Source organism: Halobacillus aidingensis (assembly GCF_900104185.1).
GTDB lineage: Bacteria > Bacillota > Bacilli > Bacillales > Halobacillaceae > Halobacillus > Halobacillus aidingensis.
In genome coordinates this window covers 57,672-115,342 of the sequence record NZ_FNIZ01000001.1, presented here as the reverse complement: position 1 = coordinate 115,342, position 57,671 = coordinate 57,672, and the positions used below count along the sequence as shown (strand labels likewise).

Below are 57,671 nucleotides of genomic sequence, written 5' to 3'. Positions count from 1 at the left end.
AGCCTTCATTATTTATACCGCCTATAAATTCATCGTCAATCCAAGGAGAAAATTAGAGCTTGCCAGAGACAAGAAACAATTTTACTTTCATGATAACAAGGAGAATACGAAAGAAAACTTTTTAATGACTCTAAAAGGACATGTTTTTGAAGGAGAGAAGTACTTAGGGACCACTGAGGATTCGTTTGAGGTGATCAACATCAGTGTGAGTGTACACAACCCTGAAAGGTTACAAGGTCTAGACAGGGAGGATCTTTACTTTATGGAAAAAGAAATCTTGATTCGCTACCCTTATGCTTCCATCGAGTGGAAATACCCGATGAACCGTTTGATCATTCAGCCATTAAAAAATCACGATGAAAAAAAGCCCCACTCCTTTGAGTGAGGCTTTCGTTTATGGACTCGTCTGGAAGAAATCTCTCCAGAGAAACACTTCGTATTTTTTTCGTATCAAAAAGCACACGCCAATTAAAGCTCCCGAAAAAAGGAACATCATCGGGATGGAAAATAAGGAAATCCATTGTCCGACAGATGTATAAACGACGGCTAAGGGTAAGTTTGCAAATAATGATGACTTCGCATATTCTTTAAAGTCTGCGCTAATTTCCAATAAACAATAGGAAAGTAAATGAAAATGAATAAAAGGTACAAGTCTTAGTATTGCGACTTGTTTTACCGTCAAATTAGAGTTTTTCTTCAACCATTTTCCTTTTAACGACCTCAATTTCTTTAAGCCAGAAGGAACGAGCCTGATGGTGCGATAAAACAATAAACTCGAGAGCATTGTACCCACCACCGAATACGCACTTCCAGCAATAGGCCCAAATAAAACGCCACCCGTAATACAAACGAGCATAACAGGTAAAAACAAAAATGGTCGTAATAAATGAATAGCAATGAATAAGAGCGGTGCCCAGGCTTCTTGATGTTCTAACCATGCAAAAATGGTACTTGTTGTTTCGCCCATCTCATCCCCCTCCCTGTCTACATAATATGACAGAGCGGTTAGAGATAGAACCGATTCAACAGGTAGGCCATTCCTGCGATATATAAAAGGGTAATGAGAGAAAAACCAAGTTTGAACGAAGTATGTTTCGTTTTATGCCTAAATACACTCATGCCAATCCACCCTCCAAGAGCCCCCCCGGCTAAAGCTATTCCCCAGAGTTTCTTTTCTTCAATCCGCCAAGATCCTCTTTTAGACCAACGTTTATCTATCCCCATCATAATGAAAAGGATTAGGTTAATGACGATTCCATACATTCCAATAAAAATAACAACATCCATAATAATACTCCTTCCTCCTAAATACCATTTGCTCCACAAACGTCCCGAAACTGAGTCTTCCAAAATGCTGGGTCACTTATTATGTAAATCCATAGGTTTCTGACTATAAAAAAGAACCATTTCCTACCGATCGGAAATGGTTCTTTATCATTGTCATTTTATTACTTAAGAGCAGATTTAGCTTGCTCTGCTAGGCTTGCGAAACCTTGCTCATCGTTTACAGCAAGATCAGCTAGCATCTTACGGTTAACTTCAACACCTGCAAGCTTCAAACCGTGCATTAGACGGCTGTAAGAAATGTCGTTCAAACGCGCTGCAGCGTTGATACGAGCGATCCATAGCTTACGGAAGTCGCGCTTTTTCTGACGACGGTCACGGTAAGCATACTGACCTGATTTCATTACTTGTTGTTTTGCAGTTTTGAATAGTGCATGTTTTGAACCATAATAACCTTTTGCTAGTTTAAGGACACGGTTACGACGTTGGCGTGTCACTGTTCCACCTTTTACTCGTGGCATGGTAATCCCTCCTATTTAAATCAATGTATATTAGTCGTTTGGAAGCATGTGCTTGATGCGGCGGTAGTCTCCAGCAGAAACTAGTGCATCTTTACGCAACTTACGCTTTTGTTTTGTAGATTTGTTCGCGAACAAGTGGCTAGTGTAAGCGTGAGAACGTTTCACCTTACCTGTTCCAGTCTTTTTGAAGCGTTTTTGAGAACCTTTATGGGTTTTCATTTTTGGCATGTGAATTTCCTCCTTTAACTTGATACAATTCCTTACTTCTCGTTAAGAGGAGCAAGCATTAAGAACATACTACGACCTTCCATTTTAGGCTTGGTCTCAACTTGGGCAATGTCTTTGCACTCATCCGCCATGCGTTCAAGTACTTTTTGTCCAAGTTCTTTGTGAGTGATTGCACGACCGCGGAAACGGACAGATGCCTTCACTTTGTCACCTTTCTCCAAGAACTTACGCGCGTTACGCAGTTTCGTGTTGAAGTCATGGTCTTCAATCCCAGGGCTGAGACGAACTTCCTTGACTTTGATGACGGTTTGTTTCTTACGAGCTTCTTTTTCTTTCTTCTGCTGCTCGAAACGATACTTTCCGTAGTCCATCACTCGGCAAACCGGAGGCTTCGCATTTGGCGCTACCATAACAAGATCAAGATTCGCATTCGCTGCGATATCTAAAGCTTCATTACGTGGTTTAACTCCAAGTTGCTCACCATTTACGTCGATCAGACGAACTTCACGGGCACGGATTTTCTCATTAACGTTCATGTTATCCTTGCTAATATCGAGCCACCTCCAACAAATTTTAGAAAACTTATATGAGATCTGTCATCGACAAGATTTCCTGATGCAAATAAAAAAAGTGTCGGTACACATACTGCACCCACACGACTCCTAATAATCAAAGGAATAAGTGACCTGCCAACTGCGCTGTGCGTCGATCAGGTGAGAAGCGGGTGCTCCTACTTGTCTCTAGATCCGTTCATTCAGTTACCTAAATTATAATAGCATGCCTTATGATGCATGTCAACAACTAAACTCCGCCGACATGACTACTTAAACTAGGATAAGGCATGCACCCGCAAAAATCAAGGCTTTTTTAGCCAGGACTCACCATCCACCTTCTTCCACTATAGCTCTTGTTTGTGAAAGACTCAGTTTCGAGACTTTTGGTGAGCGCATGGGGGCTTATAACACCAGGATAGTGGACGGCACCTTCCCATAATAGCGAAATAAATATGGAAAAAGCAAAACCCGAAAGCCTTTTAGGAGGCTTTCGGGTTTTGTTCTTTTACTTACGTAGTAGTTTTTGGTCGATTTCGTTGCGGATTTCCTGTTTGAATGTATCCAGTGGTTTTGTTGCGGAATCTTGTTCTCCGTAACGACGGACGTTGACAGCATTGTCTTGAATTTCTTTGTCACCAACCACAAGCTGGAACGGAATTTTTTGCATTTGAGCTTCACGGATCTTGTAACCGATCTTTTCATTACGCTCATCGACTTCAACACGCACGCCTGCTTCACGCAACTCATCTTCAAGTTTCTTCGCATAATCAAGGTGCACATCTGCGGATACAGGGATGATTTTCGCCTGGACAGGAGCCAGCCAAGTTGGGAATACGCCTTTATACTCTTCAATAAGAAAAGCAACAAAGCGTTCCATTGTTGATACCACTCCACGGTGAATAACAACCGGACGGTGATCTTCTCCATCTTCTCCAACGTATGTCAGATCGAAACGCTCCGGCAGGTGGAAGTCGAGCTGAACAGTAGATAATGTTTCATCTTTTCCAAGAGCTGTCTTCACTTGAACATCGAGTTTTGGACCGTAGAAGGCCGCTTCCCCTTCTGCTTCTACATACTCAAGCTCCATATCTTCCATTGTTTCTTTCAACATCGCCTGAGCTTTATCCCACATCGCATCATTGTCGACATACTTCTCTTTGTCCTCAGGATCTCTATAAGAAAGGCGGAAGTAGTAATCATTGATCCCAAAGTCACGATACACTTCCTGCACAAGACGAACCACACGTTTGAATTCATCCTTCAATTGATCTGGACGAGCGAAGATATGGGCGTCATTCAATGTCATCGCACGTACACGCTGCAATCCTGCAAGTGCGCCGGACATTTCGTAGCGGTGCATCATGCCGAGCTCGGCAATACGTACGGGAAGATTACGGTAGCTGTGCAATTGATTTTTGTAAATCATCATATGGTGTGGACAGTTCATTGGACGAAGGACGAGATCTTCATTATCCATTTCCATTGTTGGGAACATGTCATCCTGATAATGATCCCAGTGTCCACTTGTTTTATACAAATCTACACTTCCAAGAACAGGTGTGTAAACGTGATCATACCCAAGACGTTCCTCTGTATCTACAATGTATCGTTCAATTGTACGACGAATTGTAGCTCCTTTCGGAAGCCACATCGGCAGCCCTTGACCAACCTTTTGATTGACTGTAAAAATATCGAGTTCTTTTCCTAACTTACGATGATCTCTTTCTTTTGCTTCTTCAAGCATTTTCAGGTACTCATCAAGATGGGCTTTCTTTTCAAAAGCTGTACCATAAATACGCTGCAGCATTTGATTATCGCTGTCTCCACGCCAGTATGCACCAGAAATGCTTAACAGCTTGAAGACTTTGATTTTACTTGTTTGCGGAACATGAACCCCGCGGCAAAGATCGAAAAATTCTCCCTGCTGATAAATTGTCACTTGTTCCCCTGCAGGGATTGCTTCGATCAGCTCAAGTTTCAAATCGTCACCGATCTCTTTATACTTTTCAATCGCTTCTTCACGTGAAAGTTCGATGCGTTCGATTTCTAAATTCTCATCGACGATGCGCTGCATTTCTTTTTCGATCTTCGGAAGGTCCTCTGGTGTAAGGGACTCTTCCATGTCGATATCATAATAAAATCCGTTTTCGATCACTGGACCAACACCAAGCTTCACATTGCCATATAGACGTTTAATCGCCTGCGCCATCAAGTGAGCGGAAGAGTGGCGGACCACTTCCAGACCTTCTGGGTTTTTATATGTCAAGATTTCAATCGCACCATCTTGTTCAATCGGTCTTCTTAAATCATAAGGTTCGCCGTCTAATTTGATCGCCAGGGCTTGTTTTTTCAAGCCAGGGGAGATCGATTGTGCGATTTCTTCACCTGTCGTACCTCTCTCAAACTCCTTAATGTTACCGTCTGGAAATTTGATTTGAATCGCATTCGACATGTTTAACACTCCTTTATCTAAAATAAATATAAAAAACGCCCGTCCCTCAGCATATAAGCTAAGGGACGAGCGTTATCACTCGTGGTTCCACCCAAATTCCCGCAAAGTAAGACGATGCGGCTTCATTCTCCTTAACGCGGATCAGACGCTGTCTATTACTAATCACATGTTCACAGACAGAGCTCCAAGGTGGTAAACATTAAAGCCGTCAACAAGGAGCTTCCAGCCGATGGCTCCTCTCTCTGGTCTTGCGTCACTTTATGTTCGTGTCCTTTTCCAAGCCGTTGTTTAGATATGTACGTTATTATATCCATTTAGGAAAAGGAAATCAACCCATTTTAAAAGGAAATTGTGATTTAGGCCTCCATGAAGCTTTTTCTTCAAATATATTCATCAATAACTCTAAGTTTGAATGGTCCGTTTCATCCGAATAGATGATCAACTCATCAGGTGCATGAGCAAGAGCTGGTGTAACCGGCCATTCAATCGGCAGATGAGCAATACAATCATCCGGATATTGCTTCATGTACAACCTTGTTTCCGATTCACTAATCGGGTTTCCTTCATCATGGTAGTAGGTTAAACGACCATCATCAAGCAGATGAAGCAACTGAACGCCTGTGTCTTTATGATGGACACGGTGACGCCATGAATCCACCAACAGTTGATAGGACTCTTCTTGTTTATATTCATCAATGATTTTCCCTGTATATTCAATAAGCGATTCATGGACGGATTGCAAACAAGCAGCACTGAGTTCATCAAATTCCACATAACTTCTAGCGATCAAATAATCCTGAATAAAAGCGCGTAAATAGTGGTAAATCGGTGGAAGTTGGAGTCCCGCGGGTGGTTTATCTTCGAAGTCTTGTCCAATTTCAAGCATTCGTTGAACTTCTTGTGCGTCCTCATAATAGTACCGATGTTTCAAAACGCCTTCCATCCATCCGAGCATTTTCCTTTTCCGGATTACTTGTAAAAAGGCCCGAATCGCCTCAACATAAGCCGCTCCACTCAATGAAGCATTCATCAACTTCACATCAAACCCGTCTTTGTGTTCCTTGAAAATCCAAAGTTTTTGTTCCGAGACAATCGCATTATAGAATAGGATCGCTTCCGTACGATTAGAAAAATGAATGCAAAACACCAAAATTCCCCCTCGTCCCGACTTCACTCAACTTCTATGTTCAATGGAAGACCTCAGGGGCCAGCCCTGAAAATCAGCCATTAAAAGATGACGCACCTATGACATAAAGTTGGCTGTTCCCTGTTATATTTATGTGACAAGAGAGGGAATCATGCTATTGTCTTACGTTTTGTAATCGTTATCCTCGTCTATTCCGCCCATTCACGTGGACCCCTTCACTCAGTTGGCGGATCCGCTCTGTAATTCTTTTTGCTTTTACTTGTTCTACATCTCCGCGATTACTCGTCATCAACACTTTCTCCAACTCGTTCAAATTGTAGTTAGAAGTGAAGAAAACCGGAAGTCTTTCCATCATTCGGTAGTGGAGAATACTTCCAAGTACCTCATCTCTAAACCACGCAGATTGAGATTCTGCACCTATATCATCAAGCATGAGTACAGGAATTTCTTTGAATGCTTCAATCTTTTCATTCATGGAATCGTCTTTGATTGATGCTTTAATTTCTCTTACAAATTCCGGCATATAGATGACCATAGAAGGGATATTTTTTGAGCTTAGTTCATTTGCGATAGCTCCAAGGAAATAAGTTTTCCCCACACCAAACGGGCCATGAAAGTACAATCCCTTACTTGGCAGTTCATCATTAAGACCTTCAATATATTGGACAGTTCGTTCCACCGCAGCTCCTCGATCCGGGTCTTGAAGATCCATTCGTTCTAATGAAGCCTCAAGGATTTCACGTGGCATATGGAGACTTCTCACTAAAGATTTTTGCTCTTCCTGCTGTTCATGTTTCCGTTGACGGCGACATTTATCATAAATCAACTTCACATCAGAACCTTCCACTTCTACTCTTGGAACGTAACCGGGAAGGATATTGATACACTCTTCACGTGTTGGGCATTTCTCACAGTTTTTTGACTGAGTACGGTATTCATAGAGTTTAATCAACTGTTTCTCTATCGCTTCTTCCGTTAACTCTTCATGCTCCTGCATCAACTTTTTAACTTCCGAGGATTCCATAACTTCTGCTTTCATATGGTTCATTCGTTTTTGAAACTGCTTGTTGTTACGCATCCATTTTTTTAATGATTGTTGAATAGGTTCCATTGTTATCCCCCCTTTTAATTACCTTTGTTCGTCAATCTTTTTATCCTTGCCGCTATATCATCAGTGTTGACTTGTGCTGCTTCTTGCTTTTCATGTTTCTCATGCTGAGGAGCCTCTTGTTGTGTGAACCAGGCTGGGATGACTTCTTCTTTTTGGTTTTTACGCTTTTGAGACTTCTGTTTTCCCCATTGCTGGTATTTCTGATGCTCGGCCTTGGCTAGGTTCATCGCTTGTCTCACGGTCGTTACATTTTTTCTTGCCCAGTGACTTGCGATTTTCTCAAGGTAAGGCTTCGACAATTTCATATCGGTTTTTAATAGGACGTAATGGACGAGTACATTCATGACTCCTGGTTCAATTCCTTGTTCTGTCATCACGTCACGAATCATTTTCAAATCTTGTTCAGACGCACGGTTACCATTGGATACATCTTCAAGCAATTCCCTAGGAGAGATTTCCTCAAGCATTTGAATGAACTGATCCTCTTTTGTCCCATTTGTTGACGTGTTTTCCACTTTCATTTTCTCTCTGCGATCTAGAGCTGATTCTCTCTGTCTGTCATTCTTTTGTTCCTTCATAAAATCATGACAAGCTGCCTTCAACTCTTCTTCCACTAAGTAATGATTTTCGTCAATGGCCCAGGTGACCGCTTTTTCCAGCTCAGTGTTTGAAAGATCATACAACGTCGCCAATTGAACAATCAACTTCTTGTTGCGCCCATTTAATATTTGTTCTGATGGATACATTCGCTTTTTTAATGCATGGTTCAGCCAGTGAAAGTCCACTCGATCCATGGATGCTACCGGCCCTCTGGATTCTGGTTGATGATTCTGCTGCTTGGCAATGGTTTCAGTTTCTCTTTGGACAGTTTCAATCATTTTGTTATGGAAGACTTCATCAAAAGTCGCGGTAACTTCAGTAAAACCATCAAGCGTTTGTCTGGCGTTCAACAAACGGCTTTGTAAGCGCTCATACTTTTCCTTACCCAACTCATAATGCAGCAGCAAAGAGAGCATATCATCAAGAAAGAACTCTTCAGGAGAAAAAGGAGGGCGCACAGAGTAAAGATATACCGCCTGTTGATCTTCATCAATTGAGCGGAACGTCCGTAATAGTCCGATAGCCTCCAGTTTCCCCCTCGCCTCATAAATTTTGTCCAAAGGGGCAGAAAGGTAAGACATCAATGTATGGTGAGACTGCACCTGATCCCCTTCAACCATATCCGATTCCGATATAAGGACATGATAAAGCGAGACCGCCAACCTCCCTACAATCGGCTGGTATAAATGTGACAAGGAACGATGAAAACTTCGAGGCAACTCTCCATTACGAATAATTTTAAAACCGTCTACAGGGAGAAGTTTGCCAATAGAGTAACTCACCGCCTCCACCTCCTTCAATCGTTAAAGCTTATTCATTCTATTTCAAACAGGAAACCAAGATTCTTTTCATATCTCAAACAAAAATGGCCCCTAAAACTGTAATCCTAGAAAAAGAAAATGAGCCGGAACAGGCTCATTCATTGTCTTCATGTTTAATTAATTCCTTTAATTCGTCGATGAAAACATTGATGTCCTTGAACTGTCGATATACAGAAGCAAAACGAACATAAGCAACTTCATCAATGTCAGACAGACGCTCCATCACCATTTCACCGATATCTTCACTCATGACTTCAGAAACGCCACGATTTCTTAATTCCTTTTCGATATCCATGGTCACTCGTTCCAGTTCCTCCACGGCCACCGGTCTCTTTTCACAAGCACGAATCAGTCCACGCATCAATTTTTCACGACTGAACTCTTCTCTTGTGCCTTCTTTTTTCACAACGATCAGCGGAACTTCTTCTATCCGTTCAAAAGTTGTGAACCTGAATTGGCATTGTTCGCACTCTCTGCGTCGTCTGATCGCCTGTCCTTCTTCGATTGGCCTGGAATCAAGGACTTTTGTACTTTTATAGTGGCAATTTGGGCACTTCACGTATGATCAACTCCACATCATCTTCTTTTCGGCAGTACTCAGGAAGGATCCACCGTTGTGAACTGACTGTCCAATTTTTGATAAAGCTGAACGATTAGATTCCGGCTGTACCCAAAATCAACAGGACCTCCTGAGTCCGTTGTGACAGAAAAGTCAACGGCTGTTCGAAAAGGACGGACCATGATGATCGTCGCCACTATAAACGCGCGTCTATTGCCTTTATATTTGACGGTCAGTTCTCCACGTTCCTTAGAACTTGCTACAATTTCTGAAGGTGACGAAAAAAGTCCTTCCACAGCACGGAAGAGATCATCATGTTTTGCTTTATAATAGTGTGTGACAAGCGCAGAATCCTTATGCTCTTCACTCGTTTCTGAATGTTTGCTGAAATACCTGGAAATAAATGCTTTCACTTACCTAACCCCTTCAATTTCATTCGACATTATCTCCCTTTATTTTAACATGACTTAGGAAAATAAGAAATGATTATTGAAACCAATGGGTCCCTAATAACCCCCCAGTCCCATATTCCGCATAAGCTCCCTATTGTGGAAGACTCAGTTTCGAGACTTTTGTTGAGTGGATGGGGACTGCGGGGAATGGCTCGCTTTCCGCGGGAGCGCGGTGAGCCTCCTCGGACGGCGTCCTGTGGGGTCTCACCATGCACTTTTTTCCCGCAGGAGTCTCCCCATTTCCCTCCGCCCCTTTGCCATATAAGTATCTCGAAACCACTTCCGGAATAAGCTGCTTTTATGCCCATGGTAATTGAAGGGGAAAGAACTCCTAAGGACGCTATTCTGCATACGAAAAGCTTGTTATAGAGCGCTTTATGTTTATAACACCAGGATAGTGGAAGGCACCCTCTCACAGGAAAGGGGTTCGTTTCTCACCTTCATGGAATGGGGTGGTTGGGAAGCTGCGAGACTCCCGGGGGAGAAGGAGATAGACGAGATCCCGCAGGACGAAGTCCGAGGAAGCTCGGCGCTCCCCCACAGGAAAGTGTTCAAATGCGGAATCGACCTGGGAGACACGACTGTCATAAGCAGAACAGCAACGGAATGTGCTTTTCACTCCTTTGCTCTTCTGCTTATGACGCGAGTGTCTGGGCGATGGAGCTAGATGAGTTGCTTCCCAGCCACCCCTAACGCTCAACACGGCAAACGAACCCCGAAAAGTCTCGAAATCGAGTCTTCCACAATCCTGTCATTTACTTTAATAACTGAGTAATTAATAAAAAAAATGGGCTTTGAAGCTTATAATGAAAAAGAAGCCACGCGTTTGGAGCTGCGTGGCTTCTTCCTATTATAGAGCGCGAGACTGCTGTACTTCTACAGGTCCCATTCCTCTTGGTACTTCTACCGTTTCATTTTTCCCCGCTTCTAGTGCATCAACGATGTACTGAGCGGCGACATTAGGATCAATGCGATCTCCGCATGTATAAACATCAATACTTGCATAGCCATGTTCTGGAAAACTATGAATCGTCAAGTGCGATTCAGAAATGATGACCACTCCACTAACTCCGTGGGGGGCGAATTTATGAAAAGCGACTTCTCGTACTTCCGCACCAGCTTTAAGAGCAGCATCTACAAAGACTTGTTCTATATACGACATATCGTTCAATTTTTCTTCATTACAATTCCATAATTCAGCAATTACGTGTCTTCCCATTGTATCCATATTAAGGATCCCCCTTTGTACATTCACTCTTCAATACCTCTGAAATAACAGCCATGAACTACCACGGGGGAAAGTTAGTCCTGAGAGGTCCTAACCCTTTGAGTAGACATGAATTTATATGAAATTCAGAAGTTCAAGAGAAAGTATATATGGTTTACCCCTAATTTGCAAGAAATATTTTACTGGCTTTTGCACAACACTTCTTGCCGCCCCCTGGGGACTCAGATACAACAGGATTCGGGTTGTTTATGACACTCGGGCCTCTTTTTCTTGTTTCATCATGTTACCGACATACTTAGCAAGGTCTACCACACGGCAGGAATATCCCCACTCATTATCATACCATGCCAGTACTTTTACTTTACGGTCATCAATGACTTGTGTAGACAACCCATCTATGATCGCTGATGATGAGGAAGTCGTGTAATCGATGGAAACGAGGGGCTCTTCACTGTATTCCAATATTCCTTTCATTCCACCCTCAGCCATTTTCGCAAAGGTCTCATTCACTTCATCTGCCGTCACTTCCCTTTTTAAATCGACGACAAGATCAACAAGAGATACATTCGGAGTCGGTACGCGCAAAGCCATACCATTCAATTTCCCTTGAAGAGTCGGAATCACTTCCCCTAAGGCTTTAGCTGCTCCTGTAGATGTAGGGATGATGGATTGAGTACACCCGCGTGCCCTACGTAAGTCTTTATGTGGGTTATCTAAATTCTTCTGATCATTGGTAAAGGCATGGACGGTTGTCATCAATCCATTTTCAATGCCAAATTCATCCTCCAACACTTTTACTACAGGGGCAAGACAGTTAGTTGTGCAGGAAGCATTTGAGATGACATCGTGACTGGCCGGCAAATATGTTTCTTCATTAACACCCATCACAATCGTCGCATCCACTTGTTTTCCAGGAGCTGTAATGATGACTTTTTTAGCTCCAGATTCTAAATGAAGACCTGCTTCTTCTTTCGTTTTAAACTTGCCTGTTGCTTCAATTACAATATCGATATCCAGTTCGTCCCATGGCAGCTCCAATGGGTTCCTAGTTGAACATAGCTTCACTTTTTTCCGATTGACGACTAAGTCTCCATCAACGACATTGACCTCACCTTGAAAACGCCCGTGGACACTGTCGTATTTAATCATGTGAGCAATTGTTTCAGCTGGATAACTTGCATTAACGGCTACCAAATCCATAGATTCATCCGCCACAGCCTTTCTAAATACCATGCGACCAATTCTTCCCAAACCATTAATTGCAACCTTTGTTTTCCCCATGCTGTTCCAGCCCCCTATATATGATATACTTTTACTCTGCAATTCCTAGATTAGTATAACATATTGTAAGCGGTTTTACATACAGAACAAAAACTTTCCACAAAAAATAACACGTCTACCCAGACGTGTTATTATACGATCTCCCAACCGTGAAGTATGTCATTTAATTGCTGTAAACTTCCCTCAACCGTTCCGGTATTATCAATGACCGCATCCGCCATTTCTGCTTTCTTTTTCACAGGGATCTGCGCACGGATCCGCTCTTCAGCATCCTCTCGTCCCGACTGATCTCTTTCCATCAAGCGTTCCAATTGTGTTTTTTCATCCACATACACAACAAGGATCTTTTCAACGTAATCTGTTAAGTTGCTTTCGAACAGCAATGGAATATCCAGGACGACCGCTTGATATTGTTGCTGCTTATACTGCTCGCGCCGCCTGATCATCTCTTCCCTTACTTTAGGGTGGACAATGCCATTCAATTGTTTTCGCTTTGTCTCGTCAGCAAAGACGACCTTGCCGAGCTTTTTACGATCCAGATCCCCGCCTTCTTCAAGCACCTGTTCTCCAAAGGTTTCTACAATTTCTTGATACGCAGGTTCTCCAGGTTGCACGACATCCCTTGATATTTGATCAGCATCAATGACAGGTATATCCATATCCTTGAACATCTTAGCTACAGTACTTTTTCCACTTGCAATACTTCCTGTTAATCCAATGACTAAAGTCATCCTGACACCTCCTTAAGACAACTTGATCAAGCCGATAATGATGAGTAACACTCCAGGTAAAATGGACAAACTTTCCGCTTTATCACTAAGCTTGGAGCCGCTCAAAATCCCACACCCAAGCATGCAGAAAGTCGCTACGGTAATCATAACCGCTGTAAATAAAATAGGAATTCCGATGAGAGCTCCACTGATTCCAGCTCCAATGGTATCGAGGGATAGTGCAGCTCCAAGCAGCCATACTTCTTTTCCGCGGATGCCACCGGAGTGGTCCACATCCGCCGCTAAGGGGTCGTTCAATACTTTTGCCGGGTTAAGCCACGGCTCCTTCTTTTCTTCACTATCCTTCTCTTTCTTAAAAAACTGCCATAAGAAATAGATACCGATTCCGATTAACGCAAGTGCCCCGACGCGTTCGGCGTCTTCTGCTGCCACCACCGCTGCCAGTAAATGACCAAAATAGGAAGACAACAGAAACATACACCCAGAGACACCCGCAATTAAAAAGACACCTCTTAATGTAAGGCCGACCTTTTTCAAACCTAATACGCAGCCGATTCCAAAGCTATCGATGCTGACTGCTGTAACGAATAAAAAAATGAACATGCCAATCCCCATGCATCCCACACCTTCATCTCTTAAGCTGTGGGATAGTATATGGGGGTTTACCTAGTAGTGTGTAAAGGTTGACACTTAGGACAAATGTGAGTCCCTCTTCCGCTGACCTTCAACTTCTTAATCGGAGTGCCACATTGAACGCATTCCGTATCCTGCTTTCCATAAACACGGAGCTTCTGCTGAAACATTCCGATTTCCCCCTGACTATTTAAGTAAGAACGAATTGTCGTTCCGCCCTGGTCAATAGCCTCAAGGATAACGGAAATACTCGCTTCACGAAGCCTTTCAATCTCAGCTTTTGTCAAAGTATTAGCGATTCTTTCAGGATGAATGCCTGCCCTGAAGAGGGCTTCGTCTACATAAATATTTCCCAGCCCAGCTACAATCGATTGGTCAAGCAAGACAGCTTTTATATTCCTAGACGTTTTCTTCAGCCTCTCATAGAAATAATCCACGGTGAAAGCTTTATTGAATGGATCAGGTCCTAGTTGAATAAGTGGTTTATTTTCAAGCTCCATTCCTTTTGGAAAAGCATGCATCGTCCCGAATTTACGCACATCGTTATATCGAAGTTCTGTTCCATCGGTAAAGTGAAAGATCACATGGGTATGCTTCGGCTTTTCAGTCGCACCCTCATAAACACCAAACTTTCCTTCCATGCGCAAATGGGAGACGAGTGCAATGTCATCCATATGGAAGATTAAAAACTTCCCTTTCCGATCGATATCTTGAATGGTCTGGCCAATCAATAACTGCTCAAACTCTTTAGGGTCTTGAGGTTGTTTAATGATATTCCCCCAAAACACGGATACCTTTTCAATCTCTTTTCCTAAAGCGAGATGCTTCAATGTTTTTCTGACTGTTTCTACTTCAGGTAACTCTGGCATCGTTTCATTCTCCTCTTACTTTGCATCATACCATGTGTCACCGTACGAAGAATCGACCTTTAGAGGGACATCTAAATCTACGGTATTTTCCATGACAGATGATACAACTTCTTCTAATTGCTTCACTTCTTCTTTTGGTGCTTCGATGATCAATTCGTCATGCACTTGCAGCAGGACTTTGGCTTGCATTTTCTCTTCTTGAAGTCTTTCTTCGAGGTCGATCATCGCTTTTTTAATAATATCGGCTGCGCTTCCCTGAATCGGTGTATTCATCGCCGTCCGCTCGGCAAAGCTGCGTTTATTAAAATTCCGACTCTTAATATCAGGAAGGTATCGTCTACGGTTCATAAATGTTGAAACATACCCTGTTTCTTTCGCTTCCCTTACCGTTTCATCCATATATGACTTGACTCCAGGATAGCTTTCAAAATATTTATCAATAAAAGCTTGTGCTTCTTTTCTCGTAATACCAAGGCTTTGGGACAGGCCATAGTCACTGATTCCGTAAACGATTCCGAAATTAACTGCCTTCGCCTGTCTTCTCATTTCACTTGTCACATCGCTTCTCGATACACCGAAAACTTCACTTGCTGTCTGGGTATGGATATCTTCGCCTTCTTTAAATGCCTGCATAAGCTTTTCATCCTGAGCAATATGCGCGAGGACACGAAGTTCAATTTGTGAATAATCACTGGCAAACATGACCCATTCTTTTTGGGAAGGGATAAAGGCCTGTCTTATTTTACGCCCTTCTTCAAGGCGAATCGGAATATTTTGCAAGTTAGGGTCCGTAGAACTTAATCGACCGGTTTGTGTCAGAGCTTGGTTAAAGCGTGTATGAATTTTTCCGGTATCCTCATGAACCACCTTAAGAAGACCTTCAATATAAGTCGACTTCAGTTTTCGAAGCTGACGGTTAAGAAGAATTTTAGGAATGATCTCATGTTGATCCTCCAATTGCTCTAAGACGTCCGCAGACGTGGAATAGCCGGTCTTTGTCTTTTTAATAACAGGAAGTTCCAGCTTTTCAAATAGAATCGGACCTAGTTGTTTAGGTGAATTTAAGTTGAAGTTTTCACCAGCGAGTTCGTAAATCTCCTGTTCGACCTTATTCAAACGTTCTTCTAGTTCTTGTCCCATATTCTCTAACCTCTGGACATCCACACAAACTCCGCGATGCTCCATCCGTCCAAGAATAAGCGCTAACGGCATTTCAAGTTCTCTGAACAATTGATACTGCTCATTATCTTTCAATTTCTTTTCCATGTCCTCTTTCATGTTATAAAGAAGAGATGCTTTTCTTCCAACGTGCTCATGGAACTCATGATCATCATCTGGCCGCTTCATTTTTGCGCCTTTACCATACACTTCTTCATCATATTTGACGGCTGTTTCACCTAAACGGTGGCCAATCGCAGGAATATCATGGTTATTCTCAGCAGGGTTAATCAAATAAGAAGCGAGCAATAGATCGAACGTGATTCCTTTCATTTCAATACCATGACGTAAAAGAGCGACACACGTCCGTTTCGCATCGAACACCCATTTTTCATTATCTGCACTTTCCGCCCATGTTTGAAAGGCATCTGATTTTTTGGCATCTTCCATGGAAAGGACGAACTTTCTTTGGTCATTTACAATAGCAATGCCTTCCACTGGTGCCGTATGGTAATTATCGTAAAGCATCTCGACCACTACCGCTTCTTTCCCTGTAAAAAGATCTGCCGTTATTTCCTGGACCACTTCTACATCAATCTCTGGAAGTTCTTGAGCTTCCTCAGATTCCGTACCGCCTTCTTGCACACGGGAAAGCAAAGATTGGAATCCAAGGTCTTTAAAAAACTCACTCACTTTTTGGGATTGATAACCGGAGTAACCGATATCAGATAGGCTGATTTCAATTGGAGCTGCACGCTCGATGGTCACAAGCTGTTGACTCATCAATGCCTCTTCCTTATTCGTCTCCAGTTTTTCTTTCAACTTCTTACCACTCACATCATTTAAATTCTCATAAAGGTTTTCAAGCGTGTCAAATTGCTTCAACAGTTTTACCGCCGTTTTCTCCCCAACCCCAGGTACACCTGGAATATTATCAGAACTATCTCCCATGAGTGCTTTCAAGTCAATGATTTGATCCGCTCGGACTTCCATCTTTTCCATTAGGAAAGATGGGGTGTATGTATCAACATTGGTAATCCCTTTTTTCGTCAGGCTCACAGTGATTTGCTCATTCACTAGTTGAAGGAGGTCCTTGTCCCCTGAAATCACCTTCACTTCTAAACCTTTTTCCCCCGCCTGAGTAGCAAGGGTGCCGATGATATCATCTGCTTCGTAATTTTCAAGCTGATAATAATTGATTTCAAACGCGTCCAGAAGCTCCTTGAGCACAGGGAACTGTTCAGATAGTTCAGAAGGAGTTTTCTGGCGACCACCCTTATAATCCTCGTATGTTTTATGACGGAACGTCGTTTTACCAGCATCAAATGCAACGAGCAAATGATCCGGTTGATCCTCTTCAAGAATTTTCAACAACATGGTTGTAAAACCATACACGGCGTTCGTGTACACCCCTTTATCATTATTTAACAGGGGCAGTGCAAAGAATGCCCGGTACGCAATACTATTCCCATCAATTAATACAACTTTTTCAGCCATTGGCCCACTCCTCGTTATAGAAGATACTCATAGGAGGATCTTCGTCTATTTCTTTTCCTTAGTCTTCGTTCGTTTAATGAATCAATGTATGCTTGAGGTTCCATTGCTCGATAAAAAACGCCTTTTTCTTCATTCTACCATGTTTACAGTAGAGAGGAAAAAGGCGTGCCTAATCTGTTATTCAAAATAACCTAAAAGCAATTCGGCATAAGGAGAATCCTGAGGGAGAATAATCGTCGTCTCACCATCGATCGTCTTTTTATAAGATTCTAATGTACGATAGAGTTGGTAGAACTCTGGATCTTGAGAAAAGGCATTGTTGTAAATCTGGGCGGCTTCCTGTTCGCCCTCTGCCCGGATTTTTTCAGCATTTGCTCGAGCTGTGGACAGCATTTCTTGAACTTCTCGATCCACTTCTGCACGAATTCTACTCTTATCCGCTTCCCCTTCTGACAAATACTGTTGAGCAATTTTCTCACGGTCTGTAATCATTTGATTAAAAACTGCTTCTTCATTCGCTTCCGGCAGGTCAGAACGCTTAATTCGCACGTCATCTACAACAATACCGTAATTATCTCTTTGTAAGTATTCGTTCACTTTGGCCGTAATTTCTTCATTCAATACTCCTCTGGAACTCTCTTCTTCATTAATAATCTCAGAGAAATTCATCTTTCCTAATTCAGATCGGACAATAGAGAATATAAACTCTCCCATTCTCGCTTCAGCATTCATTTCGGTACGGGCGTTAGCAATCATATTTTCTGGGTCAGTGATGCTCCATATCGCATAATTATCGATAATCATCCGTTTTTTATCCAATGTGGTGATCTCTTTTTCATCTACATCGTAGACCATTTTCTTTTTAGATAGGGTGGAAACTTCTTGTACTAATGGGATCTTGAACTTAAGACCCGGTTCTTCGTGAATTTTAACAACATCCCCAAATTGACGGACTACCTTATACTCCCCCTCTTTAGCAATCACGATTGAATTTATACCTATAAGAAGGATTCCTATAATAACAAGTAATGTGACCCCGGCTTTCACGTACTTTTTGAGGTCCTTTTTTTGTTTTTCATTTTCATTGAAAATTTCTTCACTCATGATTCTTCACTCTCCTCATCCTCCGTCGAACTAGGAGGTACCACATTTTGAACCGTCCCTTGATTCAATGGCAGATACTTCATTGTGTTTCCATCATCATTCATGATGTACACATTGGCTTCTGGCAGCACTTCTTCCAGCGTCTCCATCACAAGACGCTCACGCGTTATTGTTTTATTGCCCTGATATTCCTCAAGTAAGGCATTGAAACTGGAAACACCACCGGTCGCCTGTTGAATTCTCTCTACTTTTGAACCTTCCGCCCGTTGAATAATCGCATCCTTTTCCCCAAGCGCTTCTTCCCGTTTCTGGTTAGCATACTTTTCCGCTTCGTTCACTTTACTTTGTTTCTGTTCCCTAGCATCTGTCACCTTTGTAAACGCAGAGCGTACTTCCTTATTGGGAAGATCGACCTCCTGCAGACGAACATCTATAATAGATACACCAATTTCATAGCTATCAATTAAACTGACTAACCCTTCTCTCACTTCATTTTCAATTTCAGCTTTACCAGATGTTAGAGCTTCATCAATTTCACTACTTCCAATGACACCTCTAAGTGAAGAAGATGTAGCATTAAATAAAACCTGTTCAGGTTTCTCCGAGGCAAACAAGTAAGCAGCTGGATCCGTAATCTTCCATTGGACGACGAGATCTGCCTGTAAAATCATATCGTCCCCTGTAATCATCGTTACTTTATCCGTTTCTTCTCCGCTGTCATCGAAACCGAAATCCAAGCTGAACGTTTCTTTCGACATTTTCTCTACTTCTTGAATCGGCCATGGCATTTTGAAATGCAACCCTGGTTCTGTTATGCCGTCTTCAGCTTTCCCGAACGTAAGCACCACGGCCTGTTCCGATTCATCCACGGTATACCATGTCGTAAGAAGGGCAATGATCAACAACACACCCACTGCGACAAGGCCTGTCCATTTGTAAAATTGTTTAAGACTCATATCGACTTCCCCTTTATCTTTTATGGATACTATAATTACGATTGTGTAACAAAAAGGTTTCAAAAAGTAAATCCGTTTCTGTTCTCGATTGAAACTCTCGATTGCGGAGGCTCAGTTCCGAGACTTTTGCATGGTGATATGGTAGTTGGGAAGGGGAATGGAGGTGTATTTTTACAAGATTATAACTAAATCAAAATGAAAAAAGGCAGAAGCGAGGGAAGCTTCTGCCAAAAAGAGAAAACACCTTGGATGAAAGGGTTTCAAAGGTATTCTATCGAAGTATTGTTAACCTTAATTTAATAAAATATTAATTTTCCGTAAACTTCTTTGGAATCTCAACATAAAACGCCGTGCCGACATCCACTTCACTTTCCACGCGAATGGTCCCTTCATGAGCTTCTACAATATGTTTTACAATAGCAAGACCGAGACCTGTGCCTCCTGAATTCCTACTTCTCGCTTTATCCACACGATAGAACCTTTCAAAGATCCGTGATATTTCTTCCTCGGGTATCCCCACGCCATTATCGGTAATTTTAATCGTTACATAATTTTCCGATTCCTGAAATTCTAATGTAACTTCCCCTTCATCACCGGAGTAATTAATGGCATTTGTAAGCAAGTTCATAAACACTTGCTTCAAGCGGCTGGAATCCCCCTGGATCAATGTATTACCTTTTATAGAAGCATGGAGCTTCACTTGTTTTTGTTCGGCATGTTGTACCACGATTGGCAGTAAGTCATTCAATAACCGTTGGACTTCGACCTGTTCAACATTTAAAAGGAAGTCATCCCTTTCAAGTTTGGACAATTCCAAAAGATCTTGAATCAAGGATTGCAACCGGCCACTTTCTTTCAAGATAATTTGTAAAAACTGTTCGAGCATCTTTTCATCTTTCATAGCCCCGTCAAGCAATGTTTCTGAAAAGCCGCGAATGGAAGTAATAGGAGTTTTCAATTCATGGGATACGTTAGCTACAAAGTCTTTTCTCATTTGCTCCAATTGCTTCAGTTCTGATATATCATGGAAAACCAAAACGACACCTCTCCATTTCCGGTCTTCACTGAAAATGGGAGCACCGGTCACTTCCAAGTGTTTCCGGTCAATATTAACAGGCAGCACAAACGTTTCGCTCACCGTTTCTTCAAACATATAAATCTTCTGTACGGTTTCGTGAATGGTAGTATAAGGGATCGCATCGTGATATAAATGACCGATAAAATCGTTTTGCTCTCCCTTAAACGTTTCTAAGAACGCACGATTCAAAAGAAGAATATACCCTTTTTCATCAATCAGTACTAACCCATTCCCCATATTATTTATGACCGCTTCTAATTGATTCTCCTGCATGCCCTTTGTACTCGTCATCTCCTGCAGATTCCTAGCCAGAATATTAATCGACTGGCTTAATTGCCCTGCTTCACCAAAATGCCCTTCATAAGTTCTTGCTTTATAATTTCCTTTCGCAAGTTCTGTAGCGACATTAGCGGCTGATCGAATAGGACGGATATATTTAGAGAACACGTTAAACCCGATCACAAAAATGACTAAAAGTCCAAGAAGTAACGTAAAACCGATTAATAACCAAATATTTTTTGTGATATTGGTCAAGGCTTCAACAGGTGAGAGAAGGATAAGTGTGCCATTTATATCATCTACACTATTATTCACAGGGTAATAGAAGATTTCATCTAGCATTTGCCCTTCATTCATCGGGGAAGTTCCACCCTCAACCCTTGTGATTACTTCCTGCTTTTCGCCTTTACTTATGACAGGTACAGCATCAACCGTATCAATCATTCTTTCTCCGGAATCTGATATAAAAATCATGCCAGTATTCAACTGTTCACTAAAGTTATATAACTCTTCCTGACTTACTTCCCGATCTTCTGTGAATCGATCCAAGTACGTGATGAAATATTGACTTTCTAACTCTACACGCTGTTCAAATATGTTGATAAAATAGCCGCGGGTCAGTTGAGCAAGAATGATTCCGAGCCCGAGCATGACAATGACCACTAACACCGTATAGGTCATCAGTGGCCTAGTATTGGAGGCCATTTACTTAGGCTCCTCCATTTTATAACCGAGCCCGCGTATCGTTTTTATATACACTGGCTTTTTCGTCTCGGGTTCAATTTTCTCACGTAAATGGCTCACATGGACATCGACAATACGAGTGTCACCGGCAAAATCATAATTCCATACGGCACTTAAAAGTTGGTCTCTCGAAAGGACACGTCCTAAGTTTTGAGCAAGGTATAAAAGCAGCTCAAATTCTTTTGGTGTAAACGTTAAAGGTTCATCCTTAATTGTAGCCTCATATTGTTCAGGATAAATAGATAGATCAGCAATTTGGATGATCTTTTGATCGTTTACAACATTTTCGCGAACCATTCTTCTTAAGATCGCTTTGATTCGAGCTACGACCTCTCTAGGACTGAATGGCTTGGTCAGGTAGTCATCAGCACCAAGTTCAAGACCAAGAACCTTATCAAATTCATCGTCCTTAGCTGTCAACATGAGGACAGGGGTATTCACTTGCATTTGCCTTAATTTCTTACATACTTCCATACCATCCATTCCTGGAAGCATGACATCAAGAACGATTAAATCAAAATTGTCTTTCGATGCTTTTTCAAGAGCATCCGTACCATTATAGGCCACATCAGTCACATATCCAGCTTGATCAATATTATATTTTAATAAAGTTACAATAGATTCTTCATCATCTACGATTAAAATTCTTTGTTCCAATGCCATCACCTCTACTACAAGTTACTTTCATCATACAATGAAGTTTACAATTTGAATACGGATCTTTACCATTTTTACTTAATCTTAATATAGACAATAACCTCTTCTTCATCCGCTTATAAGAAACTCAGGAATAGAATGCGATGAAACGATTATCCTTAGGGGGTATATAGAAAGTGGGGAAAAAGCCGCTAGTCTCTGTGGAGTCCAAGCGGCTTGTGGTAATTGTGTGAAAGCTAATTTACTTTTTCTAGTTTAATAAAAGTTTTCCAAGGAGATCGCATTCATGGAATCAGGTTCATACGGGGGTTGAACGATAAGCGTTCCTTTCACCACTTCGTCACCTTCTTCATCATATCCTACCACTTGAAGTTCAACTTGATGTTCTTCTTTGTGAATAGCTGTTACTTCAGCGTGAAAACGAACGTCTCCATAATGATAAACAGGTTTAGGGTATTCTAGATTCTGCTGAATAATATGACTACCTGGACCAGGCAAATGCATAGAAACAATAGAAGACACCATACCAAACACCATGACTGTCGGTACCACCGGGCGTTTAAAAGGAGTTTGTGAAGCATAATCATGTTGGATATACAAAGGATTTGCATCATTCGTCAAGCCTAGATACATAAGTAAATCACGGTCTTCGACTGTAAAAGAAGTCGTGAATTTTTCGCCGGATTTTAAATCATTGATTTTCTTTCCAAGCTTTCTCTTTTTACCTAACATATCATCACCTCTTGTAAACGTTTTCTTTGCTGTTTAAAAAAGGGATCCGAGGGTTTTCCCCGAATCCCTTCTTCTTTATTTTAATACATTCAACACATTTTTCACAGAATCCGCCGATTTATCCAACTGCTGTTTTTCTTCTTCTGTCAGTTCAAGCTCAATGACCTCTTCAATTCCATTTCCACCAAGAATTGTAGGAACTCCAAGATAAATCCCATCATATCCATATTCACCTTCTAAATAAGCAATGGAAGGTAGAATACGACGCTGATCTTTCAGGATTGCTTCTGCCATTTGAACTAAAGAAGCAGCAGGTGCATAATAGGCACTCCCATTACCAAGAAGACCGACGATTTCTCCTCCACCTTTACGGGTTCTCTCTACAATTGCATCTAAACGCTCTTTGGAAATTAATTTCTCCAAAGGAATACCGCCAGCGAAAGAATACCGTGTAAGTGGCACCATGTCATCACCGTGACCACCAAGGACGAAGCCTGTGACATCTTTGATGGATACATTAAGTTCTTCAGCAACAAACGTGCGGAAGCGCGCTGTATCCAGGACGCCGGACTGTCCGATGACACGATTCTTAGGTAAACCAGCCTCCTGGAATACAGAATAAGTCATGGCATCAACAGGGTTTGTCAATACAACGATAAAACAATCCGGAGAGTTTTTGACAATTTCTTTTGTCACACTCTTCATGATTTTTGAATTTGTATTGACTAGATCATCACGACTCATACCAGGCTTACGAGCAATACCCGCAGTGATGATGACAAGGTCTGAATCTTTCGTATCCTTATAATCAGAAGTTCCAGTAACCTTGGCATCAAACCCCTGTACAGGACTCGCTTCCAACATGTCCAGAGCTTTCCCTTTCGTTGGATCTTCCATATCAGGAATATCAACGAGTACAACATCTCCCAGCTCTTTTTGTGCGAGCATAAGCGCTGTCGTAGCACCAGTGAAACCAGCACCGATTACTGATACTTTGTTTCTACGAATAGCCATCATGACCCACTCTCCCTTATTGATTAGTCCATATTCTTAATCAGTTCATCACCGAACTCAGAGCATTTCACTTCTGTTGCGCCTTCCATCATACGAGCGAAATCATACGTGACAACCTTACTTCCGATGGTTTTGTCCATAGATTTCGTGATTAAGTCAGCCGCTTCTCTCCAACCAAGGTGTTCAAGCATAAGCACACCAGAAAGGATGACAGAAGATGGATTCACTTTATCAAGACCAGCATACTTCGGAGCTGTACCGTGTGTCGCTTCGAAGATCGCGTGTCCTGTTTCAAAGTTGATGTTCGCGCCTGGAGCGATTCCAATTCCACCCACTTGTGCAGCCAGTGCATCAGAAATATAGTCTCCGTTCAAGTTCATCGTTGCAACAACATCGAACTCTTTCGGACGAGTAAGAATCTGTTGAAGGAAGATATCTGCAATGGCGTCTTTTACGATGATCTTACCTTCAGCCTCTGCTGCATCCTGAGCTTTATTGGCAGCTTCTTTGCCTTCTTTTTCAACAATGCGGTCATATTCTGCCCAAGTGAATACTTTATCACCATACTCCTCTTCAGCAACTTCATAACCCCAAGCTTTGAAGGAGCCTTCTGTGAACTTCATAATGTTCCCTTTGTGTACGAGCGTGACGTTTTTACGTCCTTCGTTCAATGCATAATCAATTGCTGCACGAACCAAACGCTTCGTACCTTCTTCGGATACCGGCTTAATTCCGATCCCGGAAGTTTCAGGGAAACGAATGTTATGTACACCCATTTCGTTTTGAAGGAAGTCGATTACTTTCTTCACTTCTGGTGTTCCTTTTTGCCATTCGATACCTGCATAAATATCTTCAGTGTTTTCACGGAAGATCGCCATGTCCGTATCTTCTGGACGCTTAACTGGAGAAGGTACACCTTCGAAGTAGCGTACAGGACGCAGGCATGTAAACAAGTCTAGCTCTTGACGAAGGGCTACGTTCAACGAACGGATTCCTCCACCAATCGGAGTCGTCAAAGGCCCTTTGATTGCAATCTTGTAATCTCTGATTGTATCTAGAGTTGCTTCTGGAAGCCACTCACCTGTTTCATCATAGGCTTTCTGACCTGCAAGTACTTCCTTCCATTCGATGGATTTCTCACTATTGTATGCTTTATCAACAGCAGCTTCGATGACGCGGCTTGCGGCTGCCCAAATATCAGGACCGATTCCATCTCCTTCAATGTAAGGAATGATCGGGCGCTCTGGTACATTTAGTGATCCGTTTTGTTCTACTGTAATTTTTTGTGCTTGTGTCACAATAAACCCTCCTAATATTTTGTAAGAAATATGGATGGATCATCCTCTTCTATCATACGTTAAAATAAGTTGAATAAAAAGGGAGGCTTGCCGGCGTACCGGCTGCACTCTTATCGATCCTCAATTGGTGTATAGCTTTGGCCTTTAGGTCCTACGTATTCCGCACGTGGACGAATCAGACGGTTGTTGGAGTACTGCTCGAGAATATGCGCCAACCAGCCGGACACACGGGAAACGGCAAAGATCGGTGTGAAAATATCGTGGTCGATTCCAAGACTATGATAAACAGAAGCTGAATAAAAGTCCACGTTCGCAGGAAGACCCTTGTTCTCTTTGATATAGTCCTCAATTTTAATAGACATTTCATAGTATTTGGAGTGACCTGTGAGTCCTGTCAGTTCACGGGACATCTCTTTCAAATGTTTTGCCCGTGGATCTCCTGAACGATAGACACGGTGACCCATACCCATAATTTTCTCTTTATTTTCTAGTTTTTTCTCAATGGCTGGAATCGCGTTCTCTACGCTTCCGATTTCCGTCAGCATCTTCATGACGCGTTCATTCGCACCACCGTGCAATGGGCCTTTCAAAGCTCCGATGGCAGCTGTCACTCCGGAGTACACATCAGAGAGAGTAGCTACACAGACACGGGCTGTAAATGTAGACGCATTCAGCTCGTGGTCGGCATGAAGGACAAGTGCTTTGTTAAACGCTTCTACTTCTAAATCTTCCGGGTCTTTTCCGTTGAGCATATAAAGGAAATTTCCTGCAAAACTTAAATCTTTTTTAGGTGCAACCGGCTCTTCTCCTTTACGGATACGAGCAAATGCAGTTACAACCGTAGGGATTTTTGCTTGTAAACGCAGCGCTTTCCGTTTGTTCGCTTCCCCTTCCATGACATCAGACTCAGGATCATAGAGTCCCAGCATGGAAACAGCTGTACGCAAAGCAGCCATAGGGTGTACTGTCGATAGATCATAAGACTTCAGATGATCGACAACTTCAGTCGGAATGTCCATATTTGAAATAAGTTCTTCCTTAAAAGCATCCAACTCTTCTTTGTTTGGTAGCTTTTGATTCCAGAGAAGATAGACAACCTCTTCAAAACTGGAGTTTTCGGCCAGGTCATCGATATCATATCCGACATATGTCAGTTTATCGTCGATGATTGAACTTATGGATGATTCAGTTGCTGTAATTCCTTCAAGACCTTTAGTTGATGATGACATACAATCTCTCCCTTTCAAAAATTCCTTTTTCCTTAATACTCTCAATAAGAAAACGCTTTACTATTTGCTTATTAACCTTTATAGGAAAACTACCCCACAGACAATTATAAAGTATTCTGAAGAGAATGTGAATTGAAACCGTTTAATTTTGCAGGATTTTATCGAATATTCCTACATAATTATGAGGATTATACATTTGTTGATAACTTTTGGTTCTTTGTCTGATCAAAGCTCAAACTCATTTCCATAAATGGGAGGTGGATGATATAGATAACCAAATATTACAAGTTGCTCTGCGTTTTATTTTCGTAGTTATGATTGCTATCAGCTTTATATTTTTCACTTATTTTTCCTGGATATACTTGCAGCCATTTATTTTTGCTATCGTGTTATCTTTCTTCTTCCAACCCTTTATTCACTTGTTAAACAATCACCTGCGAATCCCAAGGGGTGCGGCTATTCTGCTTGTCCTGTTCATTTTCGGCGGGCTTGCAGGAGGCCTCCTGGCTTTATTAGTGGCAGAAATTATTCGGGGTATTCAATATTTAGCATCTGGCGTTCCTGGTCACTTTTCTCTACTAACCAATTACTTAACTCAAGGAACGCTGGATTTCTTGAGCCCCCTATTAACAAAGGGGGAAGCATTCACCAACAAATTAAGTGTAAATCAGCAACAAACATTGGAAGAATATTTTAAGGTTGCCCAGGAAAAATTCAGTGAGACAAGCCTCACTTTGTTAAACAGTGCTCTTGAAGCTACAGGTCTTTTTCTTGCAGAGCTCCCTTCTTCTTTCGCCTTTATCTTCATCACCCTGCTTGCTACTTTTTTCATATGTAAAGACTGGGGTATGATTGTGAAGTTTTTTATGAAAGTTTTTCCCGAAGGACTGTCAGAGCGTGTTTACATCTTCCGGGGTGAATTTATACAAACAATCAAAGGATTAATCCGTGCTCAGTGCATGCTCGTTATGATATCAACTTCACTCATTGCTATAGGTTTACTAATCATTGGTGCTCCACACCCTTTGACCATAACATTTCTTGCTGCTCTTGTCGATTTCATCCCTTATGTAGGAACAGGCATCATCTTTATCCCATGGATCATTTATCAATTTCTCACGGGAGAATTTATGATGACCATCTGTTTATCCATCCTCTATATGGTGGTCATGCTTACAAGACAAACGCTGGAACCAAAGTTGTTGGCCGATCATTTCGGTGTTCCTCCTATCATCCTTCTCATCAGTCTTTTTCTTGGTTTTCAACTATTTGGAGGATTAGGAATGCTGATCAGTCCCATCGCACTCATGACGATACAGACGTTAGTTAAAACAGGAGTGACTAAAGAAATTTGGACATATATCATTGGAAAAACCTAGTCATAGTTTCTATTTATAGAAAAGAATCTTAAACGTTGGTTTTCATCACTAGTTATTAAAGAATATGGCAGGATTGTGGAAGACTCGATTCCGAGACTTTTCGAGGTTCGTTTGCAGTGTGGAGCGTCAGGGGGGTTGGGAAGCCACTCGCTTTCCTGTGGGGGAGCGCCGAGCTTCCTCGGGCTACCGCCCTGCGGGATCTCGCCTGTCTCCTTCTCCCACGGGAGTCTCGCAGCTTCCCAACCACCCCATTCGATGTAGGTGAGAAACGAACCCCATTACTGTGTGGGGGGGCTTCCACTATCCTTGTGTTATATGCATAAAGCGTTACATAACAAGCTTTCCGCACCCAGAATAGAGTGCTTGCAAGTTCGTATCCTCCATTAAATCTGTGCATAAAAGCAGCTTATTCTGAAAGTGGTTTCGAGACACTTATATGGCAAAGGGGCGGAGGGAAACGGTGAGACTCCTATGGAACGTGTGGGACAGGTGAGACCCCGGAAGGCGTAGCCTGAGGAGGCTCACCGCCCGCCCCATGGAAAGCGAACCTTTTCCCGCAGCCCCTAAACTCTCACAAAAGTCTCGAAACTGATTCTTCCATAAAAGAGATATTTTGTAAAAGAGGGAATGAGTATCAGCAAAAGCAAAAAACTCAGAGAAATGAATCTCTGAGTTTGCATTTATTTTCTGTATATTGTAATCGTTCCTTTTTGCATGGCTTTTTGAATCGCATTTCGGATAACTCGTTTGATAGGAAATCTGGTTGCCGGGAACAACAGTAAAAATCCAATTGCATCCGTGATGAAGCCGGGTGTCAGCAATACAGCTCCACCGACAAGTATACAAGCCCCATCCAAAAGTGTATCTTGAGGCACTTGGCCATAATGTACGGATTGTTGGAAATTTCTTATCGTTTCTAATCCCTGCTTTTTCGCCAGCCATGCACCTAAAACGCCCGTCAATATAATTAAAAGAATGACCCATATTGGCCCGATTAAGTTTCCTGTCCATATGAGTACACCAATTTCTAATGCGGGAACCACTAAAATAAAAAGCAATAACCAACGAAACATAGAATCTTCCCTTCTTTCCATTTCCTCTATTATACCTTTTTTGAGGATACATTGAAAAGAAAAGACAGAGAAGTAAATACTCCTCTGCCTGTTTCATCTCGTTTCAATCTTATAATACACTTGCGTGACCTTCGTAAATATCACCGCGTGAACTATCAATGGTAATATCAGAGCCATCCTTGATCAATTCTAGAGCATCATTAACCCCAACAATTACTGGAATACCGAGGCTTAGTCCCACAACCGCTGCGTGAGATGTAAGTCCACCTTCCATTGTAATGATCCCGGCAGCTTTTTCAATGGCTGGCATCATGTCACGATCCGTTCCTTGTGTGACAAGGATGTCTCCATCCTCGACGCGGTCAATGGCTTCTTGTGCATTTTTAGTAACGATAGCACGTCCATATGCACTCTTCTGGCCAACGCCTTGTCCTTTAACGAGGACATCTCCAATGACGTGGACTTTCATCAAGTTGGTTGTACCACTTTCACCAACAGGTACACCACCAGTGATGACTACGCGATCACCGCGAATGGCAAGACCGGAGGCAAGACTGCGCTCAACTGCCACGTCCAGCATATCATCCGTAGAGTAAGCACGTGGACCCATCACAGCATAAACTCCCCAAACGAGAGATAGCTTACGGTTTACTTCTTCATCAGAAGTGATCGCTACAATCGGGGCTTTTGGACGATACTTAGAAATCATGCGAGCCGTATGTCCACTTTCTGTAGGTGTAACGATAGCTGCTGCGTTCAAGTTAATCGCCGTATGAGTAACCGATTGACTAATCGCATCCGTGATTGTCATATCGCTATGCTTAGAACGTTCTTGCAATAGGGCCATATGATTTAAGCCTGTTTCTGTTTTACTTGCAATGTTATGCATGGTTTGAACAGCTTCTACAGGGTAATCTCCTGCTGCTGTTTCACCGGAAAGCATGATAGCATCCGTACCATCAAAGATGGCGTTCGCAACGTCAGACGCTTCTGCACGTGTTGGGCGTGGGTTACGTTGCATAGAGTCAAGCATTTGAGTAGCTGTAATAACAGGCTTACCTGCTTCATTACACTTACGAATCAAACGCTTTTGTACTAGTGGTACATCTTCAGCTGGAATTTCGACACCAAGGTCACCACGGGCAACCATCAAGCCATCACTGACTTCAAGGATATCATCGATATTATCGACACCTTCTTGGTTTTCGATTTTTGGAATGATTTGAATGTGACTGGCGTTATGCTTTTCGAGAAGTTCTTTGATTTCCAGGACATCTGATGCACGACGTACGAAAGATGCAGCGATGAAGTCAACCCCTTGCTCAATTCCGAACTCGATATCCTTCGCATCTTTTTCCGTAATTCCCGGCAAGTTGACACTTACATTTGGAACGTTGACACCTTTTTTATTTTTCAATGGGCCATTGTTCAATACAGTCGTCTTAATCTCATTTTTCTCTTTGTCGATTTCTTCTACTTGAAGTTCAACGAGGCCATCATCCAACAAGATCTTAGAGCCTGGGTGAACATCATTGATCAATCCAGGATAAGTGACAGAGAAACGTTCGGCATTTCCTTCAATTTCATCCATAGAAACATAAGTCGTCGAGCCTTTTTCCAAATAAGCTTCGCCATCTTTCAGTGTTCCTGTACGAATTTCCGGACCTTTTGTATCAAGTAGAATAGCTACAGTCTTTCCTGTCGCTTTAGAAGCTTCACGGATATTTTTAATTCTAGCTCCGTGCTCTTCAAAATCTCCATGTGAGAAATTCAAACGAGCGACATTCATCCCTGCTTCAATCAGCTGGGTCAATTTTTCTACAGACTCAGAAGCAGGTCCGATTGTACTAACGATTTTTGTTTTTCTAAACATTTTATTTCCTCCTCAAGTGCCTCTTGCATTATATAGATAGTTCTTTGGAAAGACGATACATATCAAAGTCGATCTTGTGCTTGGTGTTCAAAATTTCTACAATATCATGGTCCACCAATTTATTCTGCTGTATACCTACCATACGACCAGCATGACCGTTCAACAATAAGTCCACTGCATAAGCGCCTAGACGACTTGCCAGTACACGGTCAGCAGCACTTGGAGAACCACCGCGCTGCGTATGACCAAGAACGGTTACACGTGACTCTAAACCAGCAGCCTCGTCAATTTTGTTACCAAGATCCACAGCACTTCCGACACCTTCAGCTACAATGATAATGCTGTGCTTCTTGCCACGATCATGGCCGCGCTTCAAACGATCGATGATATCTTCAAAATCATCATCAGCTTCTGGAATGATGATACTTTCAGCTCCGTCCGCAAGTCCTGCCCAAAGTGCAAGATCCCCGGCGTCACGCCCCATAACTTCGATAATGAACGTACGTTCATGGGATGTAGCCGTATCACGGATTTTATCAATAGCATCAATGATAGTATTCAGGGCTGTGTCAAAACCGATGGTGAAATCAGTTCCAGGAATATCATTATCAATCGTTCCCGGTACACCAATACATGGATATCCTTTTTCCGTGATTTTTTTTGCCCCCATAAAGGTACCATCACCGCCGATGGCTATCAAGCCCTCGATGCCATGTTTTTTCATTTGTTCGATCCCTTTAAGCTGACCTTCTTCTGTTTTGAATTCTTCACAACGAGCAGAATAAAGCTTTGTACCTCCTCGCTGAATAATGTCCCCAACAGAACCAAGCTCCATCTTCTCGATGTCACCATCAATTAATCCTTGGTAACCGTACTTGATCCCATAGACTTCTAAACCATGATAGATTGCTTTACGAACGACTGAACGAATTGCTGCATTCATTCCTGGAGCGTCGCCCCCACTAGTAAGTACTCCGATTTTCTTCATTCTCATCACCTCAAAAGTTTTCTATTTATGTTGTCCCCAACCAAAGATGAATCGAAACCTCCATCTATTTTTATAAGGATAGCCTATCCTCTAGTCTATACAATTAATAAAACTTCAACATTCCATTCATCAATGATAGCGTTACCATCCTGTTAAGATGCGAAAAGCCGCACCCAAGTGCGACCTTTCTTTACGGACTTATTAATTTCAACCATCCTATTATAAATCAAGATACGTGTAATCGCCAATATTTTTGTACTTTAAGAACCGTTTTTCTAATAGTTCCTCAACCTCAAGAGCGCTCAACGTTGCCAGAGATTCGGATATGATTTTCTCAATTTCTTGAGCCTGGGCCTCGATATCCCTGTGCGCTCCCCCTCTTACCTCTGGAATCACAGCATCAATCACATTCAATTTTTTCAAGTCATAGGAAGTGATTTTCATGGATTCTGCTGCTTCTTGAGCAAGGCCTGCATCCTTCCATAAAATAGAGGAGGCACCTTCAGGAGAAATCACGGAATAAGTGGAATTCTCAAGCATGAAAATACGATCTCCAATGCCGAGACCGAGTGCACCACCACTACCGCCTTCCCCGATCACTATACAAATAACAGGAACTGTGAGGCCTGCCATTTCCATCAAGTTTCTGGCAATCGCTTCACTTTGACCTCTTTCCTCTGCAGCTTTTCCAGGATAGGCTCCCTTTGTATCGATAAATGTAATGATCGGTCTTTTGAATTTATCTGCCTGCTTCATTAAGCGGAGAGCTTTTCTGTACCCTTCAGGATGCGGCATACCGAAATTACGACGAATATTTTCTTTCGTATCTTTTCCTCTCTGATGACCGATCACGGTTACGGGTTGACCTTTGAACTTAGCAATCCCAGAGACGATCGCGGCATCGTCCCCAAAATTACGATCTCCGTGCAGCTCCAGAAAATCTGTAAAAAGATATTCGATATAATCAAGTGTCGTCGGTCTTTCAGGGTGGCGTGCCATTTGCACACGATCCCATGGAGCCATTCGGTCATAGACATCTGTTTCAAGTCTTTCCAATCGATTCTCTAAAGTAACGATTTCATCACTTAGATCCATTTCACTATTCTCAGTCAATCGTTTTAAATCAGAGATCTTTTCTCTTAACTCAATGACAGGTTTCTCGAATTCGAGTACGTGCTTCACGATTGGTCACCTCCCACATTATGAAGATCAAGAACTGTCGTTAGCGTCTTTTTCATGTCATGCCGGTGAACGACTTTGTCCAGTTGACCGTGCTCCAGAAGAAATTCAGCGGTCTGGAAATCCTCTGGAAGCTTTTCACGAATCGTTTGTTCAATAATTCTCCGACCAGCAAATCCAATCAAAGCACCAGGCTCTGCAAAATTATAATCTCCAAGGGAGGCAAAGCTCGCTGAAACGCCCCCTGTTGTCGGATGGGTCATGACTGAAATGAAAAGACCACCATCTGAATGAAGGCGCTGGAGAGCGACAGAGGTTTTCCCCATTTGCATCAGGCTAAGAACACCCTCCTGCATTCTCGCACCACCGGAAGCTGTGAAAATGATGAACGGAAGCTTCTCTTTTCTGGCATTCTCGATGGCATTCGTGATTTTTTCACCTACCACTGACCCCATGCTCCCCATTCGGAAACGGGCATCCATAACAGCCACAGCTGTTTCCATGTCATTCATTTTCGCCTTTCCGGTGACAACCGCTTCATTCAAGTCAGACTTTTGACGGTCCTTTTCCAGTTTTTCTTCATATTCTGGGAAATGCAACGGGTTATTTGAAATCATGTGCTTGTCCCACTCTACAAAGGATTCCTCATCAAATAAATGTTGGATGCGTTCGTAGGCACTGAGACGATGATGATGATCACAATGAGGGCAAACATTTATATTTCGATTCAATTCTTTTCTATAAAAGATCTTTTGGCAGTTTGGGCATTTCTGCATCAAACCTTCAGGTACATCCTGCTTTGCTTCTTGGCTGGGAATGGATGCGTATCTTTTTTTCTTGCTGAAAAAGTCTCTTAGCAAGGTGATTCCTCCTTTGGGACAAAGCTTCCTTTCTTATCAATATACATAAATTTCATTTCGTAATATGACTCATTCTGTCGAAATAGATTCGACACGATACGATCATTGAAATAGACGTATAATTTTCATTGTATCTTCTTCCTCCATGACGGTAACCAATTCTTCATACCAATCATCAGAATAGCTTACATCATGGACGGTGTGGGTAAATCCTGAGATGAATTGCCACATCGACAGAAGGAGAGGTTGATCACAAAGGCTGAATAAATATTCAAATACCTTTTGATGCCTTTGAGCGTATGAATGGTCAGAAATGATCGCTCTTATGTCGCTCCTATTCCGGCTGTCTAAATTCCCGTTCAACAAAAGCAGTACTTCTTTTTCAATCATTTGTTTAGCGGTCATCAATTCACTCTTGGTCCTCGATTCATTAAGTAAGAAGTTGGATAGCAGCTCGACCATATGGTAAGGGCGATAGGCTCTCATATAGGTGCCCTCACCTCTTCTTGTTTCAATTAATCCCAAAAGCTCCATCGCCCGGAAGGCTTCCCGGATTGAGGACCTACCTACATTCAATTGTTCACTTAACTCTCGTTCTGACGGGAGCTTATCACCAGGCTTCAACCGATGCTCTTCAATGTAAGATTTCAACTGTTGAAGAACCCCTTCATAAACTTTCCCTCGCTGCTCCTGGGCCACGTTATACGGACACCTCTTTTCATCTCTAACCACAACCAAGTTATGTAGAAGGAGAAACCGAAAAGCTTCCCCCTCTCATATCAATCTTCATCAATTAATGTCAGTTGTCTAGTTTTTTCTGCAACTTCTTCTGGATCTACGTGATGACGGGCAACCCCAGACTCCATCGCCGCTTTTGCTACGCTTGCAGCAACGGCTGGCGCCACTCGCGGATCGAATGGTGCAGGAATGACGTAGTCTTCACTCAACTCATCCTCACTTACTAAGGAGGCGATGGCTTCAGCTGCTGCAATTTTCATTTTTTCATTAATTCTAGTCGCTCTTACGTCCAACGCACCGCGGAAGATTCCCGGAAATGCCAGCACATTATTTACCTGGTTAGGGAAGTCTGAACGACCAGTTCCGATGACACGCGCTCCAGCTTCCTTTGCATCTTCAGGCATAATTTCCGGTTCAGGGTTTGCCATGGCAAAGATGATAGAATCATCATTCATTTTTGATACGGTCTCTTTGGAAAGCAATCCACCAACGGATACACCAATAAACACATCCGCACCTTCCATGACCTCTTCAAGATTCCCTTCTGTACGGTCTTTATTCGTAATTTTAGCAATTTCATCTTTCACATCGTTCATTCCGTAATCGCGGCCTTCAAAAATAGCTCCTTTGGAATCACACATGATGATGTCACGCACACCGAAATGATAGAGCAATTTAATAATCGCAATTCCAGCAGCACCAGCCCCATTAGCTACCACTTTGATTTCTGAGAAGGTTTTCCCAGTTATTTTTAATGCATTCATTAATCCTGCTACTGTAACGATTGCCGTACCATGTTGGTCGTCATGGAAGATTGGTATATTCGTCTCTTTCTTCAGTCGATCTTCGATGATGAAGCAGTTGGGTGCGGCGATGTCTTCCAGGTTCACACCGCCGAAAGTAGGTTCCATTAACTTTACAGTCTGCACAATCTGATCAATATCACGTGTGTTCAAACAAATAGGGAATGCATCTACTCCTGCAAAACTTTTGAACAAAGCAGCTTTACCTTCCATGACTGGCAGGGCAGCCTCAGGTCCAATATTCCCCAGACCAAGAACAGCCGATCCATCACTGACGACGGCTACCATATTACCCTTCATTGTATAATCGTACACCGTATCTTTATGGTCATAAATCTCTTTACAAGGCTCTGCCACTCCAGGGGAATAGGCAAGGCTCAAGTCTCTAGCATTCCTGACAGGAACTTTTGAATGGGTTTCAAGTTTTCCTTTATTGACACGGTGTATGTGCAAAGCTTCATCTCTTAAATTCGACACGACGACACTCTCCTTTTAAACTTATAGTGAACCGACCCTGGTGGTCTGACCACCATTAACCTCTTAATTATAACAGATGAATATAGCGTGTAAAGAAATACAAAAATCCGGGCTGAGCTTTTAATGCCCTGCTCCATCTTTCAAAGGTCTGACGGCTACGGATGACTCTCCGAAAAATTCATTCAATTTACCCATCGATACATCATTCACTTCAAGACAATAGGTTTCATCCAGTTTATAAGTCACTCGATCTTCAGATCGAAAAATGAAGATTGGTGTATTCCCCGGGAAATATTCAGCAAGCTTTTTCAATTTTTCAATGGAATAGTGTTCATGTTCTTCCGTCACCTTAATAAAAAGCCGTTGTTTTTTATCAGCTGGATATTCATCTATACCTAAAGGCTCAGCATGGTTAATGATCAATTGTTTCTGTCCTTTTCTTTCATCAACTTTCCCCTTCAAGTGCACAAGCATCTGTTCTTTCAGCCAAACTTTTATATTCCGATAAGTTTCCGGAAAAAGGACGGCATCCATCTCAGCGGTTTCATCACTAATGGTCAAAAACGCCATAGGATCGCCTCGTTTCGTACGTATTTCACGGAGACCATCAATAACCACGGCAACCTCCACTTGTTTCTTAGTAGAACGGTGAGCCTCTCGAATTGGAAGTATCCCCTTCACCTCGAGGTCTTTCCGTTGGTGGCCCAATGGATGTTGAGACATGTAAGTGCCCAACACCTCTTTTTCCATCGACAAACGCTTCAAAGGGGGGAATGGATCCACTTCCACCATTTCCATATCTAACTCATTGCCGAAGAATCCCGGTTGGTCTTGGAACTCCTTAAAAAGTTCCCCCTGCTCTAAAGCTTGATCGATACTCGCAAGAACACTCGCTCTATTCTGGTGCAGATCGTCGAATGCGCCCGCAAGAACCAGGGATTCTATAACTTTTCTTGTAACAACCTTCCCGTCAACACGTAAACAAAAATCGTTGAGATTCCGAAAAGGTCCTTTCATTCTCTCTTCCATGATCGCTTGGGCGGCCTGGTAGCCGACCCCTTTGACAGCCGTCATTCCAATCCTGATTTCCCCTGAGTCATCATGGTTCAGTGCTTGGCTTCTATTCACAGATGGAGCTTTAACTTTTACGTTCATATCTCTGGCTTCACGAATATACATCGTCATCTTTTCATGATCTCCAAGATGAGCATTCATCAACTCTGCCATAAAGTAAGAAGGATAATGAGCTTTCATGTACGCTAATCTGTATGAAATCAAGCTATAGGCGACCGCATGGCTTCTGTTAAATCCATAATTGGAGAATTTAACAATCCAATCGAACAACTGGTGAGCAATCGTTTCATCATAGCCTTTCGCCTTACACCCTTGGACGAACCTCATCCGTTCCTCTTCTAAAACGTTTGCTTGCTTTTTACTCACCGCTCGCCTTAATAGATCGGCTTCTCCTAATGAATAGCCCGCCACATGACGAGCGACTTCCATGATTTGCTCTTGGTAAACCAATACCCCGAACGTGTGGGCAAGAATTGGCTTCAAGTCTGGATGCGGATATTCAATATTTTTCCTTCCGTGCTTCCTATCAATGTACAACGGGATGTATTCCATCGGTCCTGGTCTGTAAAGAGCGTTAACAGCTACAACATCTTCAAAATGACTCGGCTTTAAACGATGCAGCACATTTTTCATTCCTTGAGACTCCAGTTGGAAGACCCCATTTGTTCTTCCTTCTTTCAAAAGATCAAATGTTCGATCGTCATTTAGCGGAATATGACCGATTGAAAAGTCCTTTTGACGATATCGTTTCACTTTCCGTTCCATTCTTTCAAGGAAAGAGAGATTCCGAAGGCCGAGAAGATCAATTTTAAGAAGTCCCACTTTTTCAAGGTCTCCCATGGCATATTGGGTTAATGAAACAGGGCCTTGGCTTTTCAAAAGCGCCGTATACCTCACAAGTGGTTCTTCACTTAATACGACTCCTGCCGCATGGGTCGATACATGTCGCGGAAGCCCTTCTAGCTTCGTTGCTACTCGGAACAACAGCTTTAAACGATCGGAATTTCTGATGTACTCTTTCAGCTCCTCCGATTTTTTCACAACATCCACGAGTGATGAAGCGGATGTTTTAGGAATCTGATGAAGAATAAAGGAAGCATCACTTTCATCTATTTTCAACACCTTGAACAACTCTCTCAAGACACTCCTGGCAGCAAACGTACCAAATGTACAAATCTGAGCCACATGTTTACTTCCATATTTCTCAGCTACATAGGAAATCACTTCGTCCCTACGATGGTCCGGAAAGTCAATATCTATATCCGGCATTGTAATTCTTTCGGGATTGAGAAATCGTTCGAATAACAAATGATACTCCAACGGATCGACCTGAGTGATTCCCAGCAAATATGAGACGATGGATCCGGCGGCAGACCCACGCCCTGGCCCGGCGTGGATGCCGTTTTCCCTCGCATAACTGATAAAATCCCAAACAATTAAGAAATAATCGCTGAAACCCATAGATGCGATGATAGATAATTCATGATTTAGTCTCTCCACAGCTTGTTGACGACTCTTTGTGTCGTATTTGTCAGGCAATGATGATTCACAAAGCTGTCGTAAGTAGTCATCCGAGCTTTTATTTTCTGGGGAAGGATAAGTAGGGAGCAATTGTCTGTCCAATTCCAAATCTACCTGGCAGGCATTCACAATTTCCTCTGTTGCTACAAGTGATTCCGGCCACCATTCTCCAAAAAAACGCTCCATTTCTTCTTGAGACTTAAGATAGTAATGATGATCATTGTTTTCAGGGCTGTAACGTCCCCCTTCATCAATCGCGCGTAAACATTGGAAAGCATCCGCCTCGCCTCGATCCAAATAACGGACATCTCCAATGGCCACAACCTTCAGTCCGTTCCTACTCACCCATTCTCTTAAAGGTGTATGTAATTGGCGTTCCGAATGGAGGTCGCGATCCTGGATACTCAGGTATAAACGATTCATTCCTAATAGATTCACCCAGCGCTCTCTAGATGTCTCTATTTTGTCAGTCATACGATTAGCGATCGACTCGGCCCACGGAGAACTTGAAGTCATTTGGATAAAAATCAAACCTTCTTTGTACATAGCCAATTGCTCAAGTGTTATGTTTTCCTTTTCTGTTTGAACGATTGTACTTATTTCAAGCAGGTTGTGGTAACCCCCGGTTGTTTCCGCCAACAAAATCATCGGAAAGGAGAGTGTTTGATCAATGACAGTGGTCTTCAGACCAATGATTGGCTTTATTCCTTCGTTCCTACATTCCTCATAAAAAGAGACCGCTCCGCTCATCGTATCCTGATCAGTAAGGGCAACAGCACCAAATCCAGATTCTTTGGCTGTTCGTACAAGGTCCTTGATTTTAATCGTACTGTTCATCAAGCTATAACCTGATTGCACATTCAAATGGGTAAACGTCATTTCGAACACCTTCTTTCATGTAAATTATAGCTACTCTGGGGATTGGATGAAAGCCTTCTGCATAAAGAGAGGATTTAAAGAATAATGGTTAGGTAAGAGACTATTTTCAGACAGCGAAAAGAGGGACAAGATGGAAGATCGTTTAGTCATATCCATGATTCAATGCTTCTTTATCGCGTTCGGAGTCATCGTTGGTGGAACCATTATCGGAAGTATAGGAAGTTTATTAACAGGGGAAGCCGCTTTGACATCCATGTTTCGGATAGCAAAAGGCTTGAGGATTTGGGCCATTGTAGCAGCCATCGGCGGAACATTTGATGCCATAAGCAATTTCGAAAAAGGAATCTTTGATGGTTCCACGTTTGATATCTTCAAGCAAGTGATGATCATTATCGCCGCCATGGGTGGAGTGAAAACAGCACTGCTTCTTTTTGAATGGTTACTGGGTGATGAGGTGACGTAATGCACTTTCCAGCCTACCATAAAAACAAGGAATGGAGACGTTTTTTTGCGGGTCTTGTTTTAGGAGCGATTATTGGTTATGCCTTTTTCATTTACGTTCATGGCCAACTGCAGCAAAAATACACAGAAGAACATATAGAAATGACAGCCCGACTAAGTGAATGGGAAGCTAAATATGAAACACTCCTAAACAATCAGGATCAAGGATCAGAAGGCACGCCCATGAGTGTCAAAGAAATAAGCGTGGTGTTTACAAATGCAAAAAAACTTGAGATCGACCTGTTGACCCAGCACCAGCTTGATGCTTTGGTCAAAGATCAACTGGTGACGGTATCCGGTAAGGATGTCTCCATCGTTGCTGATCAAGTGGATCTCATCATCTCGACGATTGAAAATAAAAACTATGTCGTCGATGATTTCACTTATGAGTTGAAAGTGACGAGATTAATTGTCTCTGAAACCATGAATTTGCATCTCGAAATTAAATTAAAACGATAGGAATCTGAGCAGGCTTATTCCGCCTGCTCATTCTTATACTTCAGACATACCGCTTCAAGTTCTTTTGCAATTTCATCGGTTTCATCCCATGAAGAAGCAGAAGCGCCTGAGGCCATCGGGTGCCCTCCTCCATTATGGTTGGCTGCGATCCCATTTATCACCGGCCCTTTTGAGCGTAAACGAACACGGATGGTATCTTCTTCTTCCACGAAAAATGCCCACGCAAGCATTCCTTCTACGTCTCCTAGCAAACCTACGAGCTGACTCGTTTCCGAAGGAGAAACGTTAAACTCATCCAACGTTTTACGATCGAGACGGATGGTTGAATACCCAGCTTCATTAACGGTGAAATTTTGTAAAACATATCCTTTCAGCTTGGCGACATGAACAGGAGTCTTATACATTTCGTTATATAACGCTGGTCGATCGAACTCAAAATTCACAAGGTTAGCTGCGTAAGACAGCGTCTGTTTCGTCGTACTCGGAAAAAGGAACCTCCCTGTATCCCCGACAATCCCTGCATATAGAAGTCGAGCTGCCTCATCAGTAAGGACCAATCCTTCCTCTGCAAACTCAGAGTACAATTGATAGATCATTTCTGAAGTGGAGCTTGCTGTTGTATCCACCCATTGGATATCTCCATAAGCATCTACTTCTGGGTGATGATCGATTTTTATTAAAAGGTCTCCCTGATCATAACGCTGATCATCGATACGAGCCTGGTTTGCAGTATCACACACGATTGTAAGAGCTCCTTTAAAAACTTCATCAGGCACCTCATCCATCATAGTAAGGAACTCCAGAGAGGGTTCCGCTGTGCCGGTGATCCATACTTGTTTTTGTGGAAAAGTGGCTTGAATCAATGTAGCTAAACCAGCCTGCGATCCATAGGCATCCGGGTCTGGACGGACATGACGATGGATGATGATAACTTCGTGATCCTTGATAGCTTTCATAATGGCTTGCTTACTCATAAAAAAGTCCTCCTCTTTTGCTTTCCGTGTCATTTAATTATAGAATTCTCCGTACAGGTAGCCTTTTCCGAAGAAACAAGCTACAATAAAAGGGAAATTTAAACGCAGGAGTCGATCAAATGATTATTTTTCCGATCCTTATATTAGTCTCTTTTGTACTTTATATCTACTACAAGGTGATGATTGTCCGTTCCAATGACCCTCTAACTCAAGAATACTTAAATAGTAAATCCAAACTATTCCTTGGAAGTTTCATTTTCTTTTTTGGGATTAACCAGTATGTATTCTACCAAACGAAACTTTCACTTTTTGTAGGTATCGTATTCATTGCCTTCGGTATTTTCCAAGCCCGGCTGGGATGGAAATCAAGCAAGCATTATCAGGCAGAATTTCAAAAGCACCGCACAAGCCCTCAATCATGAATGTCTAAGAAAAAGTCGCTGTTGTTCAGCGACTTTTTTTATCGATCAATGAGCTGTGCCATTAGAAGAGCTTTTCCAACGATAGATTTTTCATGGTGAACCTCAATGTCTACTTTTGCGAATTTCCTTCCGACCTCAAGAATTTGAGGCCGCACTTCTATATCACTTTCGATTTGAACGGGCTTAATGAAATAGACAGAAATGTTTTCAACAACAAGATCGCCTTTTTTATACTTCCTTAATAATCGACTCGACGCTTCTGTGATTAACGAAATGAAAACACCATAGGACATCGTACCAAGAGGATTCGTCATTTGAGGTGTTACTTTCGTTTGCCAAACAGGTGTTGAGTCATCTTCTGTGATGACTTCCATGCGATTTGTCGCAAGATCATCAATTGTTTCGCCTACCTGAGGCTGCCTTTGGATATGCTGCAGTGCTTTCAACACATCCTGACGGGAAATGATCCCTTGAAGTTTATGGGAAGGATCGACAACGGGCATTAGTTCAATCCCTTCCCAAACCATGACATGGGCAGCGTTCGCAAGGGAGGTTTTGGCATGGACGGTCATCGGGTTTCGTGTCATGACTTTTTCAATCCGCGTCTCTTTATCCTTTCCAATTACATCTCTTGAAGTGACGATGCCAACCACACGATTCTGCTGATCTACGACAGGATAGCGGCTATGCCCTGTGGCTGTGTTAAATTCATGCCACCTGGCAACTGCATCCGATGATTGCAAGAACTTTGATTCCTCATAAGAAGTATAAATATCATCGACAAGTACAATTTCTTTTTTAATTAATTGATCATAGATGGCTCTATTGATCATCGTTGCGACTGTAAATGTATCATAACTGGTAGAAATGACGGGAAGCTTCTTTTCATCAGCCAGCTTTTTAACCGCTTCACTCGTATCGAATCCACCTGTAATTAAAACAGCCGCCCCTTCTTTCACTGCAAGCTCATGAGCATTTGTCCGGTTTCCTACAATAAGAAGAGAACCCGCTTCCGTATAACGCATCATCGCTTCAAGCTTCATCGCACCTATGACGAATTTACTTAGGGTTTTATATAAACCTTCGCGTCCTCCAAGGACTTGCCCATCGACGACATTCACAATTTCAGCAAACGTCAATTTTTCTATGTTCTCTTTTTTCTTCTTTTCAATTCTGATGGTTCCGACACGTTCCATCGTGCTGACAAGGTCCTGGTTCTCCGCTTCTTTGATTGCCCTGTAGGCTGTACCTTCACTGACATTCAATGCTTTCGCTATTCTTCTGACAGATATTTTGCTGCCGACCGAAAGGGATTCAATGTGTTCCAGGATCTGTTCGTGTTTTGTTGCCATATGCCCACCAAACTTTCTAACTGTACTAATCCAATTTCTTTTAATTGTTATTATACAGTTGATACAGATGATCCGCAATTTCTTCCTGAAGTTTCAGAAAAAAAGCCGTTTGTCCCTGAGTAGACAAACGGCTTTGAGTCTCTTATTCTTAGAGGTCAATAGATTCTCCCGGCTTTAATGCATGTCCTTTTCCTGGTTTCACTTCTTGAGCAAATGCATCCCCGTCCTGAGCAATTAAATCAAACGTGTTGTAGTGAACAGGCACGACCTGTTTCGCTTGGAGCCATTCAGCAGCGACGAGCGCATCAGATGGTCCCATTGTGAAATTGTCGCCAATAGGAAGGAAAGCAAGGTCAATATCATTACGTTCCCCAATCATCTTCATATCAGAGAATAAACCGGTGTCTCCGGCGTGATAAATGGTCTTTCCATCAATCGTTAGTAAAATTCCTGTAGGCATCCCTGTATACACGATCGTTCCATCCTCTTCCTGATAAGAAGAACCATGAAAAGCTTGGGTGAATTTCACATGCCCAAAATCGAATTCATGACCTCCACCGATATACATAGGATGAGCGTTCAGGCCTTTATTTCCAAGATAAGTAGCTAACTCGAACGGAGCGATGACTTGTGCATCATTTCTTTTTGCAATCTCAAATGTATCCCCAACGTGATCGTTGTGACCATGAGTGAGCAAAATCACATCTGCTTTTACTTGGTCAGCATCCAGATCTGTATTCCCGTTGTCCGAAATGAACGGATCAAAAAGAATCGTCTTTCCATTTGCTTCAACTTTCACAACAGCATGACCATGATAAGAAACTTTCATCCATAACACTCCTTTTAAACTTTGCTGATTCAATAGTTTCGCCAAGCTTGTTCATACTTTTGAATGAGATGTGGATTAATTAAGGTATTGGGTTCCAACTTGACCACTTGGCCTTCTCCATTCAAGATTTCCCCATCTTCATCTTTTCCAAACACTGTCATGGATTGAAAAACTTCCTCTGTCAGAAATTCAGTTTCCACAGTAAATTCGACCTCTTCGATCGCAAGCGGTTCCCTTGCGGCCATAATGAATCCCCAATTTCCGAAGCTCGGAACATCCACATGGAAATTTTCTGTGTACAGTCCTGTGGAGGCCACCGTTTTATCAATCGTCCAGTACACTTCTGTCGCAAAAAGCGGACTTGTTGCCTGGATCATCACTGCCCCTCCAGGTGATAAATGGTTTCTCACTAAAGAATAAAATTCCCGCGTATAGAGTTTGTTCAGACTTTCGTTATTCGGATCAGGAAGGTCGATAATAATTACATCATAAAATTGATCCGCATCCTCTAAAAACTTGAACGCGTCTTTATTTAATACGTTAACCCTTGGATCATCTAGAGCTCCCTTATTTACTTGCAGCAGATGAAAATTGGTTCGTGCAAGGTTTGTGACAGCAGGATCAAGGTCAACGAGCGTAATTTCTTTGATTTCCTGATACTTTAATAACTCCTTAGCCGCAATCCCATCTCCCCCACCTAGGATAAGAACATTGTCTTGTTTGTCAGAAAAGGCGACTGGTGGGTGGACAAGCGTTTCATGATACCGATGTTCATCGGTTGAACTGAATTGCAAGGATCCGTTTAAGAATAGACGTGTATCTCCCTGCTCCTTTGTAAGTACGATCCGTTGATAAACACTCTCTTCCATATGAATAATGGGATCTTTATATAGCTTCTGTTCGAAAGAGAAGGCCATTTCTTCACCGAAAAACAGCCCACCAATAAGAAGAGTTCCAATGATGATTGCCCCTGTCAAATGAACGGAGAACCTCTTAATTTCAGACCGGAATAAATACAGGACCAATACAGCAACAGCTAAATTAATACAAGCAACAAAAAAGGCGCTTTTCACCATACCCATTTGTGGTCTGAGATAGAAAGCAAAAAGGAGACCACCAATCAACCCACCGGCATAATCAGAAAACAACACCCTGGCCGTACTTCTGTTGAGCTCCACACCTATCTCATTCGCTTTTCTAATAAGAATCGGCAGCTCAAGGCCGGTCAGAGCCCCAATGGTAAATGTTACTAGATATAGAAACAGTGCATCTGTACCTGCAGGAGCAAAAGCCGTCATACCAAACATCGTGAAGCTTGAAAAGCCTCCGATTAGTGCGACCATGAATTCAATCCAAATGAACGTGACGATCAATTGTTTCATTACTCTCTCACTTATACTCGCACCAATCCCCATCCCGGTAAGGAACAAGCTGATCGTCAACGTGTACTGCTTTACACCATCACCGAGAATGTACGATCCGAGCGCCCCAAATAACACTTCAAATATAATGCCGCATATGGAAACAATGCCTGAGGCCCAGTAAATAAAATGACTCTTTCTAATATTCGCTTCCACTTTCGTTCACTCCACTTAAACTTGTATGTTAAAAAGCCACTATGAGAATGGTTCATAGTGGCTTCTCTCAGTTGTTCTGACGCCGTTATGTAATCGACGCACCAATAACGAAGGCTAGACCGATCGATACCCCCATCGTGATGATTCCGACCGCTGTGTTATTTTCCTTCAATTTCGTTTCAACAGAAAACTTACGTGTGAACAATTCAAATAAAAGGTAGGCAATCATTTGAAGGACAACCCCGTACGCTCCCCAAATCAACGTATCCCATACAGTAAAACTATGATAGATTGCAAACGACAGAACAATACAGATGCCGATGATTTTTCCTGCGATGGACATTGCAACAGCCTGATTCCCTTGCTTTACCTCTTCCCAATCCTTATACTGCCTAGTTAACCATTCGAAGATAACCAATCCAAGAACAACAATCACAACCGCCATCACAAAATAGCCTAACGTAGCCAAAAATGGTTCCATTAAAATAACCTCCTTTATTTTCCTGTACCAGGGCCTCCACCACGGTTCGAGGACCCTCTCATAGAAGTGGTTCCGCCTGAATTATAATTCCCGTACATCCCATATCCACCATAACAGTTCCCTGTTTGTTGGCAATTCGCCCTTCGCCGATCATACCAGTCGTTAGACCCCAACGAACGGTTCAGAATAGATCCTAAAAATAAACCACTAAAGAAACCAGGAGAATAATGATTCCTCACAAAATCATCGGATGCAAGTTCAATTGTAATCACACCAGGTTCCTCCGTACTTTCCTGGAGGATCACAAAATGATCAGGATAAATGAGGGCTTGCTTATTTTCCTGCTTTTCACTTATTTCTTCTGGGGGAATAACTGAGGTCAAAGAATCTGACACCTCGGTTAACGACAATTCTTTTGTCATATAAATTCTTGAGATGCCCTGATCGGATCTGACCGTATCCAATAGAGGGAAATGATCCTGAATCAGTGATTCAATATCGTTGGCTTCCGAATTTTCTATTCCACTTAGAATCTCTGACCGATCAGGCTCTGAGGGCAGTTCACCATATGTATCTTCGGTATAAGAACCTGACATTCCTCTTTGGTCATTTCCGCCGAATACATTGAACAATAAGAAAAAGGCAATGATTCCTACGACTATGATCCCTGCATAATCTTTCAACATACACCCTCCTTCCAAAGGACAAAGGCTCAGGCTGCACTGAGCGCTAGAGCCGGATGCCGTCACTATTACGGACAATCCATCCACGACTCGGACTTTGTTATTTTTCCAGACCATAAAATAGCCGTGCCTGACCACTTGGCCAGGCACGAATGTTGGACCAGAGATTATTCTTTGTTCATCTTTTTCTTCAGTTCTTCTAACTCACTGTCCACGCTATCTTTATTATCCAAATCCTCGAATTCGTCGTCTAAGGAGCGGCTCTGTGAGGACATATCCTCACTTGTTTCAGCTTCAGCTTCATAGTGCATGACTTTTTCTTCCATGCGTTCAAAACCTTGTCGTGACTCATCCCCACCAATGTTTGACATGGTGCGGTTCATTTTAGTACGCGTTTTCGCAGACTCTGCACGTGCTTTCAAAGAATCTTTCTTCAACTTCATTTCCTGATATTCCTTCTTCATTTCATCTAGTTTTTGACGAAGGTTATTCGCATCCTGCTGAGCACGTTCCCAAGAAGCCTTGAATTGATCTGCTTGATCCTGATGGTTCTTCTTATCTTCCAGTGCGCGGCGAGCCAAATCTTCATTTCCTGCCTCAATGGCTTTTTCCGCCTGCTGCATACGCTTATCCACAAGAGCCTGAGAATCATCATATTTACGTTTCAACATTTTTTCATTCGCAATTTGCTTCGCTACCGCACTTTCAGCTTCACGGATGTCGTTCTCCATATCACGCATGAATTGGTCCAGCATTTTCACAGGGTCTTCTGCTTTATCCAACATGGAGTTCAACTCAGAACCTACAACTGTTTTTACACGATTAAAAAATTTAAACATATTTTTTCCTCCTTATTTTGAACCTGCTAGTATTTTGATTTCATATGCTTCGATGTCATACCCAACACTTACTTCTACTTCACTGCCCCATGATTCAAGGCTTAGATATGTTTCTTCATCTTCAGAAATATACTCCGCATATCGAGAGGTACGTCCATTGATGTTTTTGCTTCTTCCTTCTCCCGTTACGCGTGCTTCTCCTTCTTCATCTTTAAAAAAGGTTTGACCCTCGTATTCGAGTTTTTTAGGGAAGGGCAAGGAAACAGGGAGTTTTACCGTCTCATACACCCCTAGTTCCAGCTCATCATCCATTTCAGCAGCGAGCCATTTCGTTTGATCACCTTCCAATAGCTGATAAGAAAACCACTCATAACCACCGTCCCGATACGTAATCTTACCAACAACTTCATAGTCCACAAGATCGTACGTAACAATGTCACCGACTTGGATATTCAACGGTGTTCGCTCTTTCACTTCTGGTTCCTGCTTTTCACTCTTTGAAAACAATCTAGAAAAGAAACCCAAATCTTCACCTCTCCTTCAACTGTGACCCTGTGTACCTGTATGTACGTGTCGCATTTATAAAAGGTTTCATCTTTTTTCTTTTTATTTTACGCAGAATTCAAAAGAATCTCAAATCCTCGGCCTTATCTTATTTTTTTCATTTTTTTCTCTTCTTTGAACCTTTGTTTTTTCTGAAAAGAGCGTATAATCAGAAAATATCTTTTACATAAGGAGTTGAAACAGATGAAAACATTAGAAAAAGTAAGTCAATTTGCAGGCAGCACTTTCGCTGTCTGGGTCCTCCTTTTTGCGGCCTTATCTTTTTATCTTCCAGGAGGATTCACATGGATTGCCCCATATATTGTTCCCTTATTAGGAATTATCATGTTTGGGATGGGATTGACTCTATCTAAACAAGACTTCCAGGAGGTTTTCAAAAGACCGAAAGATGTAGCCATCGGGGTGGGGGCACAGTTTACGCTTATGCCGCTTCTCGCTTTTCTCCTAGTGACCATCCTGCCCGTATCGACAGAAGTAGCGGTAGGTGTCATTCTTGTGGGATGTTGTCCAGGCGGAACTTCTTCCAATGTTATGACTTATCTCTCCAAAGGTGACACGGCTCTTTCCGTTTCTATTACAGCTGTATCAACTCTGTTGGCGCCTCTTTTCACCCCTTTACTCGTTTGGGTATTTGCAAGCCAATGGCTTCCAGTTTCAGCAGGAGACCTATTCGTATCCATCGTTAAGGTCGTTCTTATTCCGATTCTTCTAGGACTTATTGTCCAAGCCATTTTCAAGAATAAAGTACAAGCAACGGTCAAGGCCCTCCCACTTGTATCGGTTATTAGTATTGTAGCCATCGTAGCTGCAGTCGTGAGTGTCAATCAATCTCAAATTGCCGAGACAGGGGCAGCTATATTCGCGATCGTCGTCGTCCATAACCTCCTCGGTTACTTAGCTGGCTATGGTTTAGGGAAGTTGTTTAACATGGAGCCGGCAAAACAACGAGCCATTTCCATTGAGGTTGGCATGCAAAATTCTGGTCTCGGAGCTTCGCTCGCAGCTGTACACTTCAACCCGCTCGCAGCTGTGCCAAGTGCCATTTTCAGTGTTTGGCACAACATTTCCGGTCCCATCATTGCAACCATCTTCAGAAAACAGAAGGATGCAGACACAAAAGATACAAACCAAAATCACATCAAATCTGCCTAAAGAACACCATTAGTGATCAATATTCCGTAAATGCTCCCTATTCTTGAAAACTCAGTTTCGATACTTTTGTTGAGTGGATAGGGGCTGCGGGGAATAGCTCGCTTTCAGCTCGGCGCTCCCCCACAGGAAAGTGTACAAATGCGGAATCGCCCTGGGAGAGACGACTGTCATAAGCCGAACGGCAAGGCAAACGAACCCCGTAACATCTCGAAATCAAGTCTTACACAATTCAACCATATTGTGTAAGAATGGTATCGTAAATATGAAAAGAGCGTGGACGTGGAGTCCGCGCTCTTTTTTTAAATCATTATTTATTAAAAAGTTGCTTGGCATCTGTATATTCAAGACCTTGAGCCTCGGCGACCGCTTTGTAGGTCACATGTCCGTCAAGCGTGTTGAGACCTTTATAGAGTGCCTCGTTTTCTTGACAGGCCCTCACGTACCCCTTATTCGCTAACTGAAGAGCGTAAGGAACCGTTACATTCGTTAACCCGATCGTGGACGTTCTCGGGACGGCTCCCGGCATGTTTGCTACCGCATAGTGAAGCACCCCATGCTTTTCATAAGTGGGATCATCATGAGTGGTGATTCGGTCGGTCGTTTCGAAAATGCCTCCCTGGTCGATGGCTACATCCACAATGACAGACCCTTCTTTCATCGATTTGACCATATCTTCTGTAACAAGGCTTGGCGCTTTAGCTCCTGGTATAAGGACGGCTCCAATGACAAGGTCAGACTCTTCCAAGGCCTCTTGAATATTAAGCGGGTTTGACATCAACGTGTTGATATCAGAACCAAAAATATCATCAAGTTGACGCAGACGCTCAGGGTTGAGGTCAATAATGGTGACATCGGCTCCCAGACCCATGGCGATTTTAGCTGCATTCGTTCCTACAACTCCACCGCCGATCACTGTGACTCTCCCGCGACGTACACCAGGGATGCCCCCTAAAAGAATTCCTTTTCCGCCTTTTGATTTTTCAAGGTATTGAGCACCGATTTGGGAAGCCATTCTTCCTGCTACTTCACTCATAGGTGTTAAAAGCGGTAATGATCCGTTCGGTAGTTGTACGGTTTCATAGGCAATTGAAATCACTTTCTTATTTACGAGTGCTTTCGTCAATTCAGATTCCGGCGCTAAGTGTAAGTAAGTAAATAAGATTAAGCCTTCATAAAAATAGTCGTACTCTCCTGGAACCGGTTCTTTCACTTTCATGACCATTTCCTGACTCCATGCTTTCTGAGCTGACTCAACGATTGTAGCACCTGCTTCTCTGTACTGATCATCGGTGAATCCTGAACCTAATCCCGCATGTGTTTCTACAAACACTTCATGTCCTGCATTGGTTAAGCTGACCACTCCTGCAGGCGTCATCGCTATACGATTTTCATTATTTTTCACTTCTTTTGGTACTCCTATTTTCACCGCAATCCAACCTCCTTGTTCCACTTATGAATATTGCTTCTTCTCATAGTGCTTGGCATTAAAGTCAACCAAAGATTTAAGAAAGCCCTTTCATTGTACCAAATCTTTTACATGTGATGAAGATACTACAAAATTTGATCCTTACTTTATCCATTACCGGTGTCTGTGAATAACGTCCAATCCCCCGGTGACTTCATAAATCGTACCTGTAATCATATCCGAGTCTTCTTGACATAAAAAATCAATGGTTCGTGCTACATCTTCTCCCGTTCCTGGCCTTCCAATCGGGGTTTCTTCATCTTTGGTTTTTCTGCTCACCTCAATGCAGGATTCCTTCCACTCTCCTATTATGTTTCCCGGACATATCATATTTGATGTGATTCCATATTCTGCTTCTTCATAAGCAATGGTTTTAGTTAAGGAAACAAGCCCAACTTTGGCTGCAGCAAAAGCAGAACGATAGATCCACCCTGAAGCAGATTGAGCTCCTTGGAACCCATAATTAATGATTCTGCCGAAATTTTGCTTTCTCATATGAGGAACAGTGGCTTTCATAAGGTAAAAAACAGCATCAAGGTTTCCTCGGATCATCGAGTTCCATTCCTCTTCTGTGTAGTCCATCAGTTTTTTTCGTTCAAAGATATAAGGCCCGGCATTATTAATTAAATAATCCACCCTGCCAAAGCGCTTCAATGTTTTCTCTGTAAGGCGATGAATATCTTCTTTCACTGTCACATCAGCCTGTATGATTTGAATTCTGTCATGGTCATCTGGAAAATCATCGAGTAAAGAGAGGGCTTTAGCCTCGTCATTTCTATATGTAACGGTAATGGAATGATTTTGTTTCAGCATATGCTCGGCTACTTTTCTTCCAAGCCCCTTGGTGCCAGCTGTAATCAGTGCATGTCTCATCTTTCCAAACCTCCTTGAGTCTCTATTTTCATTTACACATGAGTCACCTTTCTGTACAATGATTGGGTCAGAAAGGACGTGAACGTTTTGAAAGCTTATGCACCACGGAAACATGTGATCGAACAGTATGGTTTAGAAGCTGTCCCTGTCGACAGACGGGATACACCCTGGTACCGCTTTGCTTTCATACAGATTGCCATAGCTGCGAATGCAGGAAACTTCCTCGTTCCCGCATTAGCTGTCTTGGAAGGAGGACTTTCGTTCTGGACAGGAGTCATCTCCACGAGTATCGGAGCACTCCTCGGCTTCTTACTTGTATCCTTTTTATCCTTACCAGGTGCTAGACTTGGCATCCCGGCTCAATATGCACTTCGTACAATTCTTGGAGTAAATGGAACCCGTTATTTATCTGCACCGATCCGAACCCTCACTTCCCTTTATTGGTTCAGTGTACAAACCATCGGCGGCACTTATGTCATCCAACAACTCATCTTACGTTTAACAGGTATAGATCTCCCGTTTTGGGTCTATTCTATACCACTTTCTATTCTCATGGTTACACTTGCGATCGTTGGTTTTAATGCGGTAAAACAAGCCATGAGCTATTTTTTACCTTTATTGCTCCTGGGTGAAGCAACGATCTTGTATGTTTACTTTACTACAAATCAAACACCTGATTCACTGATGGTGCTTCAAAATGGAGGCTTGGAAGGGTCATTCTCCTCCATGTTCTTTTTTGCAAGCCTTGCTTTTGTTCAATATGTATCAGGCGTAAGCGCATCAGCGGATATGACAAGGTATGCAAAATCCCCTTCTCAAGGGTTTTATGGATTACTCATTGGTAATGGAATCGGCTTCTTTATTACAGCGGTTATCGGGTGTGCATCCGCCTATCTGTTTCACAATATTAACCCTTATGTATCCTCCACGGACTTGACAAATTCCCCGCTTCTTATAGCGATTATTACAGGGACAGCCATCATTTCCATGATCAGCATTAATGTAAGTAATGCTTATACAGGGGGATTCAGCCTTTTGAATACCTTCCCAAAACTTTCTAGAGTTCAAGCTGCCATTACCTTCGGTTCAGTAGGTGTGTGCCTTAGTGGTTTCCCTGCCCTTGTAAATGAAGCAGAATCATTTATCTCTTTGCTTGGCGGGTTGATCATCCCGATATCAGCTGTTATCTGCAGTGATTACCTCATTGTAAAAAGAAACTATTTGAGTGAAGAAGATTTGACTCTATTGACGAAGCCACGCTATGTGAACAGCTTAGCTATGGGAGCGATTATGGCAGGGAGCCTGCTTTATTTCCTTCTTCCGGATGAATGGTCTCCAGGATTCTTAACATTCTTGGTCATCTTTACGGTTTACCCTATTTTTATAAAAAAATAATAATTTCATTGCCCCAACAGCTTAGGGCTGTTGGGGCTTTTATTAACGTGAATCTTCTTTTTTACTTCCAGATTGGTAACTTTCATTCATCGCCTGCATGAGTTGTTGTTCCTGTTCCATCTCTTTTTCTCTTTCGATTGGATTCTTCGGTTTCTTCATGTAAACACCTCCCTTGTTTAGTTTTCGAAAAATTGTTAAAGTTATGCGCGACTTGAGCGTCTATCCAATAAACAGGCATGATATAATAAAGATATAGAAAAGAGAGGAGGCATCCAGCATGACTTTTGAATACAAAGATATTGTAGTGGCGGTCGACGGTTCCGTTACGGCAGAAGTGGCATTTAATAAAGCCATTGACATTGCGAACCGGAATGAGGCGAAGCTGGTTTTAGCTCACGTGGTGGATACTAGAGCCTTTGCGACCGTAGAAGCTTATGACCGATCCCTTGCGATCCGTGCCGAACAATATGCGACCGAATTATTAAATGACTACCAGGAAAAAGCAGAAAAAGCCGGTGTGAAGAATGTAGTTGTTGATGTTGAATACGGTTCTCCAAAAGTTAAAATTGCTAAAGATGTCGCTCCGAAATATAATGCTGACCTTATCATCTGTGGTGCAACTGGTTTAAATGCAATGGAACGTTTCTTTATCGGTAGTGTGTCCGAACACATAACAAGATACGCTACCTGCGATGTGCTTGTTGTTCGACCGGATGACACGGAAGAAAGCCAAGACAAATAAAAGAGCCCTGTTTCGGGGCTCTTTTATTTGTCTTTATTCAGTTCTCCAACAATGTGTGGAAGTTCAGGAAGAATTAATCGATCCATCGCAAGTGTGACAGCACCAGAAGAACCTGGGGTTGAGAAAACAGCCGTTCGTCCGGATACACCAGCGATAGCCCGGGATAAGATAGCTGCAGATCCAATATCTTCTGTGTAGCTAAGCATTCTGAAGATCTCTCCGAAACCAGGCATCTCTTTATTCAGCACCTTTTCGATCACTTCAATCGTTACATCCCTTTTAGCCATCCCTGTACCGCCGTTTATTAAAACTGCGTCGATTTTTGGGTCGTCCACTCCTCGTTGCATATAGTCACGAATTTGACTTTGTTCATCTTTCACAATATGGTATTCACTCACTTTGTGCCCTTCATCTGTAAGCTTATCGATCATTAGCTTACCGCTTTTGTCCGTTTCTTCTGTGCGTGTGTCGCTCACTGTGAGTACAAGGCAGGAAATTGAATCACTTGCCCTTGCTTTATGTTCTTCTACGGTCAATCAAGACGCTCCTTCCTTGTTCATAAGATGACGGTATTGATAAAACTTCATGGCGAACTCTGTCACTTGTTTTGTTAAATGATAGTTTGAATAAGCCCCTATCGCAATACTGATGAATGGTAAACCTTGAATGAGCTTTTTTCTGAACATGAGGATGAATAAGGATTTGAAACATTGTTTCATCGGTTGTTCCATCCAACCTTCATCTGTCAATTGGTCCTCACCTGCAAAAATATAGGGGTGCTCTTTCTTCTCCACTTCTTCAATTAAATCATTCCAAGCACTCGCTTTCAGTCTTTTCGGTAAGGTAGCGGCATGGAAAACTTTGAGGGAGATCATCATTTCGTAAGGGTGGTTCATCTCATGACCAAATGTCAAACCAATCAGTTGAATGGCTCTTAGGTTCATTAACATCATCAGAGGGTAATCCATCCCTAGGAAAAGCCAGCCACCTGCTCCTGTCAAGCCACCCTGGGCAAAGGAATAAAGTCTCCCCCGAGCCATCTGCTGCTCGGCTATGTAGGTCAACTGTTCTACGGTCAACTCTTTCTCCATATCTTCGATTTTTTCAATCTTATTGGAAAAAATTCTTCCCACCGTTAGTATTCGTTCTCTAGCCTCATATTGATAGGAGGTTCCTTGTAAAAAAGCATGCGTATGGAAGAACCAGGCATCTAATTTTGAGAAAAATGCTTTTTTCACTTGAGGATCCACATTCATCAAATTTTGTTGTACCCAATGATCATAAACCATTTCAAAATCATTCGGCTGATACTGCTGGTATTGCTCTAACCATGTCTTTAACTCCGTACGTATGCGTTGGTGTGACAAAGCGCTCCCTCCTCGTCTTTGTTTCTTACCATATATTGTAGACTGAAAGCTCAAAAAAAAGCAATCGTACCCTAGGTACGATTGCTTTTTCTATTATAATCCTTTTTCAACCGTGTCACGAGCAATCATGACTTCTTCGTTTGTTGGAATAATCATGACCTTCACAGGGGAGTGAGGGTAGTTTACAAAGGCTTCTTTTCCACGAACTTTGTTAAGAGCAGGGTCCCAATAAACGCCCATGAACTCAAGGCCTTTCAACACACGTTCACGCATAGTAACACTATTCTCACCGACACCGGCAGTGAAAATAATTCCGTCGATGCCGTGCATACGGGCTGCGTAAGAACCGATATATTTGTGGATACGTGCGGAAAAGACTTCAAGAGCGAGCTCCGCACGCTCGTCTCCTTCTTCTGCACGCTTTTCGATATCTCTCAAGTCACTGGAGAAACCAGAAAGAGCAAGCATACCACTTTCTTTGTTCAATACATTCATGACTTCATTCGCTGTTTTGCCTGTTTTCTCCATGATGAATGGAATCAATGCAGGGTCGATGTTACCAGAGCGAGTCCCCATAGTAACCCCGGCTAGTGGTGTGAAGCCCATAGATGTATCGATGGATTTGCCGCCTTCAATAGCTGCAATACTAGCACCGTTTCCTAGGTGGCAGGATAGGAGGCGAAGCTCTTCTACCGGGCGCCCCAGCATCTCTGCTGCACGTTCAGAAACATACTTGTGAGAAGTACCATGGAAACCATACTTACGGATCCCATATTCTTCATAGTACTCATATGGCAGGCTGTATAGGTAAGACTGTTCCGGCATGGACTGGTGGAATGCCGTATCAAACACAGCTACATGAGGTACGTTCGGAAGTACTTCACGGAAAGCGTTGATTCCAGTCAAGTTTGCAGGGTTATGCAATGGAGCCAAATCAGATACTTCCTCAATTTCTTTGATCACTTCATCAGTGATGAGTACAGACTCGCTGAAACGCTCGCCTCCGTGGACAACACGGTGTCCCACACCATTGATCTCATCCAGTGAATCGATGATTCCGTTCGCTGTCAATTTATCAAGAAGCATTTTTACAGCTTCTCCATGATCAGGGATATCTGTTACGGTTTCATCTTTTTCATCATTTACTTCAATTGTAAATACAGCATCATTCAAGCCGATACGCTCGACTAGACCTTTGGTAATTACAGTTTCTTCAGGCATTTCAATCAGTTGGAATTTCAGTGATGAACTACCTGCATTTATAGCAAGAATTTTATTACTCAACGTTGCTCATCCCCTTAGAATTTAGGTTCGTAATTTTCTACCACTACCATTTAATCACCCGTTTTCAACGATTTCAAGGTTGTTGACCGATGATAACGTTTACTTGTTATATTCGTTATTTTCTCACAATTGCGTTCTTTTATATTCATCAAACCATTGGTTCATCTGGGTAAGAATATCCGCCATCCCATTCGGATTCTTGAAGGAAGGAAGCTTGGCTAATAACGCCTGCTTCGGCGCCTTCGTCTCTTGGCCTTTCTTTTGTAAAATCAAAATGCTCTTTCCGTGCTTTTCATCTTTGAATAAGCTATCAGAAAGTTGAAGCATCCCAACGATGTGAGCATGTTCACGCAAGAATGCATTCAGCGCCTTAGACTGCTCACTCTCAAAAAGGAAGTTCGGCACAATGAACATAAGGAAGCCGCCTTCTTTTGTATAATTCAATCCCTGCTCAATAAACAGATGATGGGCATAGGACAAGCCTTCGTCCGCTTTCAGCTTATATCTTGCTGCTTGAGCGTCATCCGGATAATAACCAACAGGAAGATCAGCCAGTACAAAATCGACAGGCTCCATTAAGAAAGGGGCAAGACTGTCCTGGTGGAAGAATTCAATTTCATTTTTTTGCAGATTGGCATTCGCTACGGCAAGCTGAATGAGCGTAGGGTCTACTTCACTGGCATACGCTTGTAGAGACATATCCAGCTGGTTCATGACGGAAGTAATTAAATTTCCGCTTCCCGAAGCTGGATCGAAGAGTTTCAAGCTTTCTTTTCCTTCAAACAATTTGGAAGCTAGATAACCCATGAACATGGCCACCGAATCTGGTGTGATCAAATGTTGCTGTTGCGTGGCTCCTTTCATGCCCTTTAGAATGGCCAGTTGAACAGCTTTTCGTATTTCTTCTTTTTCAAATTCTTCTCTTTTCACTTTAACCAGTTCATTCGTAAGAAAGGTCTGCAAAGAATCTCCCATATCATCAAAAGGCTGTCCATTAAATAGGACATCCATCGTTTCTGCGATCGCTTCTAAATAGGTGATATTCAAGTCTTCGGATATGACCGTTGAAGTATCATCAATCCATTGAAATAGTTTTTCCACTCGTTCCTGCTTCATAATCATTCTCCTTAAAATAAAATCATGCTCTCGCTTGGTATACTTAATAGAACCATTTCAAAAGAAATTGGCGCAGCTGTTTGAATCAAACATGATGCGCCAACCTTCGTTTACGTTTTCATCTATATCCACCATATCGAATTCCACCCTTCAATTCAACAATGTTAAACTTTCCCGATTTGTTTGAAAATTGTGTGCGGTTTCAAGAATGAAATGATAAAATGACATCAAGCTATACATAAGAGGAGGATGCTAGATGAACGACCAACGAAGAAATTTATACTTTTTTTATCAACAAACGGAAGAATTAAATGATAAATTGGAGTCCTTATTCCAACTCGCTCGCGACAACGATTTTCATATCGTTGAAAATTCCACAGATGCTAACATCATCATCGCTGTAGGCGGAGATGGCACCTTCTTGCAAGCTGTTCGTAAGACCGGTTTCCGTCAAGACTGCCTGTATGTAGGCATCCGAACCGGGCATGAGGCAGGGCTTTACTGTGACTTCGACATCGATGATCATGATGAAATG

General features: G+C 42.4%; 56 protein-coding genes and 1 other annotated feature (2 of these 57 cut by a window edge). Of the genes, 9 read left to right on the top strand and 47 right to left on the bottom strand.

What is annotated here, in order from left to right:
• Positions 1-385 carry the 3' portion of a sigma-w pathway protein ysdB gene (locus BLS23_RS00555; RefSeq protein ID WP_089650569.1) on the top strand. Its footprint begins 41 nt before the window's first position, so the window shows 385 of its 426 coding nt (coding positions 42-426); its start codon lies off the left edge, out of view; it ends in the stop codon at positions 383-385.
• Between the two features lie 9 nt (positions 386-394).
• On the opposite strand, the gene BLS23_RS00550 is transcribed toward BLS23_RS00555, so the two are convergent.
• The 25 genes from BLS23_RS00550 to citZ form a co-directional block, all read right to left on the bottom strand.
• On the bottom strand, positions 395-967 hold the full coding sequence (locus tag BLS23_RS00550) for a TVP38/TMEM64 family protein (RefSeq protein WP_089650568.1): 573 nt from the start codon (positions 965-967) through the stop codon (positions 395-397).
• A 38-nt stretch (positions 968-1,005) separates the two neighbouring features.
• Positions 1,006-1,287 carry a DUF1294 domain-containing protein gene (locus tag BLS23_RS00545; protein ID WP_167355960.1) on the bottom strand — a complete coding sequence of 94 codons (282 nt, stop codon included), beginning with the start codon at positions 1,285-1,287 and terminating at the stop codon, positions 1,006-1,008.
• 161 nt (positions 1,288-1,448) lie between these two features.
• Entirely contained in the window at positions 1,449-1,805 is a 357-nt protein-coding gene (rplT, locus tag BLS23_RS00540; protein WP_089650567.1) for a 50S ribosomal protein L20, read from the bottom strand.
• Between the two features lie 30 nt (positions 1,806-1,835).
• Entirely contained in the window at positions 1,836-2,033 is a 198-nt protein-coding gene (gene rpmI, locus BLS23_RS00535; protein ID WP_079479460.1) for a 50S ribosomal protein L35, read from the bottom strand.
• Positions 2,034-2,065: 32 nt separating this feature from the next.
• The gene (infC, locus tag BLS23_RS00530; protein WP_089650566.1) at positions 2,066-2,569 is read right to left on the bottom strand and encodes a translation initiation factor IF-3; all 504 of its coding nucleotides are present in this window, start codon (positions 2,567-2,569) and stop codon (positions 2,066-2,068) included.
• A gap of 82 nt (positions 2,570-2,651) precedes the next feature.
• Positions 2,652-2,775 (bottom strand) — a sequence feature (ribosomal protein L20 leader region).
• A gap of 317 nt (positions 2,776-3,092) precedes the next feature.
• Complete coding sequence (gene thrS, locus BLS23_RS00525) at positions 3,093-5,039, bottom strand: threonine--tRNA ligase (RefSeq protein ID WP_089650565.1); 1,947 nt, start codon at positions 5,037-5,039, stop codon at positions 3,093-3,095.
• Positions 5,040-5,367: 328 nt separating this feature from the next.
• Entirely contained in the window at positions 5,368-6,186 is an 819-nt protein-coding gene (gene ytxC, locus BLS23_RS00520) for a sporulation protein YtxC (protein ID WP_089650564.1), read from the bottom strand.
• A gap of 178 nt (positions 6,187-6,364) precedes the next feature.
• On the bottom strand, positions 6,365-7,297 hold the full coding sequence (gene dnaI, locus BLS23_RS00515; RefSeq protein WP_089650563.1) for a primosomal protein DnaI: 933 nt from the start codon (positions 7,295-7,297) through the stop codon (positions 6,365-6,367).
• Between the two features lie 14 nt (positions 7,298-7,311).
• Positions 7,312-8,679 (bottom strand): replication initiation and membrane attachment family protein, encoded by a 1,368-nt coding sequence (locus BLS23_RS00510; protein WP_089650562.1) that lies wholly within the window; start codon positions 8,677-8,679, stop codon positions 7,312-7,314.
• 133 nt (positions 8,680-8,812) lie between these two features.
• Complete coding sequence (gene nrdR / locus BLS23_RS00505) at positions 8,813-9,277, bottom strand: transcriptional regulator NrdR (protein ID WP_089650561.1); 465 nt, start codon at positions 9,275-9,277, stop codon at positions 8,813-8,815.
• A 38-nt stretch (positions 9,278-9,315) separates the two neighbouring features.
• Entirely contained in the window at positions 9,316-9,690 is a 375-nt protein-coding gene (locus BLS23_RS00500) for a cytosolic protein (RefSeq protein ID WP_089650560.1), read from the bottom strand.
• Between the two features lie 889 nt (positions 9,691-10,579).
• Positions 10,580-10,957 carry an adenosylmethionine decarboxylase gene (gene speD / locus BLS23_RS00490; protein ID WP_115824217.1) on the bottom strand — a complete coding sequence of 126 codons (378 nt, stop codon included), beginning with the start codon at positions 10,955-10,957 and terminating at the stop codon, positions 10,580-10,582.
• Positions 10,958-11,203: 246 nt separating this feature from the next.
• Positions 11,204-12,238 (bottom strand): glyceraldehyde-3-phosphate dehydrogenase, encoded by a 1,035-nt coding sequence (locus BLS23_RS00485; protein ID WP_089650558.1) that lies wholly within the window; start codon positions 12,236-12,238, stop codon positions 11,204-11,206.
• A 131-nt stretch (positions 12,239-12,369) separates the two neighbouring features.
• Positions 12,370-12,969, bottom strand: coding sequence for a dephospho-CoA kinase (coaE, locus tag BLS23_RS00480; protein ID WP_089650557.1), 600 nt, complete (start codon positions 12,967-12,969; stop codon positions 12,370-12,372).
• Positions 12,970-12,981: 12 nt separating this feature from the next.
• Positions 12,982-13,584 (bottom strand): sporulation membrane protein YtaF, encoded by a 603-nt coding sequence (ytaF, locus tag BLS23_RS00475; protein ID WP_089650556.1) that lies wholly within the window; start codon positions 13,582-13,584, stop codon positions 12,982-12,984.
• 47 nt (positions 13,585-13,631) lie between these two features.
• A complete protein-coding gene (gene mutM / locus BLS23_RS00470) occupies positions 13,632-14,471 on the bottom strand; it encodes a DNA-formamidopyrimidine glycosylase (RefSeq protein WP_089650555.1) in 840 nt (279 codons plus the stop codon).
• 15 nt (positions 14,472-14,486) lie between these two features.
• Positions 14,487-17,126 carry a DNA polymerase I gene (gene polA / locus BLS23_RS00465; protein ID WP_089650554.1) on the bottom strand — a complete coding sequence of 880 codons (2,640 nt, stop codon included), beginning with the start codon at positions 17,124-17,126 and terminating at the stop codon, positions 14,487-14,489.
• Between the two features lie 177 nt (positions 17,127-17,303).
• Positions 17,304-18,230 carry a protease modulator HflC gene (gene hflC / locus BLS23_RS00460; RefSeq protein ID WP_089650553.1) on the bottom strand — a complete coding sequence of 309 codons (927 nt, stop codon included), beginning with the start codon at positions 18,228-18,230 and terminating at the stop codon, positions 17,304-17,306.
• Positions 18,227-19,186 (bottom strand): FtsH protease activity modulator HflK, encoded by a 960-nt coding sequence (gene hflK / locus BLS23_RS00455; protein WP_089650552.1) that lies wholly within the window; start codon positions 19,184-19,186, stop codon positions 18,227-18,229. Before hflK ends, hflC begins: the two co-directional genes overlap by 4 nt.
• Before the next feature lie 307 nt (positions 19,187-19,493).
• Positions 19,494-21,248 carry a two-component system histidine kinase PnpS gene (gene pnpS, locus BLS23_RS00450; RefSeq protein ID WP_089650551.1) on the bottom strand — a complete coding sequence of 585 codons (1,755 nt, stop codon included), beginning with the start codon at positions 21,246-21,248 and terminating at the stop codon, positions 19,494-19,496.
• Positions 21,249-21,944: a response regulator transcription factor gene (locus BLS23_RS00445; RefSeq protein WP_089650550.1), complete on the bottom strand. Its 696-nt coding sequence runs from the start codon at positions 21,942-21,944 to the stop codon at positions 21,249-21,251. It lies immediately after the preceding gene.
• Positions 21,945-22,199: 255 nt separating this feature from the next.
• Positions 22,200-22,676, bottom strand: a complete 477-nt coding sequence (locus BLS23_RS00440; protein WP_089650549.1) for a MaoC/PaaZ C-terminal domain-containing protein — start codon at positions 22,674-22,676, stop codon at positions 22,200-22,202.
• 75 nt (positions 22,677-22,751) lie between these two features.
• Positions 22,752-23,690, bottom strand: a complete 939-nt coding sequence (gene mdh / locus BLS23_RS00435; RefSeq protein WP_089650784.1) for a malate dehydrogenase — start codon at positions 23,688-23,690, stop codon at positions 22,752-22,754.
• Between the two features lie 23 nt (positions 23,691-23,713).
• On the bottom strand, positions 23,714-24,988 hold the full coding sequence (gene icd, locus BLS23_RS00430) for an NADP-dependent isocitrate dehydrogenase (protein WP_089650548.1): 1,275 nt from the start codon (positions 24,986-24,988) through the stop codon (positions 23,714-23,716).
• A gap of 110 nt (positions 24,989-25,098) precedes the next feature.
• Positions 25,099-26,217, bottom strand: coding sequence for a citrate synthase (gene citZ, locus BLS23_RS00425; protein WP_089650547.1), 1,119 nt, complete (start codon positions 26,215-26,217; stop codon positions 25,099-25,101).
• Between the two features lie 257 nt (positions 26,218-26,474).
• Between citZ and ytvI the strand changes: the two genes are divergently transcribed.
• Entirely contained in the window at positions 26,475-27,596 is a 1,122-nt protein-coding gene (ytvI, locus tag BLS23_RS00420; protein ID WP_143015200.1) for a sporulation integral membrane protein YtvI, read from the top strand.
• Between the two features lie 680 nt (positions 27,597-28,276).
• On the opposite strand, the gene BLS23_RS00415 is transcribed toward ytvI, so the two are convergent.
• The 8 genes from BLS23_RS00415 to dnaE all read right to left on the bottom strand — a co-directional run bounded on the left by BLS23_RS00415 (position 28,277) and on the right by dnaE (position 39,061).
• Entirely contained in the window at positions 28,277-28,669 is a 393-nt protein-coding gene (locus BLS23_RS00415; protein WP_089650545.1) for an FxsA family protein, read from the bottom strand.
• A 109-nt stretch (positions 28,670-28,778) separates the two neighbouring features.
• Positions 28,779-30,542, bottom strand: coding sequence for a pyruvate kinase (pyk, locus tag BLS23_RS00410; protein ID WP_089650544.1), 1,764 nt, complete (start codon positions 30,540-30,542; stop codon positions 28,779-28,781).
• Positions 30,543-30,570: 28 nt separating this feature from the next.
• A complete protein-coding gene (gene pfkA, locus BLS23_RS00405; RefSeq protein ID WP_089650543.1) occupies positions 30,571-31,530 on the bottom strand; it encodes a 6-phosphofructokinase in 960 nt (319 codons plus the stop codon).
• A gap of 219 nt (positions 31,531-31,749) precedes the next feature.
• Entirely contained in the window at positions 31,750-32,712 is a 963-nt protein-coding gene (locus tag BLS23_RS00400) for an acetyl-CoA carboxylase carboxyltransferase subunit alpha (protein WP_089650542.1), read from the bottom strand.
• Positions 32,709-33,569 (bottom strand): acetyl-CoA carboxylase, carboxyltransferase subunit beta, encoded by an 861-nt coding sequence (accD, locus tag BLS23_RS00395; protein WP_089650541.1) that lies wholly within the window; start codon positions 33,567-33,569, stop codon positions 32,709-32,711. The genes BLS23_RS00400 and accD overlap by 4 nt, the downstream gene beginning before the upstream one ends.
• Before the next feature lie 102 nt (positions 33,570-33,671).
• Positions 33,672-34,268 (bottom strand): FadR/GntR family transcriptional regulator, encoded by a 597-nt coding sequence (locus tag BLS23_RS00390; protein ID WP_089650540.1) that lies wholly within the window; start codon positions 34,266-34,268, stop codon positions 33,672-33,674.
• A gap of 80 nt (positions 34,269-34,348) precedes the next feature.
• Positions 34,349-35,587 carry an NADP-dependent malic enzyme gene (gene ystJ, locus BLS23_RS00385; protein ID WP_089650539.1) on the bottom strand — a complete coding sequence of 413 codons (1,239 nt, stop codon included), beginning with the start codon at positions 35,585-35,587 and terminating at the stop codon, positions 34,349-34,351.
• 120 nt (positions 35,588-35,707) lie between these two features.
• A complete protein-coding gene (gene dnaE, locus BLS23_RS00380; RefSeq protein WP_089650538.1) occupies positions 35,708-39,061 on the bottom strand; it encodes a DNA polymerase III subunit alpha in 3,354 nt (1,117 codons plus the stop codon).
• Between the two features lie 130 nt (positions 39,062-39,191).
• On the opposite strand from dnaE, the gene ytrH reads away from it, so the two are divergent.
• Both ytrH and ytrI read left to right on the top strand, forming a co-directional pair.
• Complete coding sequence (gene ytrH / locus BLS23_RS00375) at positions 39,192-39,524, top strand: sporulation membrane protein YtrH (protein ID WP_089650537.1); 333 nt, start codon at positions 39,192-39,194, stop codon at positions 39,522-39,524.
• On the top strand, positions 39,524-40,021 hold the full coding sequence (gene ytrI / locus BLS23_RS00370; protein WP_089650536.1) for a sporulation membrane protein YtrI: 498 nt from the start codon (positions 39,524-39,526) through the stop codon (positions 40,019-40,021). The genes ytrH and ytrI overlap by 1 nt, the downstream gene beginning before the upstream one ends.
• Before the next feature lie 14 nt (positions 40,022-40,035).
• On the opposite strand, the gene BLS23_RS00365 is transcribed toward ytrI, so the two are convergent.
• Positions 40,036-40,995, bottom strand: coding sequence for a DHH family phosphoesterase (locus tag BLS23_RS00365; protein WP_089650535.1), 960 nt, complete (start codon positions 40,993-40,995; stop codon positions 40,036-40,038).
• Positions 40,996-41,114: 119 nt separating this feature from the next.
• Between BLS23_RS00365 and BLS23_RS00360 the strand changes: the two genes are divergently transcribed.
• Positions 41,115-41,417, top strand: a complete 303-nt coding sequence (locus BLS23_RS00360) for a YtpI family protein (protein ID WP_089650534.1) — start codon at positions 41,115-41,117, stop codon at positions 41,415-41,417.
• Between the two features lie 38 nt (positions 41,418-41,455).
• Here BLS23_RS00360 and BLS23_RS00355 read toward each other — a convergent pair whose 3' ends face one another.
• The 7 genes from BLS23_RS00355 to BLS23_RS00325 all read right to left on the bottom strand — a co-directional run bounded on the left by BLS23_RS00355 (position 41,456) and on the right by BLS23_RS00325 (position 47,703).
• Positions 41,456-42,769, bottom strand: coding sequence for a DRTGG domain-containing protein (locus tag BLS23_RS00355; RefSeq protein ID WP_089650533.1), 1,314 nt, complete (start codon positions 42,767-42,769; stop codon positions 41,456-41,458).
• 148 nt (positions 42,770-42,917) lie between these two features.
• Entirely contained in the window at positions 42,918-43,598 is a 681-nt protein-coding gene (locus tag BLS23_RS00350; protein ID WP_089650532.1) for a metal-dependent hydrolase, read from the bottom strand.
• 29 nt (positions 43,599-43,627) lie between these two features.
• A complete protein-coding gene (locus tag BLS23_RS00345) occupies positions 43,628-45,175 on the bottom strand; it encodes a polyamine aminopropyltransferase (RefSeq protein WP_089650531.1) in 1,548 nt (515 codons plus the stop codon).
• Positions 45,176-45,260: 85 nt separating this feature from the next.
• Complete coding sequence (locus BLS23_RS00340) at positions 45,261-45,656, bottom strand: DUF350 domain-containing protein (protein WP_089650530.1); 396 nt, start codon at positions 45,654-45,656, stop codon at positions 45,261-45,263.
• A gap of 14 nt (positions 45,657-45,670) precedes the next feature.
• Positions 45,671-46,342, bottom strand: coding sequence for a DUF4247 domain-containing protein (locus BLS23_RS00335; protein WP_244157014.1), 672 nt, complete (start codon positions 46,340-46,342; stop codon positions 45,671-45,673).
• A 164-nt stretch (positions 46,343-46,506) separates the two neighbouring features.
• Complete coding sequence (locus tag BLS23_RS00330) at positions 46,507-47,178, bottom strand: PspA/IM30 family protein (RefSeq protein ID WP_089650529.1); 672 nt, start codon at positions 47,176-47,178, stop codon at positions 46,507-46,509.
• 12 nt (positions 47,179-47,190) lie between these two features.
• Positions 47,191-47,703: a DUF4178 domain-containing protein gene (locus tag BLS23_RS00325; RefSeq protein WP_089650528.1), complete on the bottom strand. Its 513-nt coding sequence runs from the start codon at positions 47,701-47,703 to the stop codon at positions 47,191-47,193.
• Positions 47,704-47,925: 222 nt separating this feature from the next.
• Here BLS23_RS00325 and BLS23_RS00320 point away from each other — a divergent pair, with 222 nt between their 5' ends.
• Positions 47,926-48,894: a bile acid:sodium symporter family protein gene (locus BLS23_RS00320; protein ID WP_089650527.1), complete on the top strand. Its 969-nt coding sequence runs from the start codon at positions 47,926-47,928 to the stop codon at positions 48,892-48,894.
• Between the two features lie 307 nt (positions 48,895-49,201).
• On the opposite strand, the gene ald is transcribed toward BLS23_RS00320, so the two are convergent.
• Together ald and BLS23_RS00310 are read right to left on the bottom strand one after the other, a co-directional pair.
• Entirely contained in the window at positions 49,202-50,320 is a 1,119-nt protein-coding gene (ald, locus tag BLS23_RS00315) for an alanine dehydrogenase (protein ID WP_089650526.1), read from the bottom strand.
• Between the two features lie 153 nt (positions 50,321-50,473).
• Positions 50,474-51,232 (bottom strand): SDR family oxidoreductase, encoded by a 759-nt coding sequence (locus BLS23_RS00310; protein ID WP_089650525.1) that lies wholly within the window; start codon positions 51,230-51,232, stop codon positions 50,474-50,476.
• 78 nt (positions 51,233-51,310) lie between these two features.
• Here BLS23_RS00310 and BLS23_RS00305 point away from each other — a divergent pair, with 78 nt between their 5' ends.
• Together BLS23_RS00305 and BLS23_RS00300 are read left to right on the top strand one after the other, a co-directional pair.
• Positions 51,311-52,627, top strand: a complete 1,317-nt coding sequence (locus BLS23_RS00305; protein ID WP_425250608.1) for a purine-cytosine permease family protein — start codon at positions 51,311-51,313, stop codon at positions 52,625-52,627.
• Between the two features lie 277 nt (positions 52,628-52,904).
• Complete coding sequence (locus BLS23_RS00300; protein WP_089650523.1) at positions 52,905-53,369, top strand: universal stress protein; 465 nt, start codon at positions 52,905-52,907, stop codon at positions 53,367-53,369.
• A 23-nt stretch (positions 53,370-53,392) separates the two neighbouring features.
• Here BLS23_RS00300 and BLS23_RS00295 read toward each other — a convergent pair whose 3' ends face one another.
• The 4 genes from BLS23_RS00295 to BLS23_RS00280 all read right to left on the bottom strand — a co-directional run bounded on the left by BLS23_RS00295 (position 53,393) and on the right by BLS23_RS00280 (position 57,136).
• On the bottom strand, positions 53,393-53,905 hold the full coding sequence (locus tag BLS23_RS00295) for a MogA/MoaB family molybdenum cofactor biosynthesis protein (protein ID WP_089650522.1): 513 nt from the start codon (positions 53,903-53,905) through the stop codon (positions 53,393-53,395).
• Positions 53,906-54,736 (bottom strand): EcsC family protein, encoded by an 831-nt coding sequence (locus tag BLS23_RS00290; protein ID WP_089650521.1) that lies wholly within the window; start codon positions 54,734-54,736, stop codon positions 53,906-53,908. It lies immediately after the preceding gene.
• Between the two features lie 93 nt (positions 54,737-54,829).
• Complete coding sequence (locus tag BLS23_RS00285) at positions 54,830-56,020, bottom strand: acetate kinase (protein ID WP_089650520.1); 1,191 nt, start codon at positions 56,018-56,020, stop codon at positions 54,830-54,832.
• Positions 56,021-56,143: 123 nt separating this feature from the next.
• Positions 56,144-57,136 (bottom strand): class I SAM-dependent methyltransferase, encoded by a 993-nt coding sequence (locus BLS23_RS00280; protein ID WP_089650519.1) that lies wholly within the window; start codon positions 57,134-57,136, stop codon positions 56,144-56,146.
• Positions 57,137-57,392: 256 nt separating this feature from the next.
• Between BLS23_RS00280 and BLS23_RS00275 the strand changes: the two genes are divergently transcribed.
• Positions 57,393-57,671, top strand: partial view of an NAD kinase gene (locus tag BLS23_RS00275; protein WP_089650518.1) — the beginning only. 525 nt of this gene lie beyond the right edge of the window; 279 of the gene's 804 nt are visible here — the first part of the coding sequence; its start codon is at positions 57,393-57,395; the stop codon falls past the right edge of the window.

What these genes read in the sequence shown, in the direction of transcription:
- BLS23_RS00360 (WP_089650534.1), top strand. Translation starts at nt 41,115, where the DNA reads ATGATTATTTTTCCGATCCTTATATTAGTCTCTTTTGTACTTTATATC.
- BLS23_RS00300 (WP_089650523.1), top strand. Translation starts at nt 52,905, where the DNA reads ATGACTTTTGAATACAAAGATATTGTAGTGGCGGTCGACGGTTCCGTT.
- pnpS (WP_089650551.1), bottom strand. Translation starts at nt 21,248, where the DNA reads ATGGCCTCCAATACTAGGCCACTGATGACCTATACGGTGTTAGTGGTC.
- BLS23_RS00550 (WP_089650568.1), bottom strand. Translation starts at nt 967, where the DNA reads ATGGGCGAAACAACAAGTACCATTTTTGCATGGTTAGAACATCAAGAA.
- BLS23_RS00280 (WP_089650519.1), bottom strand. Translation starts at nt 57,136, where the DNA reads ATGAAGCAGGAACGAGTGGAAAAACTATTTCAATGGATTGATGATACT.
- BLS23_RS00355 (WP_089650533.1), bottom strand. Translation starts at nt 42,769, where the DNA reads ATGGCAACAAAACACGAACAGATCCTGGAACACATTGAATCCCTTTCG.
- BLS23_RS00485 (WP_089650558.1), bottom strand. Translation starts at nt 12,238, where the DNA reads ATGGGGAAAACAAAGGTTGCAATTAATGGTTTGGGAAGAATTGGTCGC.
- BLS23_RS00330 (WP_089650529.1), bottom strand. Translation starts at nt 47,178, where the DNA reads ATGTTTAAATTTTTTAATCGTGTAAAAACAGTTGTAGGTTCTGAGTTG.
- BLS23_RS00545 (WP_167355960.1), bottom strand. Translation starts at nt 1,287, where the DNA reads ATGGATGTTGTTATTTTTATTGGAATGTATGGAATCGTCATTAACCTA.
- ytaF (WP_089650556.1), bottom strand. Translation starts at nt 13,584, where the DNA reads ATGGGGATTGGCATGTTCATTTTTTTATTCGTTACAGCAGTCAGCATC.
- dnaE (WP_089650538.1), bottom strand. Translation starts at nt 39,061, where the DNA reads ATGACGTTTACCCATTTGAATGTGCAATCAGGTTATAGCTTGATGAAC.
- coaE (WP_089650557.1), bottom strand. Translation starts at nt 12,969, where the DNA reads ATGACTTTAGTCATTGGATTAACAGGAAGTATTGCAAGTGGAAAAAGT.
- BLS23_RS00365 (WP_089650535.1), bottom strand. Translation starts at nt 40,995, where the DNA reads ATGAGTAAGCAAGCCATTATGAAAGCTATCAAGGATCACGAAGTTATC.
- infC (WP_089650566.1), bottom strand. Translation starts at nt 2,569, where the DNA reads ATGAACGTTAATGAGAAAATCCGTGCCCGTGAAGTTCGTCTGATCGAC.
- ytrH (WP_089650537.1), top strand. Translation starts at nt 39,192, where the DNA reads ATGGAAGATCGTTTAGTCATATCCATGATTCAATGCTTCTTTATCGCG.
- hflC (WP_089650553.1), bottom strand. Translation starts at nt 18,230, where the DNA reads ATGAGTGAAGAAATTTTCAATGAAAATGAAAAACAAAAAAAGGACCTC.
- BLS23_RS00340 (WP_089650530.1), bottom strand. Translation starts at nt 45,656, where the DNA reads ATGGAACCATTTTTGGCTACGTTAGGCTATTTTGTGATGGCGGTTGTG.
- speD (WP_115824217.1), bottom strand. Translation starts at nt 10,957, where the DNA reads ATGGATACAATGGGAAGACACGTAATTGCTGAATTATGGAATTGTAAT.
- polA (WP_089650554.1), bottom strand. Translation starts at nt 17,126, where the DNA reads ATGGCTGAAAAAGTTGTATTAATTGATGGGAATAGTATTGCGTACCGG.
- citZ (WP_089650547.1), bottom strand. Translation starts at nt 26,217, where the DNA reads ATGTCATCATCAACTAAAGGTCTTGAAGGAATTACAGCAACTGAATCA.
- rpmI (WP_079479460.1), bottom strand. Translation starts at nt 2,033, where the DNA reads ATGCCAAAAATGAAAACCCATAAAGGTTCTCAAAAACGCTTCAAAAAG.
- pfkA (WP_089650543.1), bottom strand. Translation starts at nt 31,530, where the DNA reads ATGAAGAAAATCGGAGTACTTACTAGTGGGGGCGACGCTCCAGGAATG.
- BLS23_RS00310 (WP_089650525.1), bottom strand. Translation starts at nt 51,232, where the DNA reads ATGAGACATGCACTGATTACAGCTGGCACCAAGGGGCTTGGAAGAAAA.
- BLS23_RS00440 (WP_089650549.1), bottom strand. Translation starts at nt 22,676, where the DNA reads ATGTTAGGTAAAAAGAGAAAGCTTGGAAAGAAAATCAATGATTTAAAA.
- mdh (WP_089650784.1), bottom strand. Translation starts at nt 23,690, where the DNA reads ATGGCTATTCGTAGAAACAAAGTATCAGTAATCGGTGCTGGTTTCACT.
- BLS23_RS00320 (WP_089650527.1), top strand. Translation starts at nt 47,926, where the DNA reads ATGAAAACATTAGAAAAAGTAAGTCAATTTGCAGGCAGCACTTTCGCT.
- thrS (WP_089650565.1), bottom strand. Translation starts at nt 5,039, where the DNA reads ATGTCGAATGCGATTCAAATCAAATTTCCAGACGGTAACATTAAGGAG.
- pyk (WP_089650544.1), bottom strand. Translation starts at nt 30,542, where the DNA reads ATGTTTAGAAAAACAAAAATCGTTAGTACAATCGGACCTGCTTCTGAG.
- BLS23_RS00415 (WP_089650545.1), bottom strand. Translation starts at nt 28,669, where the DNA reads ATGTTTCGTTGGTTATTGCTTTTTATTTTAGTGGTTCCCGCATTAGAA.
- hflK (WP_089650552.1), bottom strand. Translation starts at nt 19,186, where the DNA reads ATGAGTCTTAAACAATTTTACAAATGGACAGGCCTTGTCGCAGTGGGT.
- ytrI (WP_089650536.1), top strand. Translation starts at nt 39,524, where the DNA reads ATGCACTTTCCAGCCTACCATAAAAACAAGGAATGGAGACGTTTTTTT.
- dnaI (WP_089650563.1), bottom strand. Translation starts at nt 7,297, where the DNA reads ATGGAACCTATTCAACAATCATTAAAAAAATGGATGCGTAACAACAAG.
- mutM (WP_089650555.1), bottom strand. Translation starts at nt 14,471, where the DNA reads ATGCCAGAGTTACCTGAAGTAGAAACAGTCAGAAAAACATTGAAGCAT.
- BLS23_RS00335 (WP_244157014.1), bottom strand. Translation starts at nt 46,342, where the DNA reads ATGTTGAAAGATTATGCAGGGATCATAGTCGTAGGAATCATTGCCTTT.
- rplT (WP_089650567.1), bottom strand. Translation starts at nt 1,805, where the DNA reads ATGCCACGAGTAAAAGGTGGAACAGTGACACGCCAACGTCGTAACCGT.
- BLS23_RS00350 (WP_089650532.1), bottom strand. Translation starts at nt 43,598, where the DNA reads ATGAAAGTTTCTTATCATGGTCATGCTGTTGTGAAAGTTGAAGCAAAT.